Origin of the sequence: Agromyces sp. SYSU T00194, assembly GCF_040496035.1 — a bacterium.
In the GTDB taxonomy this organism is placed as follows: domain Bacteria; phylum Actinomycetota; class Actinomycetes; order Actinomycetales; family Microbacteriaceae; genus Agromyces; species Agromyces chitinivorans.
Window position 1 is genome coordinate 683,301 of the sequence record NZ_JBEPJZ010000002.1, and the last position, 56,059, is coordinate 739,359.

The following is a 56,059-nucleotide window of genomic DNA, read 5'->3' on the forward strand; positions in this document are numbered from 1 at the left end:
TCGCGGTCGACGCCGACGGCGAGCAGCGCGAGCGCGGTGACGACGCCGGTGCGGTCCTTGCCCGCGGTGCAGTGCACGATGACGGAGCGGCCGTCGGCGCGTGCGATCTCGCGCAGCGCATCGATCACGACCCCGGTGTGCTGGGTCACGATGCGGGCGTAGAGGGCGTCGAGCGTGATGCCGGGCTGCCCCGCCGATGCTCCGGACCCCTCGAACACCGGTAGACGCAGCAGTTCGACGTCGAGTCCGTCGAGGTCGTCGGGCCGGTTGGCGACCTCGTACTCGTCGCGCAGGTCGATGACGATGCCGACGCCGAGGTCGCGGAGCGCCTGCCGCCCCGGATCGCCGAGCGCGTGCAGCGCGTCGGAGCGGAACAGCACGCCCTCGCGCACCGTGCCCGTCGCGGCGGGCAGGGGCCCGACCTCGCGGAAGTTCACGGTGCCGGGGATGTCGAGTCGGGTCGAGGCGTTCATCGAGTCGAGCCTAACCCGCGCGCTGGGCAGCGCGGTCGGGCCCGTTCATGCCTCCATCCCCTCCAGCGCCGCCCGGAACTCGGCGGCGACGACTGCCGGCGACACGGCCGACGCGTGCTCGCGCGCGTCCGCGCCCCGCTCCGGCTCAACGTGCGCGGCGAGCGCCGCCTCGCGCAGCCCGTCGGCGAAGTCATCGTCGTCGAGCACCGTCACCCAGCTGCGCTCTGCGAGGTGCGCACGTCCGCGCCCCGCACTCACCGCGGCGGGTACGCCGAACGTCGCGGCGACCTCGACGAGGGAGAGGTTCAGCGCATCGGCGCCGTACGGCAGCACGAGCAGGTCGGCGGCGAGCATCCAGCGCTGCATGTCGGCGTCGTCGACGCGGCCGAGCGACACCGTCACGCCCGGTCCGGCCGCACGGAGCATCCGCTCCTCCTCGCCGCCGAACCCCTCGGCGGGTTCCCCAGCCAGCAGCAGGCGGAAGCGCGCGTCGGACGCGTGGATGCGCCGGAACGCCTCGACGAGGCGGTCGACGCCCTTGTAGGCGCGCAGCCGGCCGACGAAGGCGACCACGATCTCGTCCTCGCCCAGCCCGAACGCGGCACGCGCGGCAGGTCGTGGGATCGTCTCGGGCAGCCACCCCAGGTAGCTCGGGTGCGCGATCCGCACGACCCGCCTCGGATCGATCGGGTACAGGCCCGCCGTCAGCCGCACCGTCTCGGGGTTCATGATGGTCACGAGGTCGGCGTTCGCGGCGAGCCAGCGCGACAGCGCCAACTCGGGCGCGACGTGCCGGGTCTCGTGCGGCAGCACGTTGTGCACCGTCCAGACGATGCGCCCGCCGCGCTGCTGCAGTGCGACCATCGCAGCGATCGCGTCGCGGACCGCGACGGCGGCATCCTCCAGCCGATCGGCACGCTGGCTCGTGGCCGACGTCCAGTTGACGTGCAGCACGTCCCCCGCGCCGAGCGCACGCAGGCCCGCGGCGTCGAGGCCCGCTGCGGCATCGACGACCCATCCGTTGCCCGGCAGGTCGTCGTACATGATCGCCTGCCAGTGGTTGTCGGCCCAGTACGGGAACGCGAGCAGCATCCGCTCGCTCCGCGGTGCAGAACCGGCACCGTCGCCACGCAGCCGCCGCCGCAGACGGCCGAGCATCGGTCGCACCCGGCTGGGAGCGGCACGCAGTGCGGCCGCGAACGCGCGGCGCCGCACGGCGGGCTCCGCGGCGGCGGCCACGGCCATGACCTCTGCGACGACGCGATCCGTGAGCTCGTCGGAGCTGAGGCGCGACTCGTCGGGAGGTGGCATCCGAAGCGGTCCTCCCGGGTCGCGGAGCACAGGCTGCGGTCAGTCTAGCGACGCATCGGGCCGCCCCGCAGGCTACTCCCCCAGGTGCCGACGGCTCGCGATGGCACGGTCGGCCTCGCGCTTGTCCTGCTTCTCGCGCAGCGCCTGCCGCTTGTCGTACTCGCGCTTGCCCTTCGCGACCGCGATCTCGACCTTCGCGCGGCCGTCGGAGAAGTACAGCTTCAGGGGGACGAGCGTGTAGCCGCCCTCCTTGGTCTTGTGGCTGATCTTCACGATCTCCTGCTTGTGCAGCAGCAGCTTGCGCTTGCGCCGGGGCGAGTGGTTGTTCCACGTGCCCTGCGTGTACTCGGGGATGTGCACGGCGTCGAGCCACGCCTCGCCGCCGTCGATGAAGGCGTAGCCGTCGACGAGCGAGGCCCGTCCCTGGCGCAGCGACTTCACCTCGGTGCCGCTCAGCACGATGCCGGCCTCGTAGGTGTCCTCGATGAGGTAGTCGTGACGGGCCCGCCGGTTGGTGGCCACGACGTTCTGGCCGCGTTCCTTGGGCACGATCACTCCGCTTCTGTCCGGTGCCCCACGCGGGGCAGCCTCACAGTCTAACGGCTACACGCGGAGGTAGCGCGCGATCGCGATGTACGCCGAGATCGCCGCCAGCACGACGCCCGCCACGAGCAGCAACGGCACGACGACGAGCGCGTCCCCCAGCCCGACGAGCGCGGTGAACGTGAGTCTGGACGACAGGTAGCCCTGCACGAAGAACTGCACGATGCCGACGACCGCGCCGCCCGCGAGCAGCGACCCGATGAGCGCGGCGAACACGCCCTCGAGCACGAAGGGCGTCTGGATGAAGCGGTTCGACGCGCCGACGAGTCGCATGATGCCGAGCTCGCGCCGCCGCGAGTAGGCCGAGAGCCGGATGGTCGTGGCGATCAGCAGCGTCGCCGCGACGAGCATGACGAGCGCGACGCCGATCGCGGTGTAGCTCGCCGCGTTCAGCACCGAGAAGATCTGGTCGAGGTAGCGCCGCTGGTCGACGACCTGCTCGACGCCGGGCACGCCCGACAGGCTCTCGGCGATGACCGCCGACTGCGACGGGTCGACGAGGTTGATCCAGTACGTCTCGTTCAGCACCTCGGGCGTGACGTAGTCGGCCGCGGGGGTGCCCTCGAACTGCTCCTGGAAGTTCTCGTACGCCTGGTCGTGGTCCTCGAAGTAGAACTCGTCGATGAACGGCGCGAGCGTGTCCGACTCGAGCTGCGCCTCGATGGCGTCGCGCTGCTCCTCTGTCGCCTCGCCGTCGGTGCAGGTCGTGCCGGGCGACACCGCCGTGCAGAGGTACACCGCGACCTGGGCGCGGTCGTACCAGTAGTTCTTCATCTGAGCGATCTGCAGCTGCAGCAGCGCCGCGGTGCCGACGAACGTGAGCGAGACGAACGTGACGAGCACGACCGACACCACCATCGAGGCGTTGCGCCGCAGCCCGCTCGCCGCCTCGCCGAGCACGAGTCCGAGCCTCATTTCGTCGGTCCCACTTCCTGCTCGTCGTCGCCCTTCTTGGCCCCTGACGCGCGGAGCCCGAGACGTTCGGCGAGGGTCATCTGCTGCGCCACCTCGGGCGTCGGCTCGGCGTGCGAGACGGCCGAGATCACCTGGTCGGCACCGGATGCCTCCTCGCCCGCGCCGTCCTCCCGCGCCGCGGCCTCGGGGTCGGCCAGGTCGACGACGCCCGTGGCGGTGGCGGTCACGCGTGCGGCGGCATCCGTCACCTCGTCGCCCTCCTCGGGCTCGACGTACAGCGGCTTCGCCTGCTCCATCGCGGCGACCGGCACCTTCGGCGCGGCGACCCGCAGCTCCTCCGCGTGCCCGTAGCCGCCCTGACGGTCGTCGCGCACGACGGTGCCGGCGGAGAGCTCGATCACGCGGCGCTGCATCTGGTCGACGATGCCCGCCTCGTGGGTCGCCATGACGATGGTCGTGCCGCCCTGCGAGATGCGCTCGAGCAGCGTCATGATGCCGGCGCTCGTCACGGGGTCGAGGTTGCCGGTCGGCTCGTCGGCGAGCAGGATCTGCGGCTTGTTCACGATGGCGCGGGCGATGGCGACCCGCTGCTGCTCGCCGCCGGAGAGCTCGTGGGGCATCCGCTTCGACTTCTCGTCGAGGCCGACGAGCTTCAGCGTCTCGGGCACGGCCGACTGGATGAACCCGCGCGACTTGCCGATGACGCGCAGCGAGAACGCGACGTTGTCGTAGACGTTCTTGTTCGGCAGCAGGCGGAAGTCCTGGAACACCACGCCGAGGCTGCGCCTGAAGTAGGGCACCTTGCGGCTGGAGATCTGCCCCAGGTTCTGCCCGAGCACGTGGATGGTGCCCGCCGACGGCTTCTCCTCCTTGAGGATCAGGCGCAGGAAGCTCGACTTGCCCGACCCCGAGGCCCCGACGAGGAACACGAACTCGCCCTTCAGGATCTCGACGTCGATGTCGTCGAGCGCCGGCCGCGGGTTGCCGGGGTACCGCTTGGTCACGGAGTCGAATCGGATCATCGGGACGAGCCTAGGCAGCGACCCGCCGTGTGTCAGCAGCGACGCGCGTGTCGTGCGCGAGCCTGTGCAGTTCATGCGAGGTTCATGTGCGGCCGGTACGGTGCCGCCATGAGCTCGCGCGACGCGGTGGTCGTCTCCCTCGGTTCGGTGCTGGTCGGCCTCGGCGCGGCCGCCATGGTGTTCGCGATCGACGTCTGGTCGGCGTACGAGCGGGCGGATGCCGCGATGCAGCCGTACCTCGTCAGCGGGCCGAACGCCGCCGGGGTGCAGTGGGTGTGGCTCGTCGCGCTGGCGGTCGCGGTGGCGGCCGTCGTCGTCGGACGGGGCCGGCGGATGCGGCTGCTCGCGCCGCTCGTCGTCGTGCTCGCCGTGAACCCGCTGACCGAGTTCTTCGTGCTGACGCCGCTCACCGGCACCTGGGACGAGCCGATCTGGTACGGCACGCTGCAGGCGGCCGCGATGCTCGTCGCGGGCGCACTGGTGATCGTCGCCGCGTGGCGTCGGGTGCGAGCGGATGCTGCTGCCGCGGACGCCGGCTCAGGGGCATCCGCCCCCGCCGCTGTCGCCCGAGACGCCTAGGCCGGCTGCGCCTGCTGCTGCTTGCGCCAGCGGATGCCGGCGGCGATGAAGCCGTCGAGGTCGCCGTCGAACACGTTCGTGGGGTTGTTGACCTCGTACTCGGTGCGGAGGTCCTTCACCATCTGGTACGGCGCGAGCACGTAGGAGCGCATCTGGTCGCCCCAGCTCGCGGTGATGGTGCCGGCGAGCTCCTTCTTCTTCGCGGCCTCCTCCTCGCGCTGCTGGAGCAGCAGGCGCGACTGGAGCACGCGCATCGCGGCGGCGCGGTTCTGGATCTGCGACTTCTCGTTCTGCATCGACACGACGATGCCGGTCGGGAGGTGCGTGATGCGCACGGCGGAGTCGGTGGTGTTGACCGACTGGCCGCCGGGACCCGACGAGCGGAAGACGTCGATGCGGATGTCGTTCTCGGGGATCTCGACCTCGACGGCCTCCTCCATGAGGGGGATGACCTCGACGGCGGCGAAGCTCGTCTGCCGCTTGCCCGCGGAGTTGAAGGGGCTCATGCGCACCAGGCGGTGCGTGCCGGCCTCGACCGAGAGGGTGCCGAACGCGTACGGCGCGTCGACCTCGATGGTCGCCGACTTGATGCCCGCCTCCTCGGCGTAGCTGGTGTCGAGCACCTTCGCCGGGTACTTGTGCTGCTCGGCCCAGCGCAGGTACATGCGCAGCAGCATCTCGGCGAAGTCGCTCGCGTCGACGCCGCCGGCGCCCGCGCGAATGGTGATGACCGCGGACTTCGGGTCCCACTCGCCGTCGAGGAGCGTCTGCACCTCGAGGTCGCCGATGGTCTTGGTGAGCGCGGCGAGCTCGTCGCGCGCCTCGGCGGCGCTGTCCTCGTCGCCCATCTCGTTGGCGAGCTCGACGAGCACCTCGAGGTCGTCGAGCCGCTGGTCGACCTTCTTCACCCGCGCGAGGTCGGCCTGCTTGTGGCTCAGGGCACTGGTGACCTTCTGGGCGTGGTCGACGTCGTCCCACAGATCGGGCGCGCCGGCCTGCTCGCTGAGGTCGGCGATCTCCGACTCGAGCCGGTCGACGTCGACGACGGCGCGGATGTCACGGAAGGTGGTGCGCAGGGCGGTGATCTCCTGCGAGAGGTCAAGTTCCAACATGTCGCCGTCCAGCCTACCGGCGCGCGGCGGTGCGCATGGTGCGCGCCGGTCCTGCGCCCATCTGAGGGCCGAATCTCGTCTGAGGGCCGAATCTTCGGCCCTCAGACTAAGAATCGGCACTCAGCCGGTCACTCCGGGGGCGCGCACGGCTCACTCGGGCTGGCAGGACGTCCCTCCCAGCACGACCGGAATCTCGTCACCGGTGTTCGCCGTCGCGATCGCGCCGGTGATCTGCTCGCCGAGGGTGAAGCCGGTCACCTCGCCCGCGAGTTCTGTCGACCAGGCGCTCCCCGCGTCGAGCACGGTGGAGACCTGCACCGCTCCGAGGTTCGTCTCGAACGTGACGGTGACCGCCACATCCGACCATGCAGGGTCGGGCTCGCTGAGCTCGAGCCGGATGTCGCACGCGCTGGTCGGTCCAGTGGTGATCGCATCTTCGGCGAGGACGAGGAGTCGCGCATCGGTCACGGCGACGATGCTGCCACCCTGCGCCCCGTAGCCCACGCACGCCTCCTCGGACTCGAACGGGGTGAGCGGGTCGGACGACGGCGCGAGTTCCTCCCAGGCACCCTGGTTGCACAGCTTCGCCACGGCGGAGTTGCCGCCGGGCCCGCCGTGGCCGTTGCCACCTTTCGCGCCGGTGAGCGCGACGGTGAAGGTGATCGCCAGCAGCAGCGCGAGCACGATGACGACGGGCCTGGTCAGACGTTGGGTCACGAGCACTTGGGGACACTCCTTCGTATCGACACCGCACGTCGGGGGCGACGACCGTCGTGACGACGTTCCGATCCCCCGTCCCGGACCCTACTCTCCGACGGACACGTTCGTCCAGATCACACCGGAGATCGAGTGACGCGCGGGCACGGCCCTCAGCCGACCGGGAAGGCGTCGAGGCGGGCGCTGGCCACGAGGTCGGCGAGCGCCGCACGGCCGTGCACCCCGGTGCGGGCGGCGATGCGCTCGAGGTGGCGCTTGACCGTGTGCGGTGAGAGGAACAGCCGCTCTGCGACCTCGCCGTTCGAGGCGCCTGCCGCGACCTCGGCGAGCACCTCGTGCTCGCGCTCGCTGAGGATCGCCACGAACACGGGGGCTGCGATCCACTGGTCGGCGAACACGGGCGCGATCTGTCGCACGCGCAGTTCGGCGACCAGCGCCTCCCGCGATCGTCCCGCCGCGCGATGCAGTGCATGGGAGCGAACGCATGCCTCCCAGGCGATCGAGTCCGCCCCGAACTCCGCCGCGCGCAGCGCCACCGCGTCCAGCCCCGCGGCATCCGCCTCGATCACGGCCCGCGCCTCGTCGGCCATGATTCGCGGCAGGCCGCCGCTCGGAATGTCGGCGATGCGAGCGATCTCGTCCATCCGCTCGACGTCACCCACGTCGCCCGGCCCCAGCATCACGCGCTCGCGGCGGCAGAGCAGTTCGTAGAGCCGCGTGTGCTGCCGCATGGCGACCTCCACGCCCCGATCGAGGTGCGCGGAGACCGCCGGCAGGCCCTGCGTGCGGAATGCGATGCGCGCAGACGCGAGGTGCCGCAGCGGCTCGCTCTGCGCGCGGCCGTCGGCGATCGGCTGCTCCAGATCATCGAGCACGCGCGCGAGGTCCGCCGGGGGGCGCACCAGCGACGCGGCGGCGACGGCGTACTCGGCGAGCACCACCGGCGCGTGGATGCGGTGCGCGCCGGCGCGCGCCGACCACTCCGTCTCGACGAGGGCGCGTGCCGTCTCCCGTGCGCGGCCGCGACGCGCCTCGATCAGCACCTCCGCACTCGGCACGAGGATCTCACCCGACGGGTTGCCGCTGCGGGAGGCGAGGTCGAACAGCATCCGCCAGACCGCTCGCGACGCCTGCGTGCCGGACGCCCAGGTCGCGAGCGTGACGTGCAGCTGCAGCATCCGGAGCGTGTCGTACATCCGCTGGCCGGGCACGTCGCGGAGGCGTTCCGCGATGGCCATGCCCGCGCCGACGTGACCGGTCTTCCAGGCGCTCGCCAGCGCGTCCGTCGCGACGACGCCCGCGGCACCCCAGGGCAGGTCCCGGTCGAACGCGTGATCGCGGAAGAACTCCCAGAGCGGGTCCATCGGCTCGACGAACATGCGCGCGCGGGCCTCGTACGCCGCCACGGCGTCTCGGGGGCGGCCCGTGAGGCACGCCTCCGCAGCGACCGCCACGTCGCGGGCGGCGACCACGTCGTGGCCGAACTCGAACCGGGCACGCGATTCAGCGCACGCGACCTCGCCGATCTCGTCCTCACCCGCCGCGAGCGCACGGGCCTCGTCGAACAGTCGATCCGCCGTGGCCCAGTCCTGCGTCATCGCGGTGAGCTCGGCGGAGAGCGAGAGCGTGCGCGCGGATCGGTCGGCGTTCGCGAGGGCCGTCGCGATCACGCGAGCGAGGTCGACGCGTTGCACCGAGAGCGCACGCTCGAGGGCGCGTCTGAGCCCGGCCGGATCTGGCGTTCCCCCGCTCTCGAGGAGGAGCACCGCCGATCGGGCCGGATCGTCGCCCTCGAACGCCTCCGCGAGCGCGACGCGCACGATGTCGAGCGCCTCCGCGTCGAGCGTCGCCGTCGCGACCTCGCCGTGGAGCGGGTGCCCGAGCTCGACGCCGCCGGGCCCGTCGACCGCCATCCCCCGTTCGCGCAGCGACTCGAGACCGGCCGTCGTGACGACCCGCTCCAGCACCTCCAGTGGGACCGGCTGGGCGAGCTCCAACGCAGCGAGCGCACGGAGCGAGGCATCGTCGAGGCGGGCGACCTGTGCGCCGATCACCTCTCGCAGCCGGGGCGGAGCGGCGACCGCCGCGTCGACCGTCAGCCGTGCCTCGCCGTGCTCCACCACCAGGTCGCCGTCCTCGACCGCCGCGCCCACGAGTTCCCGGACGCACAGCGGCAGCCCACGAGCGGCGTCGACGATCCATCGCTCGGCACGGGGGTCGATGTCGGCGCCCACGAGCAGCGAGGCGATCTCCACCACCGCATCGGGCGCGAGCGGCTCGATCTCGTGACGCTCGATCAGCTCGTCCTTCCAGAGCATCGTGAACGACTCCGGGCACCGCTCGCCCGCGCGCAGGGTGACGATCGCACCGCATCCGATCACGTCCACGAGGTGGGCGATCACCCGGGCAGACTCGTCGTCGAAGAGGTGGGCGTCGTCGACGACCAGCAGTTGCGGCCTGCTGCGGCGGCGTTCGCGCAGCACCGAGATCGCCGACGCGGTCGGGTCGGCGCCCGCCGGCGCCCCGACCGCCTCGAAGATCGTGCCGAGCGGCATCGACGCGACGGATGCGGCGCCGCGGATGCGGTACACGTCCGCGTCCGTCCGCTCATCGCCCGCGGCGTGGGCGAGGCGGGTCTTGCCGATGCCGGCCGGGCCGACCAGCAGCGCGCCGCGGTCGCGCAGCGCGGAGCGGATGCCGGCGAGCTCGGCGTCTCGACCGACCAGGGGCACGGCGCGCGCTCGAGCGCGGCGACCGGGCCCGCCCGCCCGGGGCGTCTCTCGCGCCATCCGCCCTCCCGCGATAGTGAGGAGTTTTCGATTTCTTCACCACGCTACCGACGGCGCGCCCGACAGCGCGTGCCCCAGTTCGAGCGACATTGGGTCACTCGCCTCCTCCGATTGGGCCTCCCGTCAGCTGCCCTCGTCGCGCCACGGCACGCAGACTCGGAGCACCGCCCCACGGTTCCCCCCAGCACCGGGAGCACCAGATGATCCACCCAGCACGTACCCAGACGTCCATGTCGCCGTCCACCCGAGCACGGCGCCACGATCGCCGACTGCGACGCGCCATCGCGGTCGTCCCGATCGTGATCGCGCTCGCCGGATGCGACATGGTCACCGCGCAGCCCGACACGACCGCCCCGACCCCGCCCGGAGATCGGGGGATGGGCGGAGGTTCGGTCGCCGTCAGCCTGCGCTGAACCGCACCCGCCGCCGGAACGGCCTACAGGGGTGGCTCCCCCGGCGGCGGGTGCGGTGCGCCCGCGCGGAGATCTCGTCAGTCGCCGCCGTCATCGCGCTTCGCGCGCCGCGCGGCGCGCTCGGCGGCGCGATCCTCGCCGACGGTGAGCGATGCGTCGCCCGAGGCGGTGTGGTGCGGGTTGGGCGGCCCGGGCTTCTCGATGTGACCGGGCTCCAGCGTGCGGGTGACGTCCTCGGCGGTCACGACCTTGATGGTGCCCGTCGCGGTCTCGTACCACTCGACCAGTTCGGGATCGGTGCTGTCGAAGCCCGCACCGGCGCCCTCGTCCTCGGCGACCTCGGTCGAACCGAACACGAAGTCGTCGCCGTGCTTGGCGATGCCGAGTCGCACGCCCTGGGCGATGGCGGCCTTCGCGTATCTGCGCCGCAGCATGTACGGATCGGTTCGCAGATCCTTCGCCCACGCGATCATGATGCCGATCAGCACCACCGCGAACGGCAACGCCGTCACCACCATGATCGACTGCAGGCCAGACAGCGCCGTGTCGCCGCCCACGAGCAGCAGCGCGAGCGCGGCCGCACCGAGCAGCACGCCCCAGGTCACCGTGACCCAGGTGGAGGGTTCGGGCTTGCCGCGCTGGCTCATCGACCCCATCACGATCGCGGCCGAGTCGGCGGACGTCACGAAGAACAGCACGATCGAGATCATCGCGAGCACTGACACGATCGCCCCGAACGGCAGGTTCGAGAGCACCGCGAACAGCGCTCCGTCGGAGCCCGCCTCGCTGATGCCGAGGCCCTGCTCCTCGAAGAGCATCGCCGTGCCGCCGAGGATGGCGAACCACACGATGCAGACCGCCGACGGCACGAGGATCACGACGGTCGCGAACTGGCGCAGCGTGCGCCCGCGCGAGATCTTCGCGATGAACATGCCCACGAAGGGCGACCACGAGATCCACCACGCCCAGTAGTAGTTCTGCCACGAGGCCATGAACGACGCCGCGTCCTCGCCCTGCGCCGGGTTGCGCGTGAGCATGATCCAGAGGTCGCCGAAGAACGCCGACATGCTCGCCGGAATGAGGTTGAGCAGGAACAGGGTCGGCCCCGCGATGAAGACGAAGATGCCGATGACGCCCGCGACCACCATGTTGACGTTCGAGAGCGCGCGGATGCCCCGCTTGATGCCGGACACCGCCGAGACCACGAACGCCGCCGTGAGCAGCGTGATGATCACGATGATCGCCCCGTTGCCGAACGGTCCAGCACCGGTGACGACCTCGAGGCCGCTGGCGATCTGCAGGGTGCCCATGCCGAGCGTGACGCCCGTGCCGAAGAGCGTCACGATGATCGCGAAGATGTCGATGACGCTGCCGAGCGGCCCGTCGGTCTTCTCACCGAAGATCGGGTGGAAGATCGCGGAGATGAGCGGTGCGCGCCCGCGGCGGTACGCCGCGTAGGCGATCGCCCCGCCCACGACGGCGTAGAACGCCCACGCGAGCGGGCCCCAGTGCAGGTTCGCCTGGGCGAGCGCGTCGAACATCGCCTCGCGGCTGCCCGCCTCGGAGTCGAACCCGGGCGGCACCGTGTTGAAGAACGCCAGCGGCTCGGCCGGGCCCCAGAAGAGCAGCCCGATGCCCATGCCTGCGGCGAACAGCATCGCGATCCACGACACCGTGGAGAACTCCGGCGCCTCATCGTCGGCGCCGAGGCGGATGCCGCCGGTGCGCCCGTAGCCCACCGCCATCATGAAGCCGAAGCAGATGATCGCGAGCGCCGAGAACAGCCATCCGAAGTTGGTCGTGACCCAGCCCAGCGATGCGGAGCCGGCCGCGCCCATGCCCTCGGGGTCGGCGAATCCCCAGATCACGACGGCCAGCACGAGGGCACCGGCGATGCCGAAGACGATCCAATTCGTACTGAACTTGCGTGGAGTGTCCTCCACGCCGATTCCAGGGATCAGTGCCGGATGCAGGAACTCCCGCAGGATCTTCTTCGGCTTCTTCTCCGGCGGCTGGTTGCCTGGAGGGGCGGGTCGATCGGTTGTGGTCATCGGGAAACTCCCTGCGGCCGACTCCGCTGTCGACGGCCGACTTCCTCTTCGACGGTGGATGATCCCCACCCACCCTAGCGAGGTGCGTTTCGGCGGCCGCCGGCGCGACGGCGGCGCGGCGGGAGGAGGGTGGTGGTTCGGCCGACGTCAGCCTGTGCCGAATCGCACCGGCGACTGCGGCGTCGTGTCCACCTGGAGCTGGAAGAGGTCGGGCCGGGAGTAGTGGCCGGTGACGTCGAACCACACGCGCGGCAGCCGGCACTTCGCGAGGTCGAGGTCGGCGACGAGGAGGCCGCGGCCCTGGTGCATGGGGCCGGCGATCGCGGGGCCGAACGGTTCGTAGACGACCGCGTCGCCGGGGCTGATCCACTCCTCCTCGCCCTCGTCGCCCATCAGCCGGTCGCGGAACGGCAGGTCGTCGGGCAGATCGCGCAGCTGCCAGCTCGTCGAGCCGCCGAGCACGTAGGCACAGCTCTCACGCGCGATGTGCTGCAGGGTCGCGTGCCAGCCGTCCCCCTCGTCGGCGGTCGGCGCGACGTAGATCTCCGGCATCTGCGCGTACAGCGCGTACCGCGCGAGCGGCATGAGGTTCTCCCAGCACAGCAGCGCCCCCACGCGACCGACGGCCGTCTCGACGACACGGATCGTCGAGGCATCCCCGAACCCCCAGACCATGCGCTCCGGGAACGTCGGCATGACCTTGCGGTGGTTGTTGAGGATCGTGCCGTCGGCGTCGATGATCGCCACGCTGTTGAAGATCGTGCCGCTGCGCGCGCGGTCGACCTCCTGGTGCGCCGCGACCACCACCACGCCGTGCTCCCGGGCCGCCCGCCGCACCGGTGCGAGGCCATCGGATGCCAGGTCGACGGCGTTGTCCTGCAGGCGCGCGATGAGCGCGTGCACGACGTCTTCCTCGCCCTCCGGGCGCGTGCGCTGGATCCAGACCGGGTAGCCGGGGAACCACGCCTCGGGGAAGACGACGAGGCTCGCGCCGAGGCCGGCGGCCTCCTCGATGTGCCGCACGGCGTGCTCGAGCGTGCGTTCGAGGTCGAGGAACACGGGCGGGTACTGCACGATCGCGGCCTTCATGCGCGATCACCTCCGAGGGGATCGGTCGTGCGCTCGGTCGGGACGTTACTCCTCGTTCACGTCGCCCGCCGCCCCACTTCTGGGGGAACTTCACGCCGTCCCGGGCTCGCATCCGTGAGCGGGAGCCGGGACGCGCAGGCTACGCGGCCGCCATCGCGGGGCGCGGTGGCGCCCCGCGGAGCCGTCGTTCGACGGGCTTCTCGAGCGTGTAGTAGGCGAGCGCGGACACTGCGATGGCTACGACGATGAACAGCGAATCCACCGCGACCCTGACCGGCAGATCGGCGGTCTGCAGCCCGGGGAACGCCGCGTGGACGAGCACCGCGAGCAACCAGTGCGTGAGGTAGAGCGCGAACGACCACTCGCCGAGCAGTCGCAGGGGCCGGCTCACGAGCAGTCCCGCCTTGCCCGAGAGGTCGGCACTCGCCGCGGTGGCGATCAGCAGCAGGATGCACGGGAGCAGCAGCGCGTCCTCGACGCCGTGGCCGAAGGCGACGCCGAGCCAGCGCTGGGCGCCGAACACGGCCACGTACGCCACGGCGACCACGGTCGCCGCCAGCCAGATCGGCTGGTCGAAGCGCCGACCGGTCGACATCCAGTGCGCAAGAACGACCCCGGCGAGGAATCCCAGGAACCGGAAGGGTGGGAACACGTAGAGCAGGAACCGTGCCGGCTCGCCGCCGCCGACCGCGACGGTGACCGCGATGCTGACGACGATTCCGGCGACCACGAGCGCGATCAGCAACGCGCGCGCGCCTCGTGCGCCGAGGCGGCGCACCAGCGGGATCGCGAAGGGGAACAGCAGGTAGAACAGCAACTCGCACGCGAGCGACCAGCTCGGGGCGTTCATGCCGAAGTAGATGTCCGGATCGGGCACCCACGACTGCACGAGCAACACGTTCGAGACGACCTCGACCGTGGTGAACCCGACGCCGGCGACGAGCAGCACCGGGATGGAGACGAGGAACGTCGCGAAGTGCAGCGGATAGACCCGCGCGAATCGCTTCCGGTAGAACCGCGAGATCGGGTCACCGGGCGTGTGCGACCACGTCAGGATGAATCCGGAGAGGGCGAAGAAGAAGCCGACGCCGGCCGTCCCCATCGTCGCGAGCGGCGAGAGCACCGGGATCGGTGCGACATCTCTCGTGACGTGGTTGAGCACTACCACCAGGGCAGCGAAGAAGCGCAGCGATGTCAGGCGATGGAGGTAGACGCGCGGCGCAGGCGGGCTCACAGCGGGGAGCGTAGCGAGGAAGTGTCACGTACTCGTTTCGCGCGTCCACAAGCCCGCCCTCCCCACGCCACCCTCGGTGGCAGACCAGCCGGTCAGCCCGAGAACACCGAGCGGGCGACGCTCGTCACGTCGATCGGCACCTCGGCGGGCAGCCACTCCCCCAGGATCGGCGCGCGCCAGGTCGTGCCGAGGGTGACGGTCGCACTACGGCCGTCGGTGCTGGTGGCGCGCAGGACGCGCACCTCGTCACGTGCTCCGACGCTCGCCGCGAGGTGCTCGGCGACGGCCGCCGACACGTCGTCGGGGTCGAGTTCGACCACGAGCCGGTCACCCTCGCGCCGAACGTCGGCCAGCACGAACGCCTCCGCGCCGGCGAGCGCGGCGCCGTCCGCGATCGTGAAGAGACGCTTGCGCTCGAGGTACAGCGACGTCGCCCCGATGGTCACGACGATGACCGCGAGCCCCAGCACGCAGCATCCGATCGTGAGCAGCAGCGTCGACCCCGACTCGTCACGCGCGAGGCGGTCGCGCAACACCCGCATCATCCGGCCCCGGCGAACCGCGATACGGGCACGGTGGCGGATGCCTCGACGGGCACGCTCGCCCGCTCCCGCATCGCCAGCACGGGCGGTACCAGCGGCAAGGTCACGTCGGCGCGTACGACGAGCGTCACGCGCGACCCGGACTCGAGGCATCCACCCTCGCAGTGCAGCGAGACGGATGCGGCGGAGCGCTCGATCCCGTAGTCGGCCAGCGCGACCGCGACGGCGCGCTCGACCGCATCACGGCCCGCTGCGTCATCGGGCGCGAGCGAGTACACGCGCGCCGCATGCCGGGCAGCACCCTCGGTGGCGAGCACCCCAGCCTGCACCGCACCGACCGCAAGCACGAGGTACACGAGCGGCACCAGCAGGATGAGTCCGACCGTGACGAACTCGAGCGACGCCGACCCCGTCTCGTCGCCGAGCAGGTCGGGCCTCCGAGGGCGGCCGGCACCGGTCATCCGTACGCCTCCACCACCGCGTGCCCGCGCACGTCGAGCGCGGCCTCCAGCCCGATGAGGCCCACGAGGGGCAAGGTCGCCCGCACGCGCACCTCGACCACCTCCGACCCGCCCGCCGCCGAGAGCGATGCCGTGACGTCCCGCGCGTAGCCCTCGGACACCGCCGCGCCGATCAACTCGCGCGTGCGCAGCACCCCATCGGCGGCACCGTTGCCCGCGAGCGCCGCGTATCGCGCCCCCTCGGCAGCCGCGTCGAGCACGGTGTTGCGCACGTGCAGCGCGAGCGCGAGCTGCACCACGGCGAGCGCCAGCCCCACGAGCAGCACCGTGACGAGCATCGACTCGACGAGCGCCGAACCCCGCTCGTCGGCGAGCCGACCGAGCCGAAGCGGTATCAGAAGCCCATCACGCGGTCGATCGCCGCGTCGAACACCCCGCCGAGCGCCGGCCCTGCGAGTCCCCAGAGCACGATGACGAGCCCCGCGGTCATGAGCGTGATCAGCACCCACCCCGGCACGTCGCCCCGCTCCTCGTCGATCGTCCGTCGCAGCGCCTCGCGCATCCGTTCCGTCCTCTCCCGCCGCGGCATCCGCCGTCGGCTCCCATCGGGTCACGTGTCTCGTCGTTCCACCCGCGCACACCTCAGAACCCCGCCTGCAGCACCATCAGGCCCGGATAGACGGCGAACGCCACGGTCACGGGCAGGATGAGGAACACCAGCGGCACGAGCATGGCGATCTCCTTGCGGCCGGCCAGCTCGATGAGGGCGCGGGAAGCCTCACCGCGCACGTCGCCTGCAAGGGCGCGCAGGACCTCGACCGTGGGCGCGCCGCGTTCGATCGCGGCGACGATCTGCGCGATGCACCGGTCGAGGGCGGGGTCGCCCAGCGCGACGCCGAGGTCGCGAAGTGCACGGGCGAGCGGTACGCCGGTGTGCACGGATGCCACCACCCCCGCGAACTCCCCCGGCAGCACCCCCGCCCCCAGGCGGGAGACGCGCGTCAGGGCATCGAGCATCGACTCCCCCGCGGTGATGCTCAGCGTGAGGAACTCGAGCACCGTCGGCAGTTCGCTCGCCAGTCGCCGCATGCGTCGGCGCGCCCGCCACTGCAGCACCTGCTCCGGCCCGAGCGCGCCGGCCGCGGCGGCGACCAGCGGGAGCACGATGCGCGCGACGGGCGGCAGGGTCGCGAGTCCCGGAGCGAGCAGCACAGCGACCGTCGCCATCAGGGCGGCTCCGACGGCGGCGGTGACCTGATGCATCCGGAACCGCCGCACGGCGAGGTCGAGACCCGCGCGGCGGATGCGTCGAGCCACCTGGGCGTCGTCGCCGAGGACCGCGCCGACCGCTCGCGCGGCCGACTCCAGCCAAGGCCCCACGAGGTCGCCGAGCACGGGGAGCGGATCGCTGCGATCACGGTGGACGATGGCGTGCGCAGCCGGCGAGACGTCGAGCACGTAGGGCGCGACCCGGTGGATCGCGCGCGGCCGACGCCAGCTCGGCAGGACGGATAGCAGGGACCAGACGCCGAGCCCGAAGGCGGCACCCAGCGCGATCGCGGCCGTGGTCACGCGAACCACCGCCCGTCCTCGGGCAGACGGCCGAGACCCAGCATCAGTCGGTAGGCGACCACGCTGACCCCGAGCCCCACGACGATCAGCACGACGCCGGCGGGCGTGTTGTAGGCCGAGATGGCCTCGGGACGAGTCGACAGGATCAGCAGGAGCACCCACGGCGCGCACACGCCCAGCCGGGCGGCGTTGCGCACCCAGCCCTGCCGCGCCGCCACCTCGCCACGCAGCGCCGCGTCCTCACGGAGGTAGGCGGAGAGCGCCCGGAGAGTGGGCGTCAGCTCCGTGCCGCCGACCTCCCTGGCCATGCGCAGCGTCTCGATGATGCGATCGGCGGTCGGGTCGGCGAGCGCGGCCTTGAGCCGATCGAGCGATGCCGAGAAGTTGGCGGTCTCGCGCCAGTCGCGGCGGAAGGCCGCGAAGGCGGCCCGGAGCGGCGCCGGCCCCACCTCGTCGAGTGCGGCGACCGCATCGGGCAGCGCCATGCCCGCGCGCACCCCCGAGACGAGGTGGTCGACCAGGTCGGGCCAGGCCGCGCGGTGCGCGGCCCGCCGCGTCGCGAGGCGCTGTCGTACGACGAGCCAGGGCGCGGTGAGCGCGGCGAGGCCGATCGCGATCGTCAGCGCGACCACGCCCGAGAGCGCGTGCGCGATCGCACCGGCGATCACCGCGAGCACCAGTGAGACCACCGCGAACAGGCCCGGCGAGACCCCGTGCAGTCCCGCGGCGGCGAGCATCGCGCGGATGCCGGCGGTCCCGGGATCCGCCCGCGCTCCGCGTCGTCCCGTCGTCCGCGGCCAGAGCCACGGCGCGGCGCAGAGCATCAGCCCGATGCCGAGCGACGCCCCCAGGGCGGCCGCAGCCGCCGTCACGCGGCGTCCCGCAGCAGTGTCTCGACGTCGATGCCGGCCGTCGCGAACTTCCGGGTGCTCGGCACCGACGTCGACACGGCCCGCAGCACACCGTCGGTGCGGGAGAACACCGGATGGGTCCCGAGGCGCATCCCCGCGGCATCCGTCTCGCTCCCCGTCCGTCGCGGCACGGAGATCTCGTCGACCTGCCGCGCCCCTTCCGCGGTGAGCGACGTGTGCACGACGAGGTCGACGCTCGTCATGACGGTCGGCACGACGAACGCCGCGTCGATGTTGCGCCCCGCGAGCAGCGGCAGGGTGCAGAGCTTCAGGAGCGCGTCGGCCGCACTGTTCGCGTGGATCGTGCACATGCCCGGGATTCCGGAGTTACTATCAAGCGCATGACTAGCTCTCCTCCGCTGCGGGCGGCTGTGTACCTCCGAATCAGTGAAGACAAGAAGGCTGACGGGCTCGCGATCGAGCGCCAGCGCGGTGACTCTATGACCCTGCTTCAGCAACGTGGCTGGACGCTCACCCGCATATATTCGGACACCGTTTCTGCGTACCTCCGCGACGTGAAGCGTCCGGAGTATGAACAGATGCAAGAGGACTTCAAGGCGGGGCGATTCGACGCAATCGCGGTCTATGACCTCGACCGCCTGACGCGGCAACCCCGCGAGCTAGAGGACTGGATCGACCTCGCGGAGCACAAGGGCCTGACACTCGTTACAGCGACAGGCGAAGCCGACCTGACGACGGACGCGGGGCGACTCTTCGCGCGACTCAAGGCCGCAGTTTCACGCGGGGAGATTGAGCGCAAGAGCGCACGGCAGAAGCGCAAGAACAAGGAACTACTGGACGCAGGGAAGCCGATTCTCGGCAATCGCCCATTCGGCTTCAAGCTAGACCGGCTTACGTTTCACGAGCCTGAGGCGCAGATGATCCGCGATGCCGTCGCCGACGTGATCAACGGCACATCTATCGGAGAGATTGTCCGGCGATGGAACGACTCCGGCGTGCCTCCGACCTCGAAGGCGAAGGACGACAAGCCAGCACGCTGGACGCATCCAGGCGTGAGGCAAATTCTCCGACGAGAGCGCAACGCCGGGATCATGACGCACCTGAGCGCTGAGGACCGGCGCAAGAACAAGGACCGGAAGGAGGAAGGCCTTCCTCCGATTGAGCCCAAGGTCATCAACACTGACGGACCGCAGATCATCACGCCGGAGCAGCTTGAGTTGCTTTCCGCGCTGATCGACTCGCGGACAACCTCACGCGGCGCGAAGCCGCAGAGGCACTTTCTGAGTGGCGCGATGCTGTGCGCGTGCGGAGGCACAATGCGCATCTACCACTCGTCTAGGAACTCTCGGCACGCTGGGCAAACCTTCTACACATGCGGCGAGCGCGCGAAGGGTGACGGCAAGACGCATACAGCGATCAAGACAAACCTTGCCGAGAGAAAGGCCGTGATGGCGCTCTACGGTTTCATTTCGGGGGGATGGATCGACCCTCCCACCGCCCCCGGAACTAGTGACCTGCCAACGCTCCGGGCAGCTATCGCAGACAACACAGCGGAGCGCTCGCGGCTCTCTGGGCTACTCGCAACGCGCGGAGTCGATCCCGTGCCAATCCAGGCGCAACTGTCCGCACTTGCGGATGCAGCCGACAAGCTCGACCGAGAGCTAAAGGACGCGCTAGCGCGTGGGCTCGAAGCCGACTGGGTTCGGCTGCTTCGGGAAGAGTGGGGCGACTCCACCGAGAGCTTCGAGAAGTTCGAACAGTGGTGGGAGTCGCACAGCATCGAACGGCGTAGGGATTTCGTCAGGCAATCGCTGCGCATTCAGGTGATGCCCGGGCGGGGAGTCTCCCGCGTGAAGGTTGATCCGCGCTGAGTCGTGCCTTAGTGCATCACTGCTCGCAAATTGTCAAGTGTGCACAAAGTAAACGCCTAGTCTAGGTATATACCCTACAATTCAGTGGTACACTGGAACCAGACACAACGACAGGCACCACCCGATTTTCCACAAACCGGGGGGTGATCTTCGGTGTGGTGCTCGGGGATCACTCCCCACTCTTAGGAGCACCACAAATGCAAGTCACACTGAACACAGCGGCGGCGGTCTCACAGGCACCGCCAACGCCCGAAATCGGATACTCCGACGCCCTCCGTATCTATACCGAAGCGGGCTCGGCGGAAGTCCTTCGGCCCATCCCTGTCGCAGACACGCCCCCGCGCGGTTACCGGAGTTGGACCCCCGAAGCGGCCGAGCGCTGGGCCAAGTCCGAACACTGGGAGTTCGCCCGCACGGCATCTAGCCCAGCGCCGGGGTACGTCTTCCTAGATGACGATGACGCGCCCGCCTGCGCCGCTCTGGAAGCCCAGCTTGGCGCACGTCCGGGAACGCTCTACACAACGTCACGCGGAGTGCTCAGCGCCGCTCAGGGGCGCGCCAAGCGCCTCTATCGCGTGCCTGCGGATGTTTCCCTAGCTGACCGCTACAGCGGCGGGGAGGTAGTCGATCACTTCCACCGCTTCGCCTTCGTCGGCCCGACGCGCAACCACCGCACGCTAGACACAGAGGTTTGGTACCTCCCGGACGGCACAGCGCTCGAAGGTCCGCCAACCGCTCAGGACATTGCCGAGCACGTTGCTGAGCTGCCTTCCGCGTGGCTCACGCACTTGCAGCGCCCCGCCCGCGAGACCGGGGAGATTCCCGCTTGGGAAGGACCGCAGAGCTTCGATGCCGGAGAGGTTGCGCCGTGGCTTCAGGAGCTATCCGAGCAGTGGAGCGGAGTAGAGCGTTACCCGAACGCTCAGAGCGCCCTGTGGAGCTTGGCGTGGATCGCGGTCCTCTTGCCCGAGACACCGGGGATCGACACCCTGCGGCATGAGATTTCGGACGCGTACGTCAACCGCCCCGACACCAATACCCCTCCGTCAGAGCGTCAGGCGCGAATGGATCGACTCTGGGAGGGCGCACTACCGAAGCAAGCGGAAGCGCTCAGGACGCTAGAAACCGAGTTCGGACGCTCTGCGGTCAGGTGGGCAACATCGACCCTCTCCGCACGCGCCCCCGAGCCAAGCGAGCGCGAGCGCCTAGAGAGCCTCACGCCCGAGCAGGCCGAAGCAGAGTTCGGCTGGGATTGGGAGAATCTCCGGGCTCAAGCACTCACGCGCGCAGAGGCGAGCGAGACACAGGCGGCGATCCCCGAGACGTGGAAGCCGCTTGACCTAGCCGAGTTCCTAGCTGAGGACTACGCGCCCCCTGCGCCGTCCGTCTTCCGGCGCACCGATGGCATGGGCCTCTTCTACCCCGGCGTAGTGAATGAGGTTCACGCACCGGGCGGCGAGGGCAAGACGCTCTTCGCGCTGGCCGTTGCCGCCGAGCAGCTTGCAGATGGTCACACTGTCGCGCACATCGACTACGAGGAGCACCCCGGGCGAATCGTCTCCCGGCTTGTTGGGCTCGGCGTAGACCGCGCCGTGATCGCGGAACGCTTCCACTACATCCGCCCCGAAGAGCGCCCGACTCCGGCAGTGCTCGAAGCGTACGCACGCCGGGGCTACTCGCTCGTGATCATCGACACCGTTGGAGAGTCAATCAACAACGTTACGGGCGGCGACTCCAACAGCACCGACGACGTAACGCGCTGGCACAGCTTCGCCCGCTCGTTCGCTCAGGCAGGTGCCTGCGTGCTCGTTGTAGATCACGTGCCGAAGGATGCGGCCAATCCGCTCTTCCCGATTGGCTCACAGGCCAAGTACGCGGGCTATAAGGGCGCGATCTACCTGCTTGAGACTCCGCGCGGCGGGGGCCTCAAGAAGGGCGGCACCGGGTTCCTGAGCATGAAGCTAGCGAAGGACAACGGCGGTGGGCTCGGGCTGCGCAAGGGAGAGCTAGCGGCGGAGTTCCACCTAGACAGCACCGCGAGCCCGTCGCTTTGGGAGCTTCGTCACCCGAGCGCGAGCGCGCAAGTTGCGCGTGCGGCGAGCACTGCGCTGACCCTCCAGGGGGAGATTCTCTCCGTGGTCACAGCAGCGGAAGGGCCGATCAATCACAAGGCCGCTCGGGAGGCGCTTGGCCTCAGCGGCAACAACTGGGGCAAGTACCGGGAGGCGCTCAAGAGCCTGATTGACGATGGCCGGCTAGTAGAGACCCAAGGCCAGAAGGGTTCCAAGATTCTGAGCCTTCCGACAACCTCCCCTGTGAGCTTCCCTGCTTCCCGGTCCCTAGGCCCCGGGGAAGCTGGGGAAGCACCCTCACTAGGTTCCCCAGCTTCCCCGAGCTTCCCCGAGCTTCCCCGTTTCGGGTATGGGGAAGCAGGAAACCCCCTCCGATCCCAGCAATGGCGCGGAAGTTCCCCCTCCCGCCGAGACCCCTCCGGCTCAGGTTCCCCATTCCGAGACGGGGAAGCAGCCCTTCAAGGTTCCGGAGGTTCCCCCGGGCCTGAGGGAGACCCTCGGAGGCAACTAGAGAAAGAGAGCACATGAGAGAAACCCCGACCCCCGTCTACGTCGCAGCACTTGCGGAGCGCATTCGCATCTGGGACGCAGACGGACTCCGGCGCAGCGGTTCAGAGGGCTGGGAGCACCGAGTCAACTACCGCAAGCGCAAGCACATCCCAGCAGCCCTCCGGAGGCTCGAAGCCGAAGGCTGGGCACCAATCACAGCAACATGAAAGGCAAGCAAGTGAAGCAAATCCACACAATTAGCCAGGACGGGCGCTCATTCGGCGCGCAGGAACCGCCTAAGCCACCGCGTGATCCGTACTACGTTCCGGAAGCACTCCGAGCGGATTACGAAGCGGCAAATGTCGATCCAATTGATTACTTCGGCATTGCACTCCGAGAAGTCTCGGCAGAGCACGCGAAGGGACAGATCATCGATCAAGACGTGCGCGAGAGGACGCAGCGCGAACACCTCCCGGAGGTCATGAAGCGAGCGGAGCACTACGCCCGCCTGATGACAGCCAGCGCGAAGGCCCGAGCGGCAGCAGACCAAGCCGAGCGACTCGCCCGGCGCGAGCAGACGGACCGATGCCCGGTCTGTTCGGAGATGAACCCGCCCGTGGAACGGCACTACGCCACCCACCTGCCCCGCGAGGGTTGGCGCGCGTGCGAGTCCTGCGCTGCGGTGGCTGAGTCCCTATGGGCGGAGCAGCAGCGGAGCGAGACCCGAGAGGAACGCGTACGCGCAGCCCTGAACCTGTAAGAGGCGCGCTCAGTTGAGGCCCCCGCTAGCTCACGCTTGCCGGGGGCCTCAGCGTTACGGTGCCTGCCTGCGGTCCTTCAACAAGGATCAACACGAATCAACAAGCATCAACAGCCAGCCACTCGAATATTTCAGGCCTGATCAGCATAAATGCCAATTGGGAGCGGGGTTCCCAAAAGGCCACCAGGAAAGACCCCCGCCCCTCGCTCGGGACCCGAGACTAGCCCCGAGTCCTTTTGAGGTTGACCCGAGAACCCCCATTCTCGGCAGTAGAGGGTTTGTGTCCGGCTGGGAGATTGGCAAGGGGCACCAGCAACGAAGAGGGCGCGCCCTCCCCGAAGGAAGAACGCGCCCCCTGTGCGCTGACTGCTAGATCAGCGGACCCTGAACGTCGTGCCGCAGTAGGCGCACCGGGCGAGCCCCGGACGCGTGACGCGGTACGGCCCCAACTTCCGGCGGCACCGGGCGTTGGGACAGGTGTACATGTATCCGGCCATAGAAGGCCCTCATTCCTTGATCACACGAAGACCAAGGTGCCGACGCACTGGCGCGGAATTGCGTCAGCTACGTCACTCAGGACTAGAATCGCTAACGTCTAACCGGCCAAAGTTTGACGCTCGCGACCCCGTTGTCCCTCGGCACCGCCCGAGGGACTCGGGGTTGTCGTGCTTCGATGCTGAAATTCTACGGCACGTGTTCGCCCCGCCGAACGACCACAAGATGAGGTAGTTACACCGGTGTAGTTATCCACAGGGCTTTCCACCGGCGCTCCACAGCCTGCACGGCGTGTTCGGGTGCATATAGGCCAATTTGGCCGGTTATCCACAGGTGTGCACCTACAAATTTTTTTTGTTGTGGGGAATCCTTCGGCGTGTCGCGGGATCAAAGGGCTATCATCCGCGCGATCGATTCGAGTGCTTTGAGGCGTAATACGCAGGCGCTGGGATCAGCCTTCCCGCCCTTCGTAGCTGCAACACGGAAAAGTCTTGGTCACCTTCGAACGCAGCTTCGAAGAATCATGCAGAAATCCCGCTGAAGTCGGCGCTCAAGCTCACTCCAGGCGTCTTGTCTACCGTCATGCGGCAGTTTGTAATTCCGGTATGCCGGAGTTCAACGCGATCAGCAGGTCGAGGCTCTCGGCTTCGCGAACCTCGCCGACGACGAGCCGGTCGGGTCGCATGCGCAGCGACTCCTTGACGAGGCGGCGCAGCGTGATCTCACCGAGCCCTTCGACGTTCGCCTGCCTGCACTGCAGTGCGACGACGTCACGGGCCGCGACGTCGAGCTCGAACGTCTCCTCCACCGTGACGATGCGCTCCGAGGGGCGCACGCAGCCGAGCAGCGCACCCAGCATCGTGGTCTTGCCGCTGTGCGTCGGCCCGGAGACCAGGATGTTGAGGCCCGCGCGCACGCTCGCCTCGAGGAAGTCCGCCGCCCGCTCGTTCAGTGTCCCGGCAGCGACGAGGTCGTGCAGGTCGCGGATGCGCCGGCGGAACTTCCGGATGTTCACGGCCCAGTGACGCCGGGTCACGTCGGGGATCGCGACGTGCAGCCGCGAGCCGTCGGGCAGCGATGCGTCGACGAAGGGCGAACTGAGGTCGACCCTGCGGCCGCTGGCGCGGAGCATCCGCTCGACCAGGTCTCGCACCTCCTGGTCGGTGAGCACCAGCGACGTGAGTTCGCTGACGCCGTCGCGCGCGACGAACACGCGGGTGGGCGCGTTGATCCAGATCTCCTCGACCGTGTCGTCGTCGAGCAGCGGCTGGATCGGCCCGAGCCCCGTCAGCGCCGCGACGACCTCGCGGGTGGCGTCGTGCTCGTCGACGTCGGCGAGGTGCCCGCGCACCAGCAGGTCCTCGCTGCGGCGGCGGATCTCATCGCGCGCGTACCGCTCCGCGAGCGCGGAATCCTGCGCCAGGTCGACGCCCTCGCGCAGCACGCGCGCCCGCACCTGCTCCGTGATCGTGCGGACCGCGTCGGACATGCGCAACAGTGTGGACGAGATGGTCCGGACGCGCCGGGGTTGTCCACATGAGCGGATGCACCGGGCTGCACGCCCCCAGTGCGGGTCGCCCGGCCGATGCTCGCCGCGCTACAACCTGCCGAGGATCTCGGCCTTCTTCGCCTCGAACTCCTCGGGCGTGATGATCTCCTGGTCGCGCAGGTCGGCGAGCTCGCGCAGCAGCGTCGTGGACGCGACGGGCTTCGGCCCATCGGCCGCGGGAACCGCGAGCCCGCTGGCGTGGGCGACCGGGCCCGGCGTGGGCCGGCTCGACGCGCGCACCGCCCAGAGGACGAGCGCGACCAGCCCGCCGAGTACCAGCAGGATCACGATGACGATCACGACGAAGGCGAGGACGTTCCATCCCATGAGGCTGTTGCCGTACATGGCCTCAGGCTAGCGTCGGCCGCGATCGGCGCACCGGTCGGAAGTCCCGCGCGCCGCCTAGACTGGCCACGCACTCGCGGGAGTGGTGAAACCGGTAGACACGCAGGATTTAGGTTCCTGTGCCTTCGGGCGTGTGGGTTCGAGTCCCACCTTCCGCACGAGCCGCGGCTCCGCGCCTTGCGACTGAGGGCCATTTCTTCATCCGAGTGCACACACTCAGCACTCAAGCGAAGAATCGGCCCTCAAACGGGGAACCGGCGCCGCGGTCAGCGCTGCCGGGCCGGGTCGAGCTTCGGCGACATCGACGCGTCGCCCGAGCGCAGCATCGCCGCGACCGGTCGCGACGACAGCGCGAGCATGCGGGCCAGCCCACGCCGGCCCGACCGGCGGGCGATCGACGGCGCGACCCGCGCCGGGATCTGCGCGAGCGCCGGCAGCGGGCGCACGAACGCCGTCACCTCGCTGATGCGCCCGTCGGGCGCGAACCTCAGCAGCTTCGCATCCTGCCCCTCGACCCCCGCGAGCGTGAACGCGAAGACGACCAGGCGGGTGTCGCCGCTGCCGCTGCGGGCGATGCAGCGCACCTCGCCGAACTCCGCGAGCGTCGCCGACTCCATCTCGGCGATGTCGTCGCGCCCGACGTACTCGAACGCCGTGGTCGTCGCAGAACGGAACACCGCGTCGTCGGCCAGGCACTCCCCCGCGGCCGTGCCGTCGCGCGCTTCGGCGGCCGCGATGTACCGGTCGAGGGTGGCGTCGGCGGCGACGTCGTCGAACGCGGTCGTCTCGTCGGTCATGCTCACTCCCTGGGCGTCGTGGCAATGCGCTCGCGCGTGAACTCGCGCAGCGCCGGCACCTTCGGCGCGTGCACCCAGAGCCGGCCGCCGCCGTCGGGCAGCTCGGTGCCCGAGACGAGGTAGGCATCGGCCCCGAGGGCGTCGAGCAGCGGCAGGAGCCCGCGCGACTTCGACTCGGTGAGGTGGCCGATGCGGCGCCGGCGCCCGTAGACGCCGACCAGGTGCGGGTGGTGCGCCGGGTCGCGCTCGCGCACGAGCAGGTATGAGTCGGCGATGTGGGCGTCGACCTCGTCGTGGGGCACGTGCCGCTCGATCCCCGTGATGCGCAGGCGCGCAGCGGGCAGGTCGCGCAGGTCGACCACGTGCTCGGGCTCGGGCAGCAGTCGCACCGTGAGCGGCGGCAGGCCGCGCTCGGCGGCGTACTGGCGGGCGCGATCGCGGGCCTCGCGCTCGGCGTCGAGGTCGGCGACCCAGGTGAGGAAGATCTCCGAGGTGATGGGCACCTCGGCGTGGATCGGAGCAGCCCCGGGTTCCGGCGGTTCCGCCCTGGCGCTCGCGTCGGGCTCGGTCTGCTGGGGGCGCGGCTTCGACCGCCCGAAGAGTCGCTCCACGAGGCTCATGCCCGAAACCTACCGGGCGTTCGGGGTCTGCGGCGGCAACACCACGCCGCTGTGGATCACACGCGCGGCGGCCCGGCGGCGATGCGCTCGCGCGCGGCATCCGCCACCCGCTCCTCAGGGACCGACCAGTCGGCCTCCATCCACCACGTGGCGCCCGCGTCTATCCACGGGCGCACGGCTGCGGCATCCGCCAGCCCGTCGGTGCCGGTCGTGCGGCCCTCCTGCACCACGTCGAACGGCCGGTCGGCGAGGCCGAGGCGCTCGCGCTCGGCGCGGATCCACGAGATCGCCTCGGCGGCGACCTCCGGCGTGTATGCGGCGGCCTGCTGCTCGGCGTCGACGACGGATGCCCCGGGCGGGGCGTAGTTCGGGATCCACCCGTCGTACCGGGCGACCCGCCGCATCGACCGCATGCGCGGCCAGACGCCGACGACCCAGGTCGGGATGCGCGGGCGCTGCACGGTCGGGGCCGGCAGCATCGTCTCGGTGCGCGCAGCGCGATAGTGGGTGCCCGCGTAGGCGAACGGCTCGCCGCGCCAGAGGTGCTCGAGCATCTCGAGCCCCTCGTCGAGGTGCTCGGCGCGGATGCGGCGGCCGGGGTCGTCCTCGAACAGCCAGAACCGCTGCTCGACCTCGGCCGGCACCCCGAGCCCGACCGACAGCACGGTGCGCCCGCCCGAGAGGGCGTCGACCGTGGCGGTCTGGCTCGCGAGCTCCCACGGGCGGCGGCGCGGCAGCGGGGTCAGTATGGTGCCGAGGCGGATGCGCTCGGTGCGCATCGCCGCGGCGGCGAGTACCGACCACGGGTCGGTCGCCCAGATGCCCTCCCACACGAACATGCCGTCCCACCCGTGCTGCTCGATGAGCGGGGCGAGCTCGACGGCGAGGTTCGGGTCGGACCCGGTGACGACGAAGCCGTAGCGCATGCGGGGACGCTACCCCGCACCGCCCACATCTGCCGAGTGTTCTCGGCCGTCCTCCTGGCGACCCGGTCACCGCTGAGTCTCGCCGAAGGCGCACGTTTCTCAGGAACAGGGCGGGCGCGGGCGCCCCACGACCGCACGATCGTCGGCGGGAGAATCCGTGACCGCATGATCCACCGATTCGGAACGGATGCCCCGCACATCCTTCACCGCGCCGCGACCGAGCTCCTGAAAAGCGAGCACACACGCCGGGCCGGGGGTATTGCCGAACACAGCCGAACCCGCATAGGTTTGGTTAGGCTAACCTCACCTGACGATCGGCTTCCCATGACGAGCGACACCGCCCTCCTCGACGCGACCGACGCGGCGCCGCTCGACGTCGCCGCCCTGATCCGCAGCGCATCGGCCGACGATCACCGGGCGGCGGAGTCGCGCGGGTTCGTGACGCGCCTCATGGCCGGCGAGCTCTCCCTCGGCGGGTACGCCCGCTACCTCGCCCAGCTCGCCTGGGTCTACGAGGCGCTCGAGTCGTGGGAGCCGCGTGCGGGCGACCCTGCGATCTTCGACCCAGCACTCGCACGGATGCCCGCGATCGAGTCCGACCTCGTCGCGCTGGGCGTCACCGACCGGCGCGCGACCCACAAGGCTCTGCCCGCGACCGCCGGCTATGCGGCCCACCTGCGCGGCATCGTCGCCCGGCATGACGTGGTGGAGTACCTCGCGCACCACTACACGCGGTACCTCGGCGACCTGTCGGGCGGGCAGGCGATCGCCGCGCTCATCGCTCGGCACTACGGCGCGACGCCCGAACAGCTCGGCTTCGCACGGTTCGAGGGAATCGAAGCACCCGTGCCGTTCAAGCGCCGCTACCGCGAGGGCATCAACGCGCTACGGCTGCCCGGGACATCCGTCGACCGCCTCATCGCCGAGGTGCGCCAGTCGTTCGCGCTGAACAGCGCGGTCTTCGACGCGCTCGGGGCCTGACGGCGCCGCCGGCACCCGTGGACGGGCGGCCGGGGCCTGCGCACGTCCGCCCGCCGACGAAGGCACGTCGTTTTCAGGAACCGGGCCGAGGCGCCCGGCCTGCACCCGAACGATGCGCGGCCGAGGCATCCGACCCCGCATGACCTGCGGGAGTGGTCGGATGCACCGCACATCCTGCGGCACCTGCCGGCGCCGTTCCTGAAAAGCGGCACCACCCCCGGCCGGCACGCGGCACGCGGCGCGCCACCGAGCCACCCGCCCCCGTTCCGGGGGTTCGCCCCCGGTTCCGTGCGCACCCCTCGCGGATAGACTGAAGCTCACGTTTCCCGCCGACGCAGCCGCCGCGCGAGGCCTGCCGACGTCTGGAGTCCACCGAGATGAGCCCGACCGCGCTCCTGCCGTTCCTCGACCCGGAGACGATCATCGCCGCCGCCGGGCCATGGGCGCTGCTCGTCGTGTGCGTCATCGTCTTCGCCGAGACCGGCCTGCTGGTCGGCTTCCTGCTGCCGGGCGACACGCTGCTCATCATCGCCGGGCTGCTGACCCACACCTCGCTCGTCTTCGGGCTCGACATCTGGTGGGTGTGCCTCGCGATCGGGTTCGCCGCGTTCGTCGGCGGCGAGGTCGGCTACCTGATCGGCCACAAGTTCGGACCGAGCGTCTTCGAACGCAAGGAGTCGGGCATCTTCAGCGTCAAGAACGTCGAGCGCACGAACGCGTTCTTCGCGCGCTTCGGCGCGATGGCGGTGATCCTCGCCCGGTTCGTGCCGATCGTGCGCACGTTCACGCCGGTCGCCGCGGGCGTCGGCCACATGGACTACCGCAAGTACTCGCTCTACAACCTCATCGGCGCGCTGCTCTGGGGCGTCGGGCTCACCTACTTCGGGTACGTCATCGCGTACATCCCGTGGATCCGCGACTTCGTGCGCGAGTACATCGACCTCATCCTGCTCGTCGCGGTCGGCCTCACCGCGGCCGTCACGCTGTTCCACTACTGGCAGTCGAGCCGGCGGGCCCACCGCGCCGAGGCCGCCGGGGAGGACGTCGTCACCGACGAGTTCGAGGCGCGCGAGCTCGTGCTCGACCAGGAGACGCTCGAGCACGGCCACCACGAGCACGGGCACGGGCACGGGCACCACGAGCACCCGCGCGACGACGACCGCGACTGACGCGCCGGCACGTCGAAACGCCGGCACGTCGAAACTCAGTGCGGCACGTCGAGTTCGGCCTGCCGGCGCGAGTTCGACGTGCCGGCAGGCGAGCGGATGCCCCGCGCGAACCGCGTCACGGGTGCTGCGTGCGCTCCTGGTGCCCGGCGGGCTCGAGCTGGAACGTGGAGTGCTCCACGTCGAAGTGCTCCGCGAGGCATCCGCCCAGCTCGTCGAGGAGCGCGGATGCCCGGCCCTCGGCGAGCAGCTCGGGCTCGACCACGACGTGTGCGGTGAAGACGTGGGAGCCCGACGTGATGGCCCAGACGTGCACGTCGTGCACCTCGACGACGCCGGCGGTGCGGAGGATGTGCGCGCGGATCTCGGCGACCGACGTCTCGGGCGGCGCCGACTCGCTGAGCACGCGCATGACGTCGCGCAGCAGCAGCAACGCGCGCGGCACGATGAGCGCGGCGATCACGAGCGACGCGATGGCATCGGCCGCGCCGAAGCCCGTCAGCAGGATCACTCCGGCCGCCACGATCACCGCGATCGACCCGAGGGTGTCGCCGAGCACCTCGAGGTAGGCGCCGCGCATGTTGATCGACGACGTCGCGCCGGCGCGCAGCACGAGCAGCGCGGCGATGTTGGCGACGAGACCCACGACGGCGACGATCATCATCGGCAGCCCGGCCGGCTCGGCAGCATCCGCTCGCACCAAGCGCCCGACCGCCTCGACCGTGACCGACCCGGCGATCACGAGCAGGATCACCGAGTTCAGCAGCGCGGCGAAGACCTCGACGCGCTGGTAGCCGTAGGTCTGCCGGTCGGTCGCGGGACGCCCGGCGACGATCACGGCGACGAGCGCGATGATGAGCCCGATGAGGTCGGAGAGCATGTGCCCGGCGTCGGCGAGCAGGGCGAGCGAACCGCTCAGCAGGGCGCCTGCGACCTCGAGCAGGAGCACCGACGCGACGATGGCGATCGCGATGCCCAGCCGGGTGCGATTCGCGGTGCGCGCGTGGTCGTGGTCGTGTCCCATCGCCACCAGCGTAGGCGGGTGGCGCGCGCCGAATCGCACGCGACCGCAATCGGGAACGATTCGCGTTCTCAACAGGCCGCGACGGGCCTCACGCGGTGGCGGCGACGCGCTCCAGCTCGGGCAGCAGCGCCGCGAACGCGCGCGCCCGGTGGCTCTCGGCGTTCTTCTGCTCGGGGGTGAGCTCGGCCGCGGTCACTTCGTGCCCGTCGGGCACGAAGACGGGGTCGTACCCGAAGCCGTGGGCGCCGGATGCCTCGGTCGCGAGCCGTCCCGGCCACACGCCGACCGCGGCGAACTCCTCGGGCTCGCCCGCACCCTCGGGCACGACCAGCGCGATCGTGCAGTGGAACGACGCGGCCCGCTTGGACGGGTCGACGAGGTCGGACAGCTGCGCGAGCAGCAGCTCCAGGTTCGCGACCGCCCCGGCTCCCGGACCCGCCCAGCGCGCCGAGAAGATGCCCGGCGACCCGCCCATCACGTCGACCGCGATGCCCGAGTCGTCGGCGAGCGCGATGCGCCCGGTGTGCGCGGCCGCGGTGCGGGCCTTGATGAACGCGTTCTCGGCGAAGCTGGTGCCGTCCTCCACGGGTTCGGGGCCGTCGTACGCCAGCACGGTGATGCCGGGCATCCGCTCGCCGATGATGCGCTGGAACTCCTCGACCTTGTGCGCGTTGTGCGTCGCGAGCACGATCTCCATCGTCGCCGGCCCGGAGCCTAGGCGCGCGCGGCGGCGAGCACCGCGCGCTGGATCTCGGCGAGCTCGCGCGTGCCGGCCAGCGCCAGGTCGAGCAGCGCGTCGAGCTCGGCGCGGTCGAACGGCGCCCCCTCGGCGGTGCCCTGCACCTCGACGAAGGCACCGGAGCCGGTCGCGACGACGTTCATGTCGGTCTCGGCGCGCACGTCCTCGACGTAGGCGAGGTCGAGCATGGGCACGCGGTCGATGATGCCCACCGAGATGGCCGACACCGAGTCGGTGAGCGGCACGGCCTTCTTGCCGATGAACTGGTGCTCGCGGCCCCACTCGAGCGCGTCGGCCAGCGCCACGTAGGCGCCCGTGATGGCGGCGGTGCGGGTGCCGCCGTCGGCCTGCAGCACGTCGCAGTCGAGCACGACGGTGTTCTCGCCGAGCGCCTTCATGTCGACGACCGAGCGCAGGCTCCGGCCGATGAGGCGCGAGATCTCGTGCGTGCGCCCGCCGATCTTGCCCTTGACCGCCTCGCGGTCGTTGCGGGAGTTCGTCGAGCGCGGGAGCATCGCGTACTCGGCCGTCACCCACCCCTTGCCCTTGCCTGTGAGCCAGCGGGGCACGCCGTTCGTGAACGAGGCGGTGCAGAGCACCTTGGTGCGGCCGAACGAGATGAGCGCGGAGCCCTCGGCGTGCTCGCTCCAGCCGCGCTCGATGGTGACGTCGCGGAGGTCTGCGGGCGTGCGCCCGTCGGCGCGCAGCAGGTCGGGCTGGTCGGTCATGGTGCTCCTATCGCGGTGGTGCGGTGCGTGACGGGCGGCGGATGCGTCGCGTCAGCGCTGGATCGGGATGGTGCCGGTGTGCACCAGGTCGACGTGCTGGATCTCGCGGCCCATGAGCCGGTGCGCGAGCCCGAGGAACTCCTCCTCGCTGCGCCCGGTGGCCTCGTAGCGGTACGTCGGCGGCGTGGTCGCGGTGCGCTCGAGCCCGGTCGAGACGAGCACCCGGTACACGTCGTTGGCGGTCTCGACGTCGCTGGAGACGAGCGTGACCGCCTCGCCCATGACGTACTGGATCGCGCCCTTGAGGAACGGGTAGTGGGTGCAGCCGAGCACGAGGGTGTCGACGGATGCCTCGCGCAGCGGCGCCAGGTACTGCTCGGCGACCGCGAGCAGCTCGGGCCCGGTCGTGACGCCCGACTCGACGAACTCGACGAATCGCGGGCACGCACGCGTGTGCAGGTCGAGGTGCGGGGCGGCGGCGAACGCGTCCTCGTAGGCGCGGGAGTTGACGGTGCCGGCGGTGCCGATGACGCCGACGCGGCCGGAACGGGTGGCCGCGACCGCCCGGCGCACGGCGGGCTGGATCACCTCGACCACGGGCACCTCGTAGCGCTCGCGCGCATCGCGCAGCATCGCCGCGGATGCCGTGTTGCACGCGATCACGAGCATCTTGACGCCCTGCGCGACGAGGTCGTCGAGCACGGCGAGCGCGTACTCGCGCACGTCGGCGATGCGCTTGGGGCCGTACGGCGAGTGCTCGAGGTCGCCGATGTAGAGGATCGACTCGTTCGGGAGCTGGTCCTTGACCGCGCGGGCCACGGTGAGCCCGCCCACTCCTGAGTCGAAGATCCCGATCGGCGCGTCCGTCACGGTGTCCAAGCCTAGATCAGCCCGTGCCGTCGTACGCCGCCCGCACGGCGCGCACCAGTCGCCCGGCCGCGTCGTGCGGATGCGCGCGCGGCCATGCGAGGCGCACCTCGACCGTGGGCGCATCGGCGATCGGCACGAACGCGACCCCGGGCCGGGGGTAGTGCTCGGCGGTCGCCTCGGCGGTGACGCCGATCGCCTCGTCTGCGGCGATGAGGTCGAGCCACGACTCGACGTCGTCGGTCTCGACCGTCGCCGGCGCGGGAAGGCCCTCGTCGGTCCAGAGCGACGGCGTGGTGGTGCCGTTGTGCGGGTCGATCGCCAGCGTCTCGGCGGTGAGGTCGGCGAGACCGACCGACGTGCGGAAGGCGAGCGGATGGTCCAGCGGCAGTGCCGCCACGCGACGCTCGGTGCCGACCACCTCGGAGCGCAGGTCGCGGCGGGCGAGCGGCCCGCGCACGACGGCGAGGTCGACCCGGCCCTCGGCGAGCGCGAGGTCGGCACGGCTGACCCGCACCAGCCGGAGGCGCGCGTCGGCGTGCGCCCGGTTCCAGGCGCGCAGCACCGGCGTCGTGTGCGCGCCGAGCGCCGCCCACGCGTACCCCACGCGGATCGTCGCCGCCTCGCCGCGGAGCCCGGCGACCGTGCGGTCGAGCTCGCCGACCACCCGCCGGGCGACGATGAGGAAGGCCGCGCCCTGGTCGGTCGGCTCGACCCGACGGGTCGTGCGATGCAGCAGCGGCACGCCGAGCTCGTGCTCAAGCGCGGCGACCGTGCGCGAGACGGCCGCCTGCGAGACGCCCAGGGCGACCGCCGCATCGGTGAACGAGCGCTCCTCGTCGACCGCGATCAGCGCCCGCAGGTGCCGCAGCTCCACATCCATGTGCACAGCGTATCAATCAGCGCAGATTGCATTTCTCAGGCGTGACAATCGGATCTAGCGTGAACGGCATGAACCGCGAACGCGCCGCAGCCGCAGCATCCGTCGGCGGCGCCTGCTCGGTGCAGGTCGGCGCCGCCCTCGGTGCGACCGTCTTCCCGCTCGTCGGGCCGGCGGGCGTGGTCGCGCTGCGACAGGCCGTCGCCGCGGTGACCCTCCTCGGGGTCTCGCGCCCGGACCCGCGCACGCTCACCCGGCGGGCCCTCTGGCCCGCGGCCCTCCTCGGGCTCGCGCTGGTCGTCATGAACTGGGCGCTCTACGGCGCCGTCGAGCGGCTCGGGCTCGGCCTCGCGGTCACCCTCGAGTTCCTGGGGCCGCTCACGCTCGCGCTCGTCGGCTCGCGGCGCCGGCTGGACCTCGGCGCGGCCGCGCTGGCCGGCACCGGCGTCGTGCTGCTCACCGGCACCGTGCCGGGCATCGACCCCGTCGGGGTCGCGCTCGGCCTGCTCGCCGCAGCGGCGTGGGCGGCGTACATCGTGCTGAACCAACGGGTCGGGGCGCAGTTGCCCGGCGTGCAGGGCACCGCGATCGCGAGCCTCGTCGCCGCGCTGCTCACCGCCCCGCTGCTGGTGCTCGCGCTGGCGGGCCTCGACCCGCGCGCGCTCGGCCACGTGCTGCTGATCGGCCTGGCCGCCGGCATCCTGTCGTCGGCACTGCCGTACTCGATCGACCTCACCGTGCTGCGGGTGCTCCCCCGCAACGTGTTCGGCGTGCTCCAGAGCGTGCAGCCGGCCGCGGCGGCCCTCGCCGGCTTCATCGTGCTCGGGCAGGCGCTCGGCGCCTGGCAGCTCGCCGGCCTGGCGCTCATCTCGATCGGCAACGTGATCGCGGTGGGCCGCCCCGCCCGCAGCGCCGGGCCCGCCGCCGCGGCCGCGGGCGCCTGACGCCGCGTCGCAGAAGCCGCGCGCGCCGGTTGTAGGCTCGCACTCGTGACCGGATCCGCCGCGCTCCTCACCGACCGCTACGAACTGACCATGGTCGACGCCGCCCTGCAGAGCGGCACGGCCGAGCGGGAGAGCGTGTTCGAGGCGTTCGCCCGCCGCCTGCCCGAGGGCCGTCGCTACGGCGTGGTGGCCGGCACGGGGCGGATGCTCCAGCTCATCGACCGGTTCCGCTTCGACGACCCCGAACTCGAGTGGCTCCGCGCCAACGAGGTCGTGCGGCCGGCCACGCTCGACTGGCTCGCAGACTACCGGTTCTCGGGCGACGTCTGGGGGTACCGCGAGGGCGAGGCGTACTTCCCGGGCTCGCCGCTCGTGACGGTGCAGGGCTCGTTCGCCGAGGCGGTCGTGCTCGAGACGCTCATCCTCAGCGTGCTGAACTACGACTCGGCCGTGGCGAGCGCCGCCGCGCGCATGTCGTCGGTCGCCCTCGGCCGCCCGCTTGCCGAGATGGGATCGCGCCGCACCAACGAGCGCTCGGCGATCGCCGCGGCGCGGGCCGCGTACATCGCGGGCTTCGACGCCACGAGCAACCTCGAGGCGGGGCGCACCTGGGAGGTGCCGACGATGGGCACCGCGGCCCACTCGTTCACGCTGCTGCACGACAGCGAGGCCGACGCGTTCCGCGCCCAGGTCGAGGCCATGGGGCCCGACACCACGCTGCTCATCGACACCTACGACATCGAGCGAGGCGTCGCCACCGCGATCGAGGTCGCCGGCACCGGGCTCGGCGCGGTGCGCATCGACTCGGGCGACCTGCCCACCGTGGTCGCCGACGTGCGCCGCCAGCTCGACGCCCTCGGCGCCGTGCACACGAGGATCACCGTGACGAGCGACCTCGACGAGTACCTCATCGCCGCGCTCTCGGGCTCGCCCGTCGATGCGTTCGGCGTCGGCACCCGGGTGGCGACCGGCTCGGGGCATCCGGCCGCCGGCATGGTCTACAAGCTCGTCGCACGCCGCGACGACGCCGGCGCGTGGGTCGACGTGGCGAAGTCGAGCGCGCACAAGGCGAGCGTCGGCGGCCGCAAGCACGCCGTGCGGCGCATCGACCGGACACGCACCGCGCGCGAGGAGATCGTGATCGTCGAGGGGGCGGATGCCACCCCGGCGCCCGGCACCGGCACCGGCACCGACACCGGCACCGGCACCGGCACCGAATCGACGGAGCGCGACCTCGTCGTGCCCCTCATGCGCGCCGGGGAGCCCGACGCGCGCTGGCTCGGGCCGGAGGGCACGCGGCTCGCGCGCGAGCACCGCGCAGCGGCCATGCAGGAGTTGCCGATCGAGGCCTTCCGCCTCGGCGCGGGCGAGGCCGCGATCCCGACGACGTACCGCTGAAGCGAGGTGGAGGCGGAGGCGGCTACTCCTTCCGCATCCGCTCGTAGATCTCCTTGCAGGCCGGGCAGACCGGGAACTTCTCCGGGTCGCGACCCGGGGTCCACTTCTTGCCGCAGAGGGCCTTGACCGGCTTGCCGGTCATGGCCGACTCGAGGATCTTCTCCTTCTTGACGTAGTGGGAGAAGCGCTCATGGTCGCCCGGTTCGATGTGCTCCTCTTCGAGGAGCTTCTCGAGTTCGCGGTCGAGCACCGACGTGCCTCCACCGGTGCTGTCGGGGTCGGCGATGCTGGCGTGGACGTCGTGGACCATGCGCAGAATTCTACGCCCGCTGCGCCGCGGCGAGGATCTCGGGACCACGACGCTCGAACACCGCACCGCCGATGAGCACGCCGGCGACCAGCACGGCGGCGCCGATGCCGAGTCCCGACCACAGGGCGGACTCGTACCAGCGGTCGAGCCCGGACATGCCGCGCCAGGTGAACCAGACGGCGGGCAGGGCGAACACGATCGACGCGAGCATCGTGATCGACTGCACGAATGCCGCGATGCTCGACGACGACTGCGGCGCCTGGAACGGGCTGTCGCCCGGCTTCACGGCCGGGTACGGGAAGCGCGCCGAGACGATGCTGCCGATGCCGAGGGCGCTGCCGAGGAGGCATCCGCTCACCCCGACGATCGCGGGGAGCACCGCGATGTCGCCGTAGAACATCGCGCTGATCGGCGCGCCGACCGCGATCACGACCACGCCCACGAGGAGGACGGGCAGGAGGCGACCCAGCCGGTCGGAGACGCCGCGCACGCCCGACGCGACGTGCATCCAGACCGCGGTGTGGTCCATCGCGACGTCGTTGTGCACCGTCCAGGCGAGGAACAGCGCCACCATCGGCACGGGGATGAGCGCCAGCACCGACGGGTCGACGCCGGCGATGCCGAGCGGCACCACCACGAGGATCGGCGCGATCGGCAGGATGAGGTACGACGCCCAGTAGCGGGCGTCGCGGAAGACGTAGGTGAGCGTGCGCGCGGCAACCGCGCCGCTCGGCGTGCCGAGCAGTACGTCGAACCAGCCCAGGCCGCGGTAGGAGCGGGCGGATGCCTCGCGGCCGGGCGTCACGAGCATGCGCGCGACGAGCCACTGCCACGCGTACCAGAGTCCGACGAGCGTGCCGCCGGCGATGACGAGCTTCAGCAGCGCCGTCCAGACCTGGCCGGAGGCGGCATCGCCCGGGACGGCCCACACCGCGCCGAGCGGCGTCCAGCCGAGCACTGCGGCGGCCTGCTCCAGCACGCGCAGCCCCGACCGCGCCCAGTCCACGGTGAGCAGCGACAGCAGCGCGGGCGCGGCGAGCACGACCAGCACGATGCCCAGCACGCCGAGCGCCTCGCGGGAGCGCCGCGTGGAGAGCGCGAACGCCCCGATCGAGGTGGAGACGCGCGCGAGCAGGATGCAGGTGCCGTACGCGACCGCTGCGGCGATGAGCGCGAGCAGCGTGACCCAGAACCCGCGGCTCCAGGTGATGACGGTGCCGACGAGGCCGATGCCGAGCACGACCGACGGGATGCCGACGGTCGCCGCGACGGCGAGGCCGATCGCGAGGGTGCGGTCGGGCATGCCGAACAGCGCGAAGCGGCGCGGGTCCATGCTGTCGTCGACGCCGAGGATGAGCGGCACGACGATGAACCCGGCGACGACGACCGACCCGGCGACGACGAGCGCGTCGCGGATCAGGCCGGTGTCGGGCGCGAGGCGCAGCCCCGCGAGGATCGTCGTGACGAGCAGCGACACCCCGATGCCGTACGCGATGCCCAGCACGATCCCGACGACCTGCCAGGCCGACCGGCGGAACATGTTCGCCAGCAGGTGCAGCTTCAGTCGGACGAGCTGTGCAACCACTCGAGCCCCTCCGCGGCCTTGCGTCCACCCGCGAGGTCGACGAACCGGTCCTCGAGCGTGCGCCCGTCGCGCACCTCGTCCATGGTGCCCTCGGCGAGCACGCGACCGCCGACGATCACGGCGACGCTGTCGCAGGCGCGCTCGATCAGGTCCATGCCGTGGCTGGAGATGATGACGGTGCCGCCGCGGTCGGCGAAGCGCTGCAGGATGTCGCTGATGTTCGCCGTCGAGACCGGGTCGACCGACTCGAACGGCTCGTCGAGCACGAGCACGCGCGGCGATTGGATCATGGATGCCGCGAGTGCGATCTTCTTCGTCATGCCGGCGCTGTAGTCGGCGACCAGGCGGTCGAGCGCCTCCTCGACGCCGAACGCCGCGGCGAGCTCGGCGGAGCGCTGCCGCACGGTCTTCGCGTCGAGGCCACGAAGGATGCCCGCGTAGTAGAGGAGCTGGCTGCCGGTGAGCCGGTCGAAGACGCGCAGGTGGTCGGGCAGCACGCCGAGCGCCTGCTTGGCGCGGCGCGGGTCCTTCCAGACGTCGATGCCGTGCACGGTGACCGCGCCGGCGTCGGGGCGCAGCAGCCCGGAGATCATGGAGAGCGTCGTCGTCTTGCCGGCCCCGTTCGGGCCGACGATGCCGTAGAACGAGCCCGCGCGCACCTCGAGGTCGACGTCCTGCACGGCGACGGTCGAGCCGAAGCGCTTGCCGAGTCCGTCGAGCGAGAGCACCACGGGAGCGTCGGGGCCGGGCGCCGGGCGGGCGGGGCGGATGCTCGTGCGGCGCTTGAAGCGCCGCGGGCCGCGCTGCGACTTGGTCGTGCGCACCGGGGCCGGTGCGGGCTCCTCCTCGGGCACCGGGGCGAAGTCCACGGCGAACTCCGACTCGAGCGCGTCGGCGGGCGGGGTGACCACGTCGGCGTCGTCGGGCGACTCGGCATCGTCGGCCGCGTCCGGCTCGGCGGGCTCGTCGACGACGGCGTCGTCGACGCCCTCGAGGTCGTCGACGGGTGCGTCGGCGTCGGTCACGACGGCGTCCTCGAGCAGTTCGTCGACGGGGTCCTCCTCCAGCTTCGGGGCGCCCCCCATGGGGTCGGGCTCGAGGCGCGACCCGCCGACCACGGTCGACGCGGCGACGCGCGCACGGCGCCTGCGCTCGGCCACGGCGGTGGTGACGTCGGTGCGCGACGACTTGGCATCGGATGCGGCCTGCGAGCGCGCCCGGGTGCGGTCGGCCACGACGCGACGCGCCGAGGCGCCGCGCACGTCCGCCGCCCCGCTCGACGCGGAACGCGATGCCGAGGTGCGCTTGGATCCGCCCGTTCGGCCAGCACCGGCGGCCGATGCGCCCTGGTCGGGCCCATCGGTGCGGTCTCCGTCATCCCGGAACGGCGGCACGGGTGTCACCGTCCCAACCTAGCAAGCCCCCACGGCTCGCGCGCGTCCGCCATGCATTCCCCCCGAAGCTCGGTCGCATCGCCTTCGGCGCCACGCTACACGACGAGCGTGTCACAATCGGGACACGGTATGTCAACCCCGTCGGCTCCGTTCAGGGCGCTCGGGTATTCTGGCTCCGGCATAACGGTGTGTCCAGATGTGAACTTCCGGATGAACGGTTGGGGAACGATTCGTCGCGAATGACGCTGTGCTGGTCAGACGGTCTCCTCCTTCGCTGCATCCGCCACCACAGCAAGGAGATGCATTGAGCACCCAGATCGTGATCCTCGCGGCGGGGATGGGCAGCCGGCTCGGCCGGTCCCTCCCGAAGCCGCTGACGCCGCTGAGCGACGGCCGCACCATCATGCAGCAGCAGTTCGACAACGTGCACCACGCGTTCGGCAACGCCGCGGGCGTGACCATCGTCGTCGGCTACAAGCTCGAGCACATCATCGAGTCGTTCCCCGCGGCCTCGTTCGTCTACAACGAGGAGTACGACCAGACGAACACCTCGAAGAGCCTGCTGCGCGCCCTCCGCGCCTCGCAGGACGGCGGCGTGCTCTGGATGAACGGCGACGTCGTGTTCGACCCGCGCGTGCTCGACCGCGCCGTGGCGCTCATGGCGCGCGACCAGTCGTTCGTGACGGTCAACACGTCGAAGGTCTCCGACGAGGAGGTCAAGTACACGACGGGCGCCGAGGGCTACATCCGGTCGCTGTCGAAGACCGTCGCGGGCGGGCTCGGCGAGGCCGTGGGCATCAACTACATCGCGTCGCACGACAAGGCGGCGCTCGTGCGCCAGCTGCACCGCGTCGACGACCAGGACTACTTCGAGCGCGGCCTCGAGCTCGCGATCGCCGAGGACGCCCTGCTCGTCGAGCCGCTCGACATCTCCGACCTCTACGCGGTCGAGATCGACTTCGCGGAAGACCTGGAGCGCGCGAACCACTTCGTGTGACCTGCGATCACACGGACTGCGATCACATGGAACGCCGGCGCCCGAGGGCGCCGGCGTTCCGCATGTCGGGGGCGCGTCAGCCGGTGCGCTGGCGCGACGACCGTGCGACCCCCGCGCGCTCGAGTGCCGCGGCGATCACCCGGCCGAGCCAGGTGAACGCCACGGGGCTCAGCACGTAGAGCGGCAGGGCGATCGCCCAGACCGCGGGGGCGTAGTACTCGGCGCCGAAGGCGATGAACACCGCCAGGCCCAGCACCACACCCGACAGGCCGGCGGCCAGGTAGTACAGCCAGGCCGCCCAGGTGCGGTACCGCGTCACGAGGAACGGCAGCTCGAGGAGCACGCCGACCAGCAGGCCGGTGCCGATGTAGCGCAGCACCCACTGCGGGGCGAAGGCGGATGCGACGAGGCCGGCGATCAGGCCGGTGAGCACCGCCGTGCCGGGGCGGCGCAGCAGGGCGAGGCCGACCGCGCTGGGCAGGAAGTGCGTGCCGATGGTGACGCCGTAGAGCACGGGCGCGAGCACCGCGATGAGGCCCGCCAGGTAGCCGGCACCCGCGGCGAACAAGCCGCCGCCGACGCCGATCGCCGCGCAACTCAGGATGACCCGCGTGCTGACCCGATCCACCGGTTCGCCTCCACCGTCTCGATGCTCCCAACCTACCGCCGCCCGGCGTCGGCGCGGGCATCGAGGACCCGGCCGACCGCTTGGCCGGACCCGGGCGCGCCGACCTCTACGATGAATGTCGTGACCAGCTACGCCGAGGCGCACCCGTACGCGCGCAGCCCGTGGTCACGCTACCGCCACGCGCTCTGGCTGCTGACGACCCGCGACCTCAAGGTGCGGTACTCGACGTCGGCGCTCGGCTACCTCTGGTCGGTGCTCGACCCCCTGGTCATGGCGGCGATCTACTGGTTCGTCTTCACCGTCGTGTTCGAGCGGCTCGTGGGCACCCAGCCGTACATCGTGTTCCTGCTGGCCGCCCTGCTGCCGTGGATGTGGTTCACCGGCGCCGTCTCCGACTCGACGCGCGCGTTCCTCAAGGACGCGAAGCTCGTGCGCTCGACGAAGCTCCCGCGCACGGTGTGGGTGACCCGCATCGCCCTGTCGAAGGGCATCGAGTTCCTGCTGGCGATCCCGGTGCTGGCCTTCTTCGCCGTCATCTTCGGCGCCGAGGCGCACTGGGAGCTCCTGCTGTTCCCCCTGGCGATCGTGCTCCAGTCGGTGCTCGTCGTCGGCCTCGGCCTGATCGTCGCACCGCTCGTCGTGTTCTTCCGCGACTTCGAGCGGGCGGTGAAGCTCGTGCTGCGCTTCCTCTTCTACGCCTCCCCCATCGTCTACGGCACGTCCAACCTGCCCGAGTCGCTCCAGCCGTGGGCGGCGTTCAATCCGCTGACCGGCATCTTCGGGCTGTACCGCGCCGGCTTCTTCCCGACCGAGCTCGACTGGTACGCCGTCGGCGTCGCGGCCGCGATGTCGCTCGGGTTCCTCGCGATCGGCGTCTGGGTGTTCCGCCGCACCGAGCGCGCAGTGCTGAAGGAGATCTGATGACGGATGCCACGCAGCAGGCGCGCCCCGCACCCGCCGGCGGGATCCGCGTCGATGCCGTCGGCATCCGCTTCCGCCGCAACCGCCGCGGCCGCCGCTCGTTCAAGGACCTCCTGGCGGGCCGCTCGCGCCGCTCGCGCCCCGACGAGTTCTGGGCGCTGCGCGACGTCACCGTAGACGTGCGCCCGGGCGAGGCCATCGGCGTGGTCGGCCGCAACGGCCAGGGCAAGTCGACGCTGTTGAAGCTCGTCGCGGGCGTCATGCTGCCCGACGAGGGGTCGGTCACCGTCGAGGGCGGCGTCGCGCCGCTCATCGAGATCACCGGCGGGTTCGTCGACGACCTGACCGTGCGCGACAACATCATGCTCACCGCGGGCCTGCACGGCATGCGCCGCAGCCTCATCGAGGAGCGCTTCGACGGCATCGTCGAGTTCGCCGAGATCGGCGACTTCCTCGACACCCCGTACAAGCACCTCTCGAGCGGCATGAAGGTGCGCGTCGCGTTCTCGGTCATCGCTCAGCTCGAGGAACCGGTGATCCTCGTCGACGAGGTGCTCGCGGTGGGCGACAAGGCGTTCCGCGAGAAGTGCTACCGCCGCATCGAGGAGATGCTCGCGGGCGGGCGCACGCTGTTCTTCGTCTCGCACAACGAGCGCGACCTGCGCCGCTTCTGCGCGCGCGGGCTGTACCTCGACAAGGGCGCGCTCGTGCTCGACGGCCCCATCGACGAGGTGCTCGAGCGGTACAACGCCGACTCCGCGTCGCGCTGATCGCGCGCCGGGAGGCATCGTCCCGCGCCGCGCAACCCCCTCGGCTCGCCCACCTCGCCGACGTATGATGGCGCGATGGCCGAGCCGGTGTACAGGATCACCACGCTGGGGAGCGATGCGCCCCGCATGCCGTACGCCCCGCCGCACGAGCCGGGCCACGCAGAGCACCCGCCGGGCCCCGAGCCGCACGGAGCGTACGAGGAACCCGACGCGCGAGGCCGCGGCCCGGCCGACGAGTCGTCGCCCATGCTGCTGCGCACCATCGACCGCGTGCTCGCGGTGCAGCGCCCGATCGTCATCGCGCACCTGCGGGGCATCCGTCGCCGCTCGCCGCACGCGACACCCGAGCAGCTCGTGCGCATCCTCGAGCGTCGCTACCTCGCCGCCATCACGACCGGCGGTGCGGCCGTCGGCGCCACCGCGGTCATCCCGGCGATCTCGACGCCCGTCACCCTGGCGCTCTCCGGCGTCGAGACGGCGGGCTTCCTCGAGACCACGGCGCTGTTCGCCCAGTCGGTCGCCGAGGTGCACGGCATCGCCGTCGACAACCCCGACCGGGCGCGCGCACTCGTCATGACGCTCATGCTCGGGCGCGAGGGCAGCGACCTGATCCGCCAGTTCGCCGGGCAGGCGACCGGCAGCGGCGCCGACCGCAACGCCTACTGGGGCGAGCTCATCACGAGCAACCTGCCGAAGGCCGTCATGTCGACCGTCGTCGACCGGCTGCGCCACACGTTCGTGAAGCAGTTCGCCGCGCGCGGCGGCGCGAGCGTCATCGGCAAGGCCATCCCGTTCGGCATCGGCGCCGTCATCGGCGGTGCCGGCAACCACGTGCTCGGCCGACGCGTGCTGCAGCAGTCGCGCCTCGCGTTCGGGCCGCCTCCCGCGCGGGTGCCGTCGGTGATCGAGCCGACCGTGCGCGAGGCGCAGGTGGCGGATGCCTCGGGCGGGCGCCTGCGCCGCATCGGGTCCGCCGCGACCGGGGGCGTCGTGCGCGCGGCGCGCTCGGCGGGGCGCATCGTGCCCGGCGTGCGCCGCCGCTCGGCGGACGACACCGATGCGACCGGTGCCGACGCGACCGGTGCCGACGCGACCGGTGCCGAGGCGGCATCCGCTCCCGAGGCAACCGCGGAGGACGCGGCCTCGTAGCGCCCGGTGCCGGCTACAGCTCCGTGCCGAGCTCCTCGGCCTCGGAGTCGTGCTCGTCGACCTCGGGGTCGCCCGCGTGGAGCTTCGCGAAGCGCTCCCACTCGTCCATGAGGTGCTGCACGGCCGCGTGGAAACGGGCTGTCGTCGCACCGGGGGTCGTATCGCCGAAGTAGCGCTCGACCCAGTACGCGAGGCGCTCGAGCGAGTCGTCGTCGTGCTCGAGGCGGTCGATGCGCGCGACGATGTCGCCCGCCTGGTCGGCGGTCAGCCACTCGCACGCGGAGAGGTAGCCGCCCGTGTCGATCTCGGCCGCGGGGTTCACCGGGCGCGTGACCATCAGCGGCTTGCCAGCGGCGAGCCGGTCGTAGACCATCGCCGAGATGTCGACGATCGCCATGTCGGCCGCGGCGAGCTGCCAGCCGAGCTCCGCGCCCGTGTCGTGCACGTGCTGCGCCGAGGCATCCGTCGCATTCGCCTCGTCGATGAGGCGCACGATCTCGGCGTTCGCGGTGCCGTACTCGTGGTCGACGACGCCCGACCGGGGGTGCGGCCGGTAGATGACGCGGTGGCGTCCCGTGGCCAGCAGGGCGCGCACGAGGCTCACGCCGTGCGACGCGATCGACCCGTACGCGGCGGCCGCGCGATCGCCCTCCCAGGTGGGCGCGTACAGCACGACCTCGCGGTCGTCGGGCACGTACGGCAGCTCGCCCGAGTAGTGGTCGGCCTGCGGCCGGCCGATCGGGAGGGCGCGCTTGTCGAAGTCGTAGTCCCAGAGCACGTTGCCGAGGCGGGCGCGGGCCGCGTCGCCGGCGATCAGGGCGTAGTCGTAGGCCTTGAACTGGTTCGTGGTCATGTACATCTTGTCGGACTCGCCGTGGTTGATGAACACGTGCCAACGGCGCCCGTAGCGCATCATCTGGAAGTTGCGGGTGTTCTGGTTGACGTAGAACACCACCTGCAGCTCCTGCTCGTGCAACAGGTGCTCGAGGTCGACCACCGTGCGCACGTACGCGACCGGCACGGGCGACTCCTCGAGCAGCCGGGTCGCCGCGGTGGCGTTGCGGCTGAGGATCACCACGGGCCAGGTCTTCGCGAGCTCCTCGAGGGGCTTGTACCACTGCCGCAGCTGGTAGAGGTTCACGTCGCCGTCGGCGAAGTAGACGCCGATCGCGAACGAGTGCGGCTCGAGCGGGGGCGTCTCGACGAGCTTCTTGCGCACTGCGGTCTGCCCGCGGCGCGCCGCCCACAGCTCGCGGGCCACCTTCACGGCGAGCCGCACGTCACGTCCGATCCTCACCGGTCAAGGGTACCCAGCGCCCGCCGCGCGACCTGACGCGGACGGCCCTCGCACGGGGGTCGGTAGCGAATCGTTAGACGACGGGCGGGCGGCCCGCCAGGGTCATCCGCCACACCGTCGACCAGCGCATGCGGCGCCGCTCGCCGGGGTCGGCGCGCCACCCCTCGCGCCAGCCGCCGAACCATGCGCGCAGGGCCGCCGGCTGCCGCGCCCAGCGCAGCACCTGGATGGCCGTCCACGACCCGACGTAGACGGGCACGAGCAGCGCCGGGAGGTTGCGACGGGCCAGCCAGACGCGATTGCGGGCGTTGAGGCGGTAGTAATAGGCGTGCCGGGTGGGCTCGATGACCGGATGCCCCGCCTCGAGGTCGCCCGCGTACCACGCGCGGTGCCCGGTGTCCCACACCCGCCAGGCGAGCTCGATGCCCTCGTGCGCGTAGAAGAACGGATCGGCCCAGCCGCCGGTGGCGTCGAACACCGCGCGCGGCAGCAGCACCGCACCCTCCCAGCACGAGAAGACGTTGCTCGCGCGGGCCGGATCGCCCTTGCGGATGCGCGGCGTCCAGCGCCGCGGTGAGGCAACGCCCGCCGGGTCGACCACCCGCGGCTGCACGAGCCCGATGCCCGGGTCGCGGCGCACGAGCGCGATCGCGTCGGCGAGGAAGGTGGGGCTCGGCAGGAACGCGTCGTCGTCGAGGAAGAAGAGGTACTCCCCCGCGACCTCCGGCACGCCGCGGTTGCGACCGGCGGGGATGCCGAGGTTCTCGGGCAGGTGCAGCGTGCGCACGCCGCCCGGCAGGGCGTGCTCGGCGGTCGCCGGGTCCCACCCGTTGCCGACGCAGACGACGTCGACGTCGACGCCCTGCTGGTCGAGCAGGCTCCGGATGCCTCGGGCCAGGTCGTCGGGCCGTGTGCCCATCGTGAGCACCACGGCCCCGACGCGGGGCCGGTCGGTCACGCGCGCACCCGGCGCGAGGCGAGGATCGCCACGAAGTGACCGAGGAGCGCCAGCAGCGACAACGGCACGAGCGCGATCAGCACCACGCGGTCGACGAGCGGCTCCCCGAGGAACAGCCCGACGATCGCGGCGGCGAAGATGATGAGGGTCATCTCGACCGAGTGGTACAGCCGGTGGAACGGCACGAACCGCGCGGCGCGGCGCAGGGCGAGGATGAGCCCGCCGCGCGGCGCGGTCTCGCCCTGGGTGTCGGCGAGCTTCGCGAGGCCCGCGTTCGCCCGCGCCACGTGCACCATGTCGTTCAGCGCCTTGTTCAGCACGATGATGAGGGCGAGGAGGGCGGCGAGCGTCGTCCAGAGGAAGTCGGCGGGGAACTCGAGCGGGTACGCCGCCGCGCGGATGCCGAGCGCCAGCGGGATGAGCGCCTCGGTCGTGTAGTGCCCGACCTTGTCGAGGAACACCCCGGCGGGCGACGAGGTGCGCCGCCAGCGTGCGACCTCGCCGTCGCAGCAGTCGACGAGCATCTGCAGCTGGCCCAGCACGACCGCGAGCAGCGGGCCCCAGATGCCCGGGATGAGCAGTGCCGCGGCCGTCGACCAACCGATGAGGATCATGAGGCCGGTCACGCCGTTCGCCGAGATCGACGTCTTCAGCAGCACCCACGTGACGTACGGCGAGAGGTTGCGCAGGTACAGCGACGCGGTCCAGTGCTCCGCGTTGCGGCGGCCGCGCACCTCGGGCGGCTGCGCCACCTCGCGCAGCTCCGCGATGCTCGACGGTCGCCCGCGATCGTCGATGGCTTCAGGCATCCGTCACCTTCCCGTGTGCGCGGCGATGTTGCGCGTGAGCGAGAGGAAGCCGAGCATGAACCCGATCCCCCAGCACACGTGTATGCAGGGCAAGACTACGAGGAACCGGGCGGCGACTGCGGGACCGTCGCCGCGTCCGTACGCGAGTGTCGCGGCGACGACGAACAGGGCGTACAGCGCCGGCACGACGAAGCCGAGGAGCAGCCAGGGCGTCGCCCCGACCGCCGCCTGCACGATGCCCGCCACGCCGAGCAGGGTGCCGAGCAGCATGCCGAGCACCGCCACCGGGGGCGCGAAGTAGCGGATGCCGTTGGCCGACGGGAACCGGCGCGCGAGGTCGCCCCGCCAGAGGCCCGTCGAGAGCATCTGCCGAGCGAGCCGCGAGACCGAGCCGCGCGGGCGGTAGGTCACCTTGAGCTCCGGGGTGAACCAGACCGTGCCGCCCGCCTCGCGGAGGCGCTTGTTCAGCTCCCAGTCCTGGCCGCGCTTGATCTCCTCGTCGAACAGGCCGACCGCCTCGATCGCCTCCCGGCGGAAGACGCCCAGATAGACGGTGTCGGCAGCGCCCTCGGGACCGCCGACGTGGTGCGGCGTACCACCGAGGCCCACCTTCGTGCCGTACGCACGTGCGACCGCGCGCTCGAACGGCGTCTCGCCCTGCGCATCCATGATGCCGCCGACGTTGTCGGCGCCCGTGCGGGCGAGCACCTCGACCGCGACCCGCGCGTAGTCGGGCGGCAGGGCGGAGTGCGCGTCGACGCGCACCACGACGGGGTACTGCGACGCGCGGATCGCGAGGTTCAGGCCCGCGGGCGTCGAGCCCACCTCGTTCTCGATCACGCGGATGCGCGGGTCACGGCGCGCGAGGTCGTCGACGAGCTCGGTCGTGCCGTCGATCGACGGGCCGACCGCGATGGCCACGTCGACGGGGCCGTCGTAGTCCTGCGCAAGGATCGAGTCGACGGCGGCGCGCACGTGCGCGACGTCGTTCAGGACCGGCATGACGTACGAGACGCCGGAGAGCGGATGCGCCGCCGCATCGGGGTGGTCGTCGGCCATCGTCCTCACTCGTGCTCGGGTCGATCGATGCTACCAGCAGGGGAACGCCCGCCCGGGGAGCGCCGGGCACGACGACGGGCCGCCGGATGCAGCATCCGACGGCCCGTCGAGGAAGGAGCGTGCGGGCTACTCGGTCGGCAGCTCGCTGAGCGTGACGGTGACGGTCGTCGCCTGGCCGTCGCGCACGTAGGTCAGGTCGACCTGCGACCCGCCCGGGAGGGCGCGCACCTGCGCGGTCAGGTCGGTCTGGTCGGTGATAGGCACCCCGTTGAAGTTGGTGACGATGTCGCCCGACTGCAGGCCCGCCTGGGCGGCACCGCCGCCGTCGGTCACCTCCTGGATCAGCGCACCGACCGTGTCGGCGCCGTCCGCGGCCGAGGCCGCGCTGACGGTCGCGCCGAGCAGGCCGTGGCTGGCCGTGCCGTCCTCCATGATCTCGTTCGCGATGCGCTGCGCGAGGTTGGACGGCACGGCGAAGCCGACGCCGATGTTGCCCGCCTCGGACGAGCTGGAGCCCGTGCTGAGGATCGCCACGTTGATGCCGATCAGCTCGCCGTCGCTGTTCAGCAGCGCGCCTCCCGAGTTGCCCGGGTTGATGGCGGCATCCGTCTGGATCACCGGCAGTGAGATCGTCGACGAGGCGGAGGAGCTGCCCTGGCCCGGCTGCTGGTCCTCGAAGTTCCAGAAGTCGAAGGGGCTGTCGGTGCTGCCGCTGCCCTGGTCGTCGGACTCGTCGCTGTCGTCGGGCGTCGTCGGCGCGGCCGACGAGGCGACGTCGATGCTGCGGTTGAGCGCCGAGACGATGCCGTTGGTCACCGTGCCCGACAGGCCGAGCGGGGCGCCGATGGCGATCGCCGCGTCGCCGACGTTCAGCGCGTCGGAGTCGGCGAACTCGATCGGGGTGAGGCCGCTCGCGTCGTCGAGCTTGATGACCGCGAGGTCGGAGAGCGGGTCGGTGCCGACCAGCGTCGCCGTGTACAGGCGGCCGTCGTCGGTCTTGACCTCGATCGTCGGGTCGCCGATGGCGCCGTCGAGGGTCACGACGTGCGTGTTGGTGAGGATGTAGCCGTCCTCGCTCAGGATCACGCCCGAGCCGGTGCCGGCCGACGAGCCGCCGCTGACCGAGATGGTCACGACGCTCGGCGACGCGATCGCCGCGACCGCCGTGATGGCGTTCACGTCGGACGTGTCGTTGACGACGACGTTCTGCGCACCCTCGGCCTCGGCGGCCGGAATACTCGTGGTCTGGTTCGCCGAGACGAGCGCCGTGATGCCCGCGCCCGACGCGCCGCCGATGAGTGCGCCGATGACGAGCGCCGCCGCGGCTACGCCGAGCGTGCCGCGCGAGGTGCGCTTCTCCGGCTGCGCCGGGGCGTCGGTGAGGGTCGCGGTCGGCTGGGTGCCGGTCGCCGTTCCGGCTGCGGGAGCGGGGCCGCCGAACGCGGGCGGGACCGCGCCGGGGGTCGGCTGCGACGTGCCCGTCGCCGGCGGCTGCTCGCCGTACGGGCGCGGCACCTGGCCCGGCGTGTAGACGGTCGCGTTCGGTGCGGCCGGCTGCGGGGCCGTCGGCTGCGGGGCCGTCGGCTGCGGGGTCGTCGGCTGCGGGGTCGTGGGCTGCTCGGACGCGGCCGGCTGCGATGCCGGGGCAGCCTGGTCGGCCGGAGTGGCGGGCTCGGCCGGAGCGGCGGGCTGCGCCGCGGTCGGCTGCGCCGCCTCGTGCGGCTGCTCGGCAGCGGCATCCGCGGCCTGGGCGTTGTCGGAGGTCTGGTCCTCGGAGCGGGGCTCCTCGGGGGCGGTGCCGTTCGTGTCGGTCATGTGTGCTCCTTCCAAGCGCTCACCAGCCTCGACCCGCAAGCTGTGCGTTGGGTCGGCGGAGTCTGTGAACCGTCTATCCCCTTCCGGGGACTGCACTCAGGTTCGGCTGTGGGGCGGTGTCAGCAGCCCGGACCGTTCGGATCCGAGACGCAGTCCGCCCCCACGAGCACCGTGTCGGCGGCGCCGACGAGCACGTCGCGCGGACCCGACCCGATGTCGAGCGTACCGGCGATCGGCACCCATCCGGCGCCCGCGAACCGGTACTCGGCCGCGTACGTGACGGTCAGCTCGACCTCGTACGTGCCGCGCGCCGCGTAGACGTGCGAGGTCGGCGTCGCGCTGAACTCCGGCTGCCCGAGCGCCGCCCAGGTCGCGCCGCCCGCGGCGTCGCCGACGACGCCGCCGTCGCTGTGCGCCCATCGGTGGCCGACCGGGGTGAACCGCACGTCGGCCGGCGCCCCGAGCAGCACGCCCGACACGACGTGAGCGGATGCCCCCGCCACGAAGTTCGCCGGCAGCCCGACGATCGCCCACCCATCGGGCTCCATCACGTCGCCCGGCGCGACCGGCCGGAACGACGCGATGTCCGCCAGCGTCACCACGTACCCCGCCGCTTCCTCCCCCGCCGGGCACTCCGGCTCCGGCCAGCACGGCGGCGGCACCACGTTCAGCCCTTCGACGATGATGCCCCACGGGCGGCCGGGCTCGGCGTTGCTTGGCTCGTTGTTCGTTGAGCCCGAGTAATTGCCTTCGGCTGAGTTGCTGTCTTCAAGCGGGTTCCCGGGCGTTTCCGCTCCGATGGACGCCCAGATGTCGACCTGCTTTCCGTCAACGACGTCCGGGCGGACAGTACATATGCCGCCAGCTAGGTCGAAAGCCGAGCACGCGAATGCGGGCAGCGGCTGCAGTGCCAGCAAGATCCCCAGCGCAAAGGCGCCGACTAGCAGACAGAATCGCCGGACCATAGCTCGCTCGTGTCGACCAGCAAATTACCGTCAGCATCTGTGATCATTCCGACCAGCAAAGTCGAGATCTCGTCGCGATCAGCAGGCGTCACGTCCAGACCTTCGAAGTTGTGTAGCCGGTACCCCCCAACGTCTAGGCACAAGTACAAGAGCAGCGACTCGGTTCCATCGCCAATGGACCGCTCTGCGAGCTGATAGTTGCGCACTTCCGCAGCACCGGTCGTACGGAGGCCATTCGCTGCCATGCCAGAAAGTGAGGCTTCCAGTTCACGAAGGTGCGTCTCCGTGGCGGCCGTTCCCATTGGTTGCGCGCCGTCGTCTGGGGACGCGGAAACCATGCTCGACAGCAGCGTGTACGCCTCGTACGCTTCGACCGCGGCGGCGAGGGCCTCGTCGTCGGAAGCGAAGACCGGCTCGGGGGCATCGGTCGCCGTGGGTGTCGGAGGGGTTGCGTCCACCGCCATGCAGCCCGTCAGCGCGAGCCCGAGGGCGATCGCGAGCGCCACGAGCTGGCGGGTGCGCGGCGCGGGCATGCAGCACACCGTAGGACATCCGCTGCCCTGCCCGCGGACGTTTCCACAGCCTGCGGGCGCCCACCGCGGGCGTGGGCGCCTGCCCAGGAGCATCCGCTCCTCTGCTGGTGCGCACACCGTGGTCATCGCCCCGCATGACCACGCCTTGCGCACCAGCGGCCCGCTGGCGACAGGCATGTCAGCGCAGGCGGCAGGAGGGGGACGCGAAGTGCCGGTATCCGAGCGCGGTTGCGGCAGTTTGCGTACTCGGGCGGGCCGAACGGCGCAGGGCGGCCGAGCCGGGCGGGGTAGCGTGAGCACGTGATCGATTACGCACCGTCAGCGGGGCTGGAGCCGTGGCAGCGCACGGCGGCTGGCGCCGGGCTGCTGGCGGCCGACGGAAGCGTGGCGGCCACGATCTTCGCCGAGATGAGCGCGCTCGCGGCGCGCACGGGCGCCATCAACCTCGGTCAGGGGTTCCCCGACGAGGACGGACCCGCCGAGGTGCTCGAGGCTGCACGCCAGGCGATCGCCGACGGCGTCAACCAGTACCCGCCGGGCATCGGCATGCCGGTGCTGCGCGAGGCGATCGCGGCGCACCAGCGGCACTGGTACGGCATCGAGCTCGACCCCGATCGCGAGGTGCTCGTGACGGCGGGCGCGACCGAGGCCCTCGCCGCGACGCTGCTCGCGCTCGTCGACACCGGCGACGAGGTCGTCACGTTCGAGCCGTTCTACGACGCCTACGGAGCGCTGATCGCCCGCGCCGGCGGCATCCACCGCACCGTGCCGCTGCACTTCCCCGACTTCCGGCCCGACCCCGACGCGCTGCGCGCCGCGGTGACCGACCGCACGCGCGTCATCATCGTCAACTCGCCGCACAACCCCACGGGCGCGGTGTTCGACCGGCAGACCCTCGCGCTCATCGTCGAGCTCGCCGAGGCGCACGACGCGATCATCGTCACCGACGAGGTGTACGAGCACCTCTCCTTCGACGTGGCGCACGTGCCCATCGCCTCGCTGCCCGGCGGCTTCGACCGCACGGTGTCGATCTCCTCCGGCGGCAAGACGTTCAGCACCACCGGCTGGAAGATCGGCTGGGCGACCGGGCCGGCCGAGCTCATCGAGGCCGTGCTCGCGGTCAAGCAGTTCCTCACCTACGTCAACGGCGCACCGTTCCAGCCGGCGATCGCCGCGGGGCTCGCGCTGCCCGACGCGCGCTTCGCCGGGTTCGCCGACGCGCTGCGGTCCAAGCGCGACCTGCTGGTGGGCGGGCTGCAACGGGCCGGCTTCACGATCTCCGAGCCCGACGCGGGCTACTTCGTCGTGGCGGATGCCTCGGACGTCGGGCATCCCGATGGCGAGGCGCTCTGCCGGCGGCTGCCGGAGCTCGCCGGCGTGGTCGCCGTGCCGCTCACCGCGTTCGTGCACCCCGACCGGCGCGACCCGTACCGCAGCCTGGTGCGGTTCGCGTACTGCAAGCGTGTGGACGTGCTCGAGGAGGCATCCGCTCGCCTCGCCCGCCTCGGCGCCTACTGACCCGTGGAGTCGCCGTCAGCGCGGCACGACCGCGAAGCGCCGCAGCGCGAGCGCGGGGTTGAGACGCCGCACCGACGCGATGCGCTCGGCCGAGATCCACGCGACGGCGACGTCGGTCGCCTCGCCGATCGTCGCGATCTCGACGCCCATCGGGTCGACCACCATGCTGTTGCCCGCGCCGACCGGCGGTGCGTGGTCGGCGGCGAGCACGTACGCGGTGTTCTCGAGCGCCCGCGCGGTGGTGAGCGTGCGCCAGTGCTGCTCCTTGAGCGGCCCGCGCACCCATTCGGCGGGCATGCAGATCACGTCGGCGCCGGCGTCGAGGATGCGACGCGTCACCTCGGGGAAGCGCGCGTCGTAGCAGGTCTGCAGGCCGAAGCGGATGCCCCCGAGCGCGAACGTCTGCGGATCGTCGACGATGCCGGGAGCGACCCACTCCGACTCGCGCTGGCCGAACGCGTCGTAGAGGTGCAGCTTGCGGTAGGCGGCGACGACGCCCGTGCCCGGCGCGACCGCGACGACGGTGTTGTGCACGCGGTCGGGCTCGTCGGAGCGCTCGACGAGACCGGCGACCAGGTGCACGTCGAGCTCGTCGGCGAGTGCGGCGAGCCCCGCGATGAACGGGCCATCCGGCCCTTCGGCGTGCTCGACCCAGTCGCGGCCGGGCGTCGGCGTGAAGTACGACGAGTACTCGGGGAAGACGACGAGCGCGGCGCCCCGGCCGGCCGCGAGGCGCGCCAGGCGTGCGATCTCCGCGAGGTTGCCGTCGCGGTCGTCGGTCGGCGCGAACTGCGCCACGGCGACGCCGAGGGCGGGGTCGTCGGTCGGGGCATCCGTCATCGGGCCAGACTATCCCCGGGCCCCGAGACCGCGGCGAATCGCGCGGAACGGATGCGATCGGCCGCTCGATCGGCGAGGCTGGAGCAACCCCCTGACGGAAGGCGCCCGATGCCCTACACCCGCGAGTCCATCCCCGACCAGGCCGGCCGCGTCGCGGTCGTCACCGGCGCGAACGGCGGCCTCGGCCTCGAGACCGCGAAGGCCCTCGCCGCGGCCGGCGCGCACGTCGTCATGGCCGTGCGCGACGCCGGCAAGGCCGACGCCGCGGTCGCCGAGATCACCGCCGAGACACCGGATGCCTCGCTCGAGCGCGTCGACCTCGACCTCGGGTCGCAGGCGTCGGTGCGCCGGGCGGCCGAGCGCATCCTCGCCACGCACGACCGCGTCGACCTGCTCGTGAACAACGCGGGCGTCATGGCCATGCCCGAGCGCGAGACCGAGGACGGCTACGAGATGCAGGTCGGCGTCGACCACCTCGGGCACTGGACGCTCACCGCGCTGCTGCTGCCCGCACTGCTCGCCGCCCCGGCGGCACGCGTCGTGACGGTCACCTCGACCGCGCACCACATGGGGAAGTCGCTCGACCCCGACGAGCCGTTCCGCCGCGGCGAGCGGTACGACCCCTGGCGCGTGTACGGCGACGCGAAGCTCGCGAACTACCACTTCGGTCTCGGCCTGCAGGAGCGCTTCGCCGCCGCGGGCGTGGCCGCGCAGAGCCTCATCGCCCACCCGGGGCTCTCGCACAGCGACCTGCAGACGCGCACGGTGCGCGAGGGCGGCGGGGGCTCGGCCGGGCCGTTCTTCGCGTGGATGGCCGCGCACACGGGCATGGAGGTCGACCGCGGCGCACTCCCCCAGTTGCGGGCGGCGACCGACCCCGAGGCGCGCGGCGGCGAGTTCTACGGGCCCCGGTTCATGAACACCGGGCGCGCGGTGCGCCTGCCCGTGCTGCGGCCCGGGCGCGAGGAGGCGATCCGCGTGTTGTGGGAGGCGTCGGAGCGTCTGACGGGCGTGCCGCTCGAGGTGCCCGCGACGGGCGCCGCGACGGACGCGGCCTGACGGCGGCCGTCGCGCGCACGGCGGCATCCGTTCGTCGCGCCCGCCCCGCGGCATCCGCTCATCGCGCCGGCCCCGCGGCATCCGCTCACTCGGGCACCAGCGCCTCGAACACGGGCAGGAGGTGCGACGGCAGGAGCCCGACGTCGGCGTCGATCGCCGGGTCGGTCTCGGTCATGGCGACCGCGACCAGGTCGCGCGCGGGAACGATCTCGATGAGCTGCCCGCCGAACCCCCAGGCGAGGATCGCCGCATCGTCGTGGAAGCTCGTTCGCCACCACAGGTAGCCGTAGCCGTCGGTCACGCCGGCGCGCGCCGTGATGTCGCCGAGCTGGTCGGCGGTCGCCTGCCGCACCCAGGCGGCGGGCACGACCTGCTGCTCGCCCCGGCGGCCCTCGTGCAGGACCAGGTTGCCGATCGCCGCGAGGTCGCCCGGTCGCAGGCGCAGGTGGCTCCACCCCGTGCTGCGGCCCTGCGGATCGACCGGCCAGCCGACCTCGGCCTCGTCGTCCGCCGCGTCGGCGAGCGGGCCCTCGAACGCGACGAGCGTGTCGATGCCGAGCGGGTCGAAGAGGCGCTCGCGGGCGAAGTCGAACGCCGTCATGCCGGTGGCCTCCTCGAGCACCGCCGAGAGCAGGTGGGCCCCGCCGTCGGAGAAGTCGAAGCTGGCGCCCGGGACGCGCACGGCATCGTCGAGGATCGTGCCGACCCAGTCGTCCGACTGCTCGAACGAGTAGGAGGGCCCCTCGTGGACGCCGGCGAATCCGGCGGTGTGCGTGAGCAGCTGGCCGAGCGTCGCTCCCGCGGCGGAGTCGGGCATGCGGTCGGCCTCATCGGGAAGGAGCTCGGCGAGCGTGGCATCGACCCCGCGGATGCTGCCGTCGCCGATGGCGATGCCGACGAGCGTCGACATCACGCTCATCGTGATCTCCCCGGTGTCCCAGCCGTCGTCGACCGCTGCGTCGAAGCGCTCGTCGAGGATGGTCTCCCCGTCGACGGTCACCATGAGGGCACGCAACTGCCCCGCACGCCGCGACTGGTCGTACAGG

Annotated in this window: 55 protein-coding genes, 1 tRNA gene and 1 pseudogene (2 of these 57 only partly in view); 16 read left to right on the plus strand and 41 right to left on the minus strand. The window is 71.3% G+C overall.

What is annotated here, in order from left to right; genetic code table 11:
* The 5 genes from ABZK10_RS15980 to ftsE form a co-directional block, all read right to left on the minus strand.
* Positions 1–473: the 5' portion of a tyrosine-protein phosphatase gene (locus ABZK10_RS15980; protein ID WP_353810276.1), read on the minus strand. It extends 265 nt beyond the left edge of the window; the window shows 473 of its 738 coding nt (coding positions 1–473); the start codon lies at positions 471–473; its stop codon lies beyond the left edge, outside the window.
* A 45-nt stretch (positions 474–518) separates the two neighbouring features.
* Positions 519–1,784, minus strand: coding sequence for a glycosyltransferase family 4 protein (locus ABZK10_RS15985; protein ID WP_353810277.1), 1,266 nt, complete (start codon positions 1,782–1,784; stop codon positions 519–521).
* A gap of 72 nt (positions 1,785–1,856) precedes the next feature.
* Positions 1,857–2,333, minus strand: a complete 477-nt coding sequence (gene smpB / locus ABZK10_RS15990) for an SsrA-binding protein SmpB (RefSeq protein ID WP_353810278.1) — start codon at positions 2,331–2,333, stop codon at positions 1,857–1,859.
* 54 nt (positions 2,334–2,387) lie between these two features.
* A complete protein-coding gene (ftsX, locus tag ABZK10_RS15995; RefSeq protein ID WP_353810279.1) occupies positions 2,388–3,302 on the minus strand; it encodes a permease-like cell division protein FtsX in 915 nt (304 codons plus the stop codon).
* Positions 3,299–4,324 carry a cell division ATP-binding protein FtsE gene (gene ftsE, locus ABZK10_RS16000; protein WP_353810280.1) on the minus strand — a complete coding sequence of 342 codons (1,026 nt, stop codon included), beginning with the start codon at positions 4,322–4,324 and terminating at the stop codon, positions 3,299–3,301. Before ftsE ends, ftsX begins: the two co-directional genes overlap by 4 nt.
* A gap of 108 nt (positions 4,325–4,432) precedes the next feature.
* On the opposite strand from ftsE, the gene ABZK10_RS16005 reads away from it, so the two are divergent.
* Positions 4,433–4,903 carry a hypothetical protein gene (locus tag ABZK10_RS16005; protein WP_353810281.1) on the plus strand — a complete coding sequence of 157 codons (471 nt, stop codon included), beginning with the start codon at positions 4,433–4,435 and terminating at the stop codon, positions 4,901–4,903.
* Here the strand turns inward: ABZK10_RS16005 and prfB are convergent.
* From prfB to ABZK10_RS16020, 3 genes are all read right to left on the minus strand, one after another.
* On the minus strand, positions 4,900–6,015 hold the full coding sequence (gene prfB, locus ABZK10_RS16010; RefSeq protein WP_353810282.1) for a peptide chain release factor 2: 1,116 nt from the start codon (positions 6,013–6,015) through the stop codon (positions 4,900–4,902). The genes ABZK10_RS16005 and prfB overlap by 4 nt on opposite strands.
* A 150-nt stretch (positions 6,016–6,165) precedes the next feature.
* Positions 6,166–6,738 carry a hypothetical protein gene (locus ABZK10_RS16015; protein ID WP_353810283.1) on the minus strand — a complete coding sequence of 191 codons (573 nt, stop codon included), beginning with the start codon at positions 6,736–6,738 and terminating at the stop codon, positions 6,166–6,168.
* Between the two features lie 146 nt (positions 6,739–6,884).
* Positions 6,885–9,464 (minus strand): helix-turn-helix transcriptional regulator, encoded by a 2,580-nt coding sequence (locus tag ABZK10_RS16020; protein WP_353810284.1) that lies wholly within the window; start codon positions 9,462–9,464, stop codon positions 6,885–6,887.
* A gap of 287 nt (positions 9,465–9,751) precedes the next feature.
* Here ABZK10_RS16020 and ABZK10_RS16025 point away from each other — a divergent pair, with 287 nt between their 5' ends.
* Positions 9,752–9,934, plus strand: a complete 183-nt coding sequence (locus ABZK10_RS16025; RefSeq protein ID WP_353810285.1) for a hypothetical protein — start codon at positions 9,752–9,754, stop codon at positions 9,932–9,934.
* A 77-nt stretch (positions 9,935–10,011) separates the two neighbouring features.
* Here the strand turns inward: ABZK10_RS16025 and ABZK10_RS16030 are convergent, their stop codons facing one another.
* The 10 genes from ABZK10_RS16030 to ABZK10_RS16075 form a co-directional block, all read right to left on the minus strand.
* On the minus strand, positions 10,012–11,985 hold the full coding sequence (locus ABZK10_RS16030; protein WP_353810286.1) for a BCCT family transporter: 1,974 nt from the start codon (positions 11,983–11,985) through the stop codon (positions 10,012–10,014).
* A gap of 147 nt (positions 11,986–12,132) precedes the next feature.
* Entirely contained in the window at positions 12,133–13,074 is a 942-nt protein-coding gene (locus ABZK10_RS16035; protein WP_353810287.1) for a carbon-nitrogen hydrolase family protein, read from the minus strand.
* A gap of 139 nt (positions 13,075–13,213) precedes the next feature.
* Complete coding sequence (locus ABZK10_RS16040) at positions 13,214–14,308, minus strand: acyltransferase family protein (protein ID WP_353810288.1); 1,095 nt, start codon at positions 14,306–14,308, stop codon at positions 13,214–13,216.
* Between the two features lie 92 nt (positions 14,309–14,400).
* Entirely contained in the window at positions 14,401–14,850 is a 450-nt protein-coding gene (locus ABZK10_RS16045) for a pilus assembly protein TadG-related protein (RefSeq protein WP_436408545.1), read from the minus strand.
* Positions 14,850–15,311: a hypothetical protein gene (locus ABZK10_RS16050; RefSeq protein WP_353810290.1), complete on the minus strand. Its 462-nt coding sequence runs from the start codon at positions 15,309–15,311 to the stop codon at positions 14,850–14,852. Before ABZK10_RS16050 ends, ABZK10_RS16045 begins: the two co-directional genes overlap by 1 nt.
* Positions 15,308–15,709, minus strand: a complete 402-nt coding sequence (locus tag ABZK10_RS16055; RefSeq protein WP_353810564.1) for a TadE/TadG family type IV pilus assembly protein — start codon at positions 15,707–15,709, stop codon at positions 15,308–15,310. Before ABZK10_RS16055 ends, ABZK10_RS16050 begins: the two co-directional genes overlap by 4 nt.
* A complete protein-coding gene (locus tag ABZK10_RS16060; protein WP_353810291.1) occupies positions 15,706–15,873 on the minus strand; it encodes a hypothetical protein in 168 nt (55 codons plus the stop codon). The genes ABZK10_RS16055 and ABZK10_RS16060 overlap by 4 nt, the downstream gene beginning before the upstream one ends.
* Positions 15,874–15,953: 80 nt before the next feature.
* Positions 15,954–16,892 carry a type II secretion system F family protein gene (locus ABZK10_RS16065; protein ID WP_353810292.1) on the minus strand — a complete coding sequence of 313 codons (939 nt, stop codon included), beginning with the start codon at positions 16,890–16,892 and terminating at the stop codon, positions 15,954–15,956.
* On the minus strand, positions 16,880–17,755 hold the full coding sequence (locus tag ABZK10_RS16070) for a type II secretion system F family protein (protein WP_353810293.1): 876 nt from the start codon (positions 17,753–17,755) through the stop codon (positions 16,880–16,882). Before ABZK10_RS16070 ends, ABZK10_RS16065 begins: the two co-directional genes overlap by 13 nt.
* On the minus strand, positions 17,752–18,105 hold the full coding sequence (locus tag ABZK10_RS16075; RefSeq protein ID WP_353810294.1) for a hypothetical protein: 354 nt from the start codon (positions 18,103–18,105) through the stop codon (positions 17,752–17,754). Before ABZK10_RS16075 ends, ABZK10_RS16070 begins: the two co-directional genes overlap by 4 nt.
* A gap of 30 nt (positions 18,106–18,135) precedes the next feature.
* On the opposite strand from ABZK10_RS16075, the gene ABZK10_RS16080 reads away from it, so the two are divergent.
* The 3 genes from ABZK10_RS16080 (at position 18,136) to ABZK10_RS16090 (ending at position 22,947) form a co-directional block, all read left to right on the plus strand.
* Positions 18,136–19,626: a recombinase family protein gene (locus tag ABZK10_RS16080; protein WP_353810295.1), complete on the plus strand. Its 1,491-nt coding sequence runs from the start codon at positions 18,136–18,138 to the stop codon at positions 19,624–19,626.
* 197 nt (positions 19,627–19,823) lie between these two features.
* Positions 19,824–22,226: an AAA family ATPase gene (locus tag ABZK10_RS16085; RefSeq protein WP_353810296.1), complete on the plus strand. Its 2,403-nt coding sequence runs from the start codon at positions 19,824–19,826 to the stop codon at positions 22,224–22,226.
* A gap of 184 nt (positions 22,227–22,410) precedes the next feature.
* Positions 22,411–22,947, plus strand: a complete 537-nt coding sequence (locus ABZK10_RS16090) for a hypothetical protein (RefSeq protein ID WP_353810297.1) — start codon at positions 22,411–22,413, stop codon at positions 22,945–22,947.
* 1,096 nt (positions 22,948–24,043) lie between these two features.
* Here the strand turns inward: ABZK10_RS16090 and ABZK10_RS16095 are convergent.
* Positions 24,044–24,931, minus strand: a pseudogene (locus ABZK10_RS16095) (TadA family conjugal transfer-associated ATPase); the annotation flags it as partial.
* A gap of 108 nt (positions 24,932–25,039) precedes the next feature.
* The gene (locus ABZK10_RS16100) at positions 25,040–25,336 is read right to left on the minus strand and encodes an SHOCT domain-containing protein (protein ID WP_353810298.1); all 297 of its coding nucleotides are present in this window, start codon (positions 25,334–25,336) and stop codon (positions 25,040–25,042) included.
* A gap of 76 nt (positions 25,337–25,412) precedes the next feature.
* Between ABZK10_RS16100 and ABZK10_RS16105 the strand changes: the two genes are divergently transcribed.
* Positions 25,413–25,494: transfer RNA gene (locus ABZK10_RS16105), tRNA-Leu, on the plus strand.
* 108 nt (positions 25,495–25,602) lie between these two features.
* Here the strand turns inward: ABZK10_RS16105 and ABZK10_RS16110 are convergent.
* Genes ABZK10_RS16110 through ABZK10_RS16120 form a run of 3 tightly spaced genes read right to left on the minus strand, consistent with a single transcriptional unit; the run spans position 25,603 to position 27,679 of the window.
* Positions 25,603–26,133, minus strand: a complete 531-nt coding sequence (locus ABZK10_RS16110; RefSeq protein WP_353810299.1) for a nuclear transport factor 2 family protein — start codon at positions 26,131–26,133, stop codon at positions 25,603–25,605.
* 2 nt (positions 26,134–26,135) lie between these two features.
* Positions 26,136–26,753, minus strand: coding sequence for a hypothetical protein (locus ABZK10_RS16115; RefSeq protein ID WP_353810300.1), 618 nt, complete (start codon positions 26,751–26,753; stop codon positions 26,136–26,138).
* A 56-nt stretch (positions 26,754–26,809) separates the two neighbouring features.
* Positions 26,810–27,679, minus strand: coding sequence for an LLM class flavin-dependent oxidoreductase (locus ABZK10_RS16120; RefSeq protein ID WP_353810301.1), 870 nt, complete (start codon positions 27,677–27,679; stop codon positions 26,810–26,812).
* A gap of 324 nt (positions 27,680–28,003) precedes the next feature.
* Here ABZK10_RS16120 and ABZK10_RS16125 point away from each other — a divergent pair, with 324 nt between their 5' ends.
* Complete coding sequence (locus ABZK10_RS16125; protein ID WP_353810302.1) at positions 28,004–28,660, plus strand: biliverdin-producing heme oxygenase; 657 nt, start codon at positions 28,004–28,006, stop codon at positions 28,658–28,660.
* 377 nt (positions 28,661–29,037) lie between these two features.
* On the plus strand, positions 29,038–29,829 hold the full coding sequence (locus ABZK10_RS16130) for a DedA family protein (RefSeq protein WP_353810303.1): 792 nt from the start codon (positions 29,038–29,040) through the stop codon (positions 29,827–29,829).
* Positions 29,830–29,944: 115 nt separating this feature from the next.
* Here ABZK10_RS16130 and ABZK10_RS16135 read toward each other — a convergent pair whose 3' ends face one another.
* From ABZK10_RS16135 to ABZK10_RS16155, 5 genes are all read right to left on the minus strand, one after another.
* Positions 29,945–30,850 (minus strand): cation diffusion facilitator family transporter, encoded by a 906-nt coding sequence (locus ABZK10_RS16135; protein WP_353810304.1) that lies wholly within the window; start codon positions 30,848–30,850, stop codon positions 29,945–29,947.
* Between the two features lie 88 nt (positions 30,851–30,938).
* The gene (gene rdgB / locus ABZK10_RS16140) at positions 30,939–31,547 is read right to left on the minus strand and encodes an RdgB/HAM1 family non-canonical purine NTP pyrophosphatase (protein ID WP_353810305.1); all 609 of its coding nucleotides are present in this window, start codon (positions 31,545–31,547) and stop codon (positions 30,939–30,941) included.
* Between the two features lie 17 nt (positions 31,548–31,564).
* Complete coding sequence (rph, locus tag ABZK10_RS16145; protein ID WP_353810306.1) at positions 31,565–32,317, minus strand: ribonuclease PH; 753 nt, start codon at positions 32,315–32,317, stop codon at positions 31,565–31,567.
* A 51-nt stretch (positions 32,318–32,368) separates the two neighbouring features.
* Positions 32,369–33,187: a glutamate racemase gene (gene murI, locus ABZK10_RS16150; protein ID WP_353810307.1), complete on the minus strand. Its 819-nt coding sequence runs from the start codon at positions 33,185–33,187 to the stop codon at positions 32,369–32,371.
* Between the two features lie 16 nt (positions 33,188–33,203).
* Complete coding sequence (locus ABZK10_RS16155; RefSeq protein ID WP_353810308.1) at positions 33,204–34,067, minus strand: LysR family transcriptional regulator; 864 nt, start codon at positions 34,065–34,067, stop codon at positions 33,204–33,206.
* A 68-nt stretch (positions 34,068–34,135) separates the two neighbouring features.
* Here ABZK10_RS16155 and ABZK10_RS16160 point away from each other — a divergent pair, with 68 nt between their 5' ends.
* Complete coding sequence (locus ABZK10_RS16160) at positions 34,136–35,008, plus strand: EamA family transporter (protein WP_353810309.1); 873 nt, start codon at positions 34,136–34,138, stop codon at positions 35,006–35,008.
* A 45-nt stretch (positions 35,009–35,053) separates the two neighbouring features.
* Positions 35,054–36,406: a nicotinate phosphoribosyltransferase gene (locus ABZK10_RS16165; RefSeq protein ID WP_353810310.1), complete on the plus strand. Its 1,353-nt coding sequence runs from the start codon at positions 35,054–35,056 to the stop codon at positions 36,404–36,406.
* A 22-nt stretch (positions 36,407–36,428) separates the two neighbouring features.
* Here the strand turns inward: ABZK10_RS16165 and ABZK10_RS16170 are convergent, their stop codons facing one another.
* The 3 genes from ABZK10_RS16170 to ABZK10_RS16180 are packed head-to-tail and all read right to left on the minus strand — an operon-like array spanning position 36,429 to position 39,536.
* The gene (locus tag ABZK10_RS16170; protein WP_353810311.1) at positions 36,429–36,716 is read right to left on the minus strand and encodes a DUF3039 domain-containing protein; all 288 of its coding nucleotides are present in this window, start codon (positions 36,714–36,716) and stop codon (positions 36,429–36,431) included.
* 10 nt (positions 36,717–36,726) lie between these two features.
* Positions 36,727–38,301, minus strand: a complete 1,575-nt coding sequence (locus ABZK10_RS16175; protein WP_353810312.1) for an ABC transporter permease — start codon at positions 38,299–38,301, stop codon at positions 36,727–36,729.
* Complete coding sequence (locus ABZK10_RS16180; RefSeq protein ID WP_353810313.1) at positions 38,277–39,536, minus strand: ABC transporter ATP-binding protein; 1,260 nt, start codon at positions 39,534–39,536, stop codon at positions 38,277–38,279. The genes ABZK10_RS16175 and ABZK10_RS16180 overlap by 25 nt, the downstream gene beginning before the upstream one ends.
* 463 nt (positions 39,537–39,999) lie before the next feature.
* On the opposite strand from ABZK10_RS16180, the gene ABZK10_RS16185 reads away from it, so the two are divergent.
* Complete coding sequence (locus ABZK10_RS16185) at positions 40,000–40,692, plus strand: phosphocholine cytidylyltransferase family protein (RefSeq protein ID WP_353810314.1); 693 nt, start codon at positions 40,000–40,002, stop codon at positions 40,690–40,692.
* A gap of 76 nt (positions 40,693–40,768) precedes the next feature.
* Here the strand turns inward: ABZK10_RS16185 and ABZK10_RS16190 are convergent, their stop codons facing one another.
* Positions 40,769–41,320 carry an ECF transporter S component gene (locus ABZK10_RS16190; protein ID WP_353810315.1) on the minus strand — a complete coding sequence of 184 codons (552 nt, stop codon included), beginning with the start codon at positions 41,318–41,320 and terminating at the stop codon, positions 40,769–40,771.
* Positions 41,321–41,431: 111 nt separating this feature from the next.
* Here ABZK10_RS16190 and ABZK10_RS16195 point away from each other — a divergent pair, with 111 nt between their 5' ends.
* The 3 genes from ABZK10_RS16195 to ABZK10_RS16205 all read left to right on the plus strand — a co-directional run bounded on the left by ABZK10_RS16195 (position 41,432) and on the right by ABZK10_RS16205 (position 44,160).
* On the plus strand, positions 41,432–42,241 hold the full coding sequence (locus tag ABZK10_RS16195; RefSeq protein ID WP_353810316.1) for an ABC transporter permease: 810 nt from the start codon (positions 41,432–41,434) through the stop codon (positions 42,239–42,241).
* Positions 42,241–43,011, plus strand: a complete 771-nt coding sequence (locus ABZK10_RS16200) for an ABC transporter ATP-binding protein (protein WP_353810317.1) — start codon at positions 42,241–42,243, stop codon at positions 43,009–43,011. Before ABZK10_RS16195 ends, ABZK10_RS16200 begins: the two co-directional genes overlap by 1 nt.
* A gap of 75 nt (positions 43,012–43,086) precedes the next feature.
* Complete coding sequence (locus tag ABZK10_RS16205; protein WP_353810318.1) at positions 43,087–44,160, plus strand: hypothetical protein; 1,074 nt, start codon at positions 43,087–43,089, stop codon at positions 44,158–44,160.
* Positions 44,161–44,173: 13 nt separating this feature from the next.
* Here the strand turns inward: ABZK10_RS16205 and ABZK10_RS16210 are convergent, their stop codons facing one another.
* The 7 genes from ABZK10_RS16210 to ABZK10_RS16240 form a co-directional block, all read right to left on the minus strand.
* The gene (locus tag ABZK10_RS16210) at positions 44,174–45,457 is read right to left on the minus strand and encodes a CDP-glycerol glycerophosphotransferase family protein (RefSeq protein ID WP_353810319.1); all 1,284 of its coding nucleotides are present in this window, start codon (positions 45,455–45,457) and stop codon (positions 44,174–44,176) included.
* A gap of 73 nt (positions 45,458–45,530) precedes the next feature.
* Complete coding sequence (locus tag ABZK10_RS16215) at positions 45,531–46,376, minus strand: glycosyltransferase family 2 protein (RefSeq protein ID WP_436408546.1); 846 nt, start codon at positions 46,374–46,376, stop codon at positions 45,531–45,533.
* A 35-nt stretch (positions 46,377–46,411) separates the two neighbouring features.
* The gene (locus ABZK10_RS16220; protein WP_353810321.1) at positions 46,412–47,224 is read right to left on the minus strand and encodes a CDP-alcohol phosphatidyltransferase family protein; all 813 of its coding nucleotides are present in this window, start codon (positions 47,222–47,224) and stop codon (positions 46,412–46,414) included.
* Between the two features lie 3 nt (positions 47,225–47,227).
* Entirely contained in the window at positions 47,228–48,283 is a 1,056-nt protein-coding gene (locus ABZK10_RS16225) for a glycosyltransferase family 2 protein (protein ID WP_353810322.1), read from the minus strand.
* A gap of 126 nt (positions 48,284–48,409) precedes the next feature.
* A complete protein-coding gene (locus ABZK10_RS16230; RefSeq protein ID WP_353810323.1) occupies positions 48,410–50,098 on the minus strand; it encodes a S1C family serine protease in 1,689 nt (562 codons plus the stop codon).
* Between the two features lie 119 nt (positions 50,099–50,217).
* Positions 50,218–51,063, minus strand: coding sequence for a hypothetical protein (locus ABZK10_RS16235; protein WP_353810324.1), 846 nt, complete (start codon positions 51,061–51,063; stop codon positions 50,218–50,220).
* Entirely contained in the window at positions 51,039–51,596 is a 558-nt protein-coding gene (locus ABZK10_RS16240) for a hypothetical protein (RefSeq protein WP_353810325.1), read from the minus strand. The genes ABZK10_RS16235 and ABZK10_RS16240 overlap by 25 nt, the downstream gene beginning before the upstream one ends.
* Positions 51,597–51,896: 300 nt before the next feature.
* Here ABZK10_RS16240 and ABZK10_RS16245 point away from each other — a divergent pair, with 300 nt between their 5' ends.
* The gene (locus ABZK10_RS16245; protein WP_353810326.1) at positions 51,897–53,114 is read left to right on the plus strand and encodes an aminotransferase class I/II-fold pyridoxal phosphate-dependent enzyme; all 1,218 of its coding nucleotides are present in this window, start codon (positions 51,897–51,899) and stop codon (positions 53,112–53,114) included.
* Positions 53,115–53,129: 15 nt separating this feature from the next.
* Here the strand turns inward: ABZK10_RS16245 and ABZK10_RS16250 are convergent, their stop codons facing one another.
* Positions 53,130–53,954, minus strand: coding sequence for a carbon-nitrogen hydrolase family protein (locus ABZK10_RS16250; protein ID WP_353810327.1), 825 nt, complete (start codon positions 53,952–53,954; stop codon positions 53,130–53,132).
* A 108-nt stretch (positions 53,955–54,062) separates the two neighbouring features.
* On the opposite strand from ABZK10_RS16250, the gene ABZK10_RS16255 reads away from it, so the two are divergent.
* Positions 54,063–55,013 carry an oxidoreductase gene (locus ABZK10_RS16255; protein ID WP_353810328.1) on the plus strand — a complete coding sequence of 317 codons (951 nt, stop codon included), beginning with the start codon at positions 54,063–54,065 and terminating at the stop codon, positions 55,011–55,013.
* Between the two features lie 85 nt (positions 55,014–55,098).
* Here the strand turns inward: ABZK10_RS16255 and ABZK10_RS16260 are convergent, their stop codons facing one another.
* On the minus strand, positions 55,099–56,059 hold the 3' portion of the coding sequence (locus ABZK10_RS16260; protein WP_353810329.1) for a serine hydrolase domain-containing protein. The gene runs 167 nt beyond the window's last position; the window shows 961 of its 1,128 coding nt (coding positions 168–1,128); the start codon falls outside the window, past its right edge; its stop codon occupies positions 55,099–55,101.

Coding starts and splice junctions, on each gene's coding strand:
- ABZK10_RS15985 (WP_353810277.1), bottom strand. CDS start 1,784: ATGCCACCTCCCGACGAGTCGCGCCTCAGCTCCGACGAGCTCACGGAT.
- ftsX (WP_353810279.1), bottom strand. CDS start 3,302: ATGAGGCTCGGACTCGTGCTCGGCGAGGCGGCGAGCGGGCTGCGGCGC.
- ftsE (WP_353810280.1), bottom strand. CDS start 4,324: ATGATCCGATTCGACTCCGTGACCAAGCGGTACCCCGGCAACCCGCGG.
- ABZK10_RS16005 (WP_353810281.1), top strand. CDS start 4,433: ATGAGCTCGCGCGACGCGGTGGTCGTCTCCCTCGGTTCGGTGCTGGTC.
- prfB (WP_353810282.1), bottom strand. CDS start 6,015: ATGTTGGAACTTGACCTCTCGCAGGAGATCACCGCCCTGCGCACCACC.
- ABZK10_RS16025 (WP_353810285.1), top strand. CDS start 9,752: ATGTCGCCGTCCACCCGAGCACGGCGCCACGATCGCCGACTGCGACGC.
- ABZK10_RS16030 (WP_353810286.1), bottom strand. CDS start 11,985: ATGACCACAACCGATCGACCCGCCCCTCCAGGCAACCAGCCGCCGGAG.
- ABZK10_RS16035 (WP_353810287.1), bottom strand. CDS start 13,074: ATGAAGGCCGCGATCGTGCAGTACCCGCCCGTGTTCCTCGACCTCGAA.
- ABZK10_RS16045 (WP_436408545.1), bottom strand. CDS start 14,850: ATGCGGGTGTTGCGCGACCGCCTCGCGCGTGACGAGTCGGGGTCGACG.
- ABZK10_RS16050 (WP_353810290.1), bottom strand. CDS start 15,311: ATGACCGGTGCCGGCCGCCCTCGGAGGCCCGACCTGCTCGGCGACGAG.
- ABZK10_RS16060 (WP_353810291.1), bottom strand. CDS start 15,873: ATGCGCGAGGCGCTGCGACGGACGATCGACGAGGAGCGGGGCGACGTG.
- ABZK10_RS16075 (WP_353810294.1), bottom strand. CDS start 18,105: ATGTGCACGATCCACGCGAACAGTGCGGCCGACGCGCTCCTGAAGCTC.
- ABZK10_RS16080 (WP_353810295.1), top strand. CDS start 18,136: ATGACTAGCTCTCCTCCGCTGCGGGCGGCTGTGTACCTCCGAATCAGT.
- ABZK10_RS16085 (WP_353810296.1), top strand. CDS start 19,824: ATGCAAGTCACACTGAACACAGCGGCGGCGGTCTCACAGGCACCGCCA.
- ABZK10_RS16090 (WP_353810297.1), top strand. CDS start 22,411: ATGAAAGGCAAGCAAGTGAAGCAAATCCACACAATTAGCCAGGACGGG.
- ABZK10_RS16100 (WP_353810298.1), bottom strand. CDS start 25,336: ATGTACGGCAACAGCCTCATGGGATGGAACGTCCTCGCCTTCGTCGTG.
- ABZK10_RS16110 (WP_353810299.1), bottom strand. CDS start 26,133: ATGACCGACGAGACGACCGCGTTCGACGACGTCGCCGCCGACGCCACC.
- ABZK10_RS16115 (WP_353810300.1), bottom strand. CDS start 26,753: ATGAGCCTCGTGGAGCGACTCTTCGGGCGGTCGAAGCCGCGCCCCCAG.
- ABZK10_RS16120 (WP_353810301.1), bottom strand. CDS start 27,679: ATGCGCTACGGCTTCGTCGTCACCGGGTCCGACCCGAACCTCGCCGTC.
- ABZK10_RS16125 (WP_353810302.1), top strand. CDS start 28,004: ATGACGAGCGACACCGCCCTCCTCGACGCGACCGACGCGGCGCCGCTC.
- ABZK10_RS16130 (WP_353810303.1), top strand. CDS start 29,038: ATGAGCCCGACCGCGCTCCTGCCGTTCCTCGACCCGGAGACGATCATC.
- ABZK10_RS16135 (WP_353810304.1), bottom strand. CDS start 30,850: ATGGGACACGACCACGACCACGCGCGCACCGCGAATCGCACCCGGCTG.
- rdgB (WP_353810305.1), bottom strand. CDS start 31,547: ATGGAGATCGTGCTCGCGACGCACAACGCGCACAAGGTCGAGGAGTTC.
- rph (WP_353810306.1), bottom strand. CDS start 32,317: ATGACCGACCAGCCCGACCTGCTGCGCGCCGACGGGCGCACGCCCGCA.
- ABZK10_RS16155 (WP_353810308.1), bottom strand. CDS start 34,067: ATGGATGTGGAGCTGCGGCACCTGCGGGCGCTGATCGCGGTCGACGAG.
- ABZK10_RS16160 (WP_353810309.1), top strand. CDS start 34,136: ATGAACCGCGAACGCGCCGCAGCCGCAGCATCCGTCGGCGGCGCCTGC.
- ABZK10_RS16170 (WP_353810311.1), bottom strand. CDS start 36,716: ATGGTCCACGACGTCCACGCCAGCATCGCCGACCCCGACAGCACCGGT.
- ABZK10_RS16195 (WP_353810316.1), top strand. CDS start 41,432: ATGAATGTCGTGACCAGCTACGCCGAGGCGCACCCGTACGCGCGCAGC.
- ABZK10_RS16200 (WP_353810317.1), top strand. CDS start 42,241: ATGACGGATGCCACGCAGCAGGCGCGCCCCGCACCCGCCGGCGGGATC.
- ABZK10_RS16205 (WP_353810318.1), top strand. CDS start 43,087: ATGGCCGAGCCGGTGTACAGGATCACCACGCTGGGGAGCGATGCGCCC.
- ABZK10_RS16215 (WP_436408546.1), bottom strand. CDS start 46,376: ATGGGCACACGGCCCGACGACCTGGCCCGAGGCATCCGGAGCCTGCTC.
- ABZK10_RS16220 (WP_353810321.1), bottom strand. CDS start 47,224: ATGCCTGAAGCCATCGACGATCGCGGGCGACCGTCGAGCATCGCGGAG.
- ABZK10_RS16225 (WP_353810322.1), bottom strand. CDS start 48,283: ATGGCCGACGACCACCCCGATGCGGCGGCGCATCCGCTCTCCGGCGTC.
- ABZK10_RS16230 (WP_353810323.1), bottom strand. CDS start 50,098: ATGACCGACACGAACGGCACCGCCCCCGAGGAGCCCCGCTCCGAGGAC.
- ABZK10_RS16235 (WP_353810324.1), bottom strand. CDS start 51,063: ATGGTCCGGCGATTCTGTCTGCTAGTCGGCGCCTTTGCGCTGGGGATC.
- ABZK10_RS16240 (WP_353810325.1), bottom strand. CDS start 51,596: ATGCCCGCGCCGCGCACCCGCCAGCTCGTGGCGCTCGCGATCGCCCTC.
- ABZK10_RS16250 (WP_353810327.1), bottom strand. CDS start 53,954: ATGACGGATGCCCCGACCGACGACCCCGCCCTCGGCGTCGCCGTGGCG.
- ABZK10_RS16255 (WP_353810328.1), top strand. CDS start 54,063: ATGCCCTACACCCGCGAGTCCATCCCCGACCAGGCCGGCCGCGTCGCG.